The 54917-nt window shown below is 60.3% G+C and carries 56 protein-coding genes, 1 tRNA gene and 1 pseudogene (2 of these 58 only partly in view); 29 read left to right on the plus strand and 29 right to left on the minus strand.

Translation table 11 applies throughout. The features are described from left to right. On the plus strand, positions 1-53 hold the end of the coding sequence (locus ACK9YZ_RS04540; RefSeq protein ID WP_416065820.1) for an MATE family efflux transporter. The gene continues 1315 nt to the left of window position 1, outside the view; only the last 53 of its 1368 coding nucleotides appear in the window; the start codon falls outside the window, past its left edge; its stop codon occupies positions 51-53. Between the two features lie 107 nt (positions 54-160). Here ACK9YZ_RS04540 and iolB read toward each other — a convergent pair whose 3' ends face one another. The 5 genes from iolB to ACK9YZ_RS04565 all read right to left on the minus strand — a co-directional run bounded on the left by iolB (position 161) and on the right by ACK9YZ_RS04565 (position 6788). Beyond that, positions 161-958 carry a 5-deoxy-glucuronate isomerase gene (iolB, locus tag ACK9YZ_RS04545; RefSeq protein ID WP_216757519.1) on the minus strand — a complete coding sequence of 266 codons (798 nt, stop codon included), beginning with the start codon at positions 956-958 and terminating at the stop codon, positions 161-163. A gap of 82 nt (positions 959-1040) precedes the next feature. After that, on the minus strand, positions 1041-1958 hold the full coding sequence (gene iolE / locus ACK9YZ_RS04550; RefSeq protein WP_183730827.1) for a myo-inosose-2 dehydratase: 918 nt from the start codon (positions 1956-1958) through the stop codon (positions 1041-1043). Between the two features lie 63 nt (positions 1959-2021). Then, on the minus strand, positions 2022-3872 hold the full coding sequence (gene iolD, locus ACK9YZ_RS04555; protein WP_416065821.1) for a 3D-(3,5/4)-trihydroxycyclohexane-1,2-dione acylhydrolase (decyclizing): 1851 nt from the start codon (positions 3870-3872) through the stop codon (positions 2022-2024). Between the two features lie 25 nt (positions 3873-3897). Then, a complete protein-coding gene (locus tag ACK9YZ_RS04560) occupies positions 3898-5829 on the minus strand; it encodes a bifunctional 5-dehydro-2-deoxygluconokinase/5-dehydro-2-deoxyphosphogluconate aldolase (RefSeq protein ID WP_216757522.1) in 1932 nt (643 codons plus the stop codon). A gap of 104 nt (positions 5830-5933) precedes the next feature. After that, a complete protein-coding gene (locus ACK9YZ_RS04565) occupies positions 5934-6788 on the minus strand; it encodes a MurR/RpiR family transcriptional regulator (RefSeq protein ID WP_416065822.1) in 855 nt (284 codons plus the stop codon). A gap of 208 nt (positions 6789-6996) precedes the next feature. Here ACK9YZ_RS04565 and ACK9YZ_RS04570 point away from each other — a divergent pair, with 208 nt between their 5' ends. The 3 genes from ACK9YZ_RS04570 to ACK9YZ_RS04580 all read left to right on the plus strand — a co-directional run bounded on the left by ACK9YZ_RS04570 (position 6997) and on the right by ACK9YZ_RS04580 (position 9645). Continuing rightward, positions 6997-8112, plus strand: coding sequence for a Gfo/Idh/MocA family protein (locus tag ACK9YZ_RS04570; RefSeq protein ID WP_416065823.1), 1116 nt, complete (start codon positions 6997-6999; stop codon positions 8110-8112). Positions 8113-8196: 84 nt separating this feature from the next. Then, positions 8197-9414, plus strand: coding sequence for an NAD(P)/FAD-dependent oxidoreductase (locus ACK9YZ_RS04575; protein WP_416065824.1), 1218 nt, complete (start codon positions 8197-8199; stop codon positions 9412-9414). Between the two features lie 141 nt (positions 9415-9555). Beyond that, positions 9556-9645, plus strand: a tRNA-Ser gene (locus ACK9YZ_RS04580). A 327-nt stretch (positions 9646-9972) separates the two neighbouring features. On the opposite strand, the gene ACK9YZ_RS04585 is transcribed toward ACK9YZ_RS04580, so the two are convergent. Next, complete coding sequence (locus ACK9YZ_RS04585; protein ID WP_416065825.1) at positions 9973-10305, minus strand: hypothetical protein; 333 nt, start codon at positions 10303-10305, stop codon at positions 9973-9975. 823 nt (positions 10306-11128) lie between these two features. Here ACK9YZ_RS04585 and ACK9YZ_RS04590 point away from each other — a divergent pair. Next, positions 11129-12181, plus strand: coding sequence for a porin (locus ACK9YZ_RS04590; protein WP_416066817.1), 1053 nt, complete (start codon positions 11129-11131; stop codon positions 12179-12181). 125 nt (positions 12182-12306) lie between these two features. Here ACK9YZ_RS04590 and ACK9YZ_RS04595 read toward each other — a convergent pair whose 3' ends face one another. Together ACK9YZ_RS04595 and ACK9YZ_RS04600 are read right to left on the minus strand one after the other, a co-directional pair. Beyond that, positions 12307-13200, minus strand: a complete 894-nt coding sequence (locus tag ACK9YZ_RS04595; RefSeq protein ID WP_416065826.1) for an alpha/beta fold hydrolase — start codon at positions 13198-13200, stop codon at positions 12307-12309. 64 nt (positions 13201-13264) lie between these two features. Next, positions 13265-15349: a transglycosylase SLT domain-containing protein gene (locus ACK9YZ_RS04600; RefSeq protein ID WP_416065827.1), complete on the minus strand. Its 2085-nt coding sequence runs from the start codon at positions 15347-15349 to the stop codon at positions 13265-13267. A gap of 216 nt (positions 15350-15565) precedes the next feature. Here ACK9YZ_RS04600 and dapA point away from each other — a divergent pair, with 216 nt between their 5' ends. Together dapA and smpB are read left to right on the plus strand one after the other, a co-directional pair. Continuing rightward, positions 15566-16450: a 4-hydroxy-tetrahydrodipicolinate synthase gene (gene dapA, locus ACK9YZ_RS04605; RefSeq protein ID WP_416065828.1), complete on the plus strand. Its 885-nt coding sequence runs from the start codon at positions 15566-15568 to the stop codon at positions 16448-16450. A gap of 100 nt (positions 16451-16550) precedes the next feature. Further along, positions 16551-17030 (plus strand): SsrA-binding protein SmpB, encoded by a 480-nt coding sequence (gene smpB / locus ACK9YZ_RS04610; protein ID WP_183730785.1) that lies wholly within the window; start codon positions 16551-16553, stop codon positions 17028-17030. Between the two features lie 38 nt (positions 17031-17068). On the opposite strand, the gene ACK9YZ_RS04615 is transcribed toward smpB, so the two are convergent. Continuing rightward, positions 17069-17650: an NYN domain-containing protein gene (locus ACK9YZ_RS04615; RefSeq protein WP_216757530.1), complete on the minus strand. Its 582-nt coding sequence runs from the start codon at positions 17648-17650 to the stop codon at positions 17069-17071. 297 nt (positions 17651-17947) lie between these two features. Here ACK9YZ_RS04615 and rpoZ point away from each other — a divergent pair, with 297 nt between their 5' ends. The 12 genes from rpoZ (at position 17948) to ACK9YZ_RS04675 (ending at position 28219) form a co-directional block, all read left to right on the plus strand. Beyond that, positions 17948-18352: a DNA-directed RNA polymerase subunit omega gene (gene rpoZ / locus ACK9YZ_RS04620; RefSeq protein WP_183730782.1), complete on the plus strand. Its 405-nt coding sequence runs from the start codon at positions 17948-17950 to the stop codon at positions 18350-18352. Between the two features lie 159 nt (positions 18353-18511). Next, the gene (locus ACK9YZ_RS04625; RefSeq protein WP_416065829.1) at positions 18512-20746 is read left to right on the plus strand and encodes a RelA/SpoT family protein; all 2235 of its coding nucleotides are present in this window, start codon (positions 18512-18514) and stop codon (positions 20744-20746) included. A gap of 195 nt (positions 20747-20941) precedes the next feature. Then, positions 20942-21091, plus strand: a complete 150-nt coding sequence (locus tag ACK9YZ_RS04630; protein WP_183744396.1) for a DUF3563 family protein — start codon at positions 20942-20944, stop codon at positions 21089-21091. Positions 21092-21237: 146 nt separating this feature from the next. After that, on the plus strand, positions 21238-21828 hold the full coding sequence (locus ACK9YZ_RS04635; protein ID WP_216757532.1) for a DUF2062 domain-containing protein: 591 nt from the start codon (positions 21238-21240) through the stop codon (positions 21826-21828). A 34-nt stretch (positions 21829-21862) separates the two neighbouring features. Continuing rightward, entirely contained in the window at positions 21863-22267 is a 405-nt protein-coding gene (gene acpS / locus ACK9YZ_RS04640) for a holo-ACP synthase (protein ID WP_416065830.1), read from the plus strand. A gap of 114 nt (positions 22268-22381) precedes the next feature. Further along, the gene (gene lepB / locus ACK9YZ_RS04645; protein WP_183730771.1) at positions 22382-23125 is read left to right on the plus strand and encodes a signal peptidase I; all 744 of its coding nucleotides are present in this window, start codon (positions 22382-22384) and stop codon (positions 23123-23125) included. Then, entirely contained in the window at positions 23122-23838 is a 717-nt protein-coding gene (gene rnc, locus ACK9YZ_RS04650; RefSeq protein WP_216757535.1) for a ribonuclease III, read from the plus strand. Before lepB ends, rnc begins: the two co-directional genes overlap by 4 nt. An 8-nt stretch (positions 23839-23846) precedes the next feature. Next, complete coding sequence (gene era, locus ACK9YZ_RS04655; protein WP_216757536.1) at positions 23847-24788, plus strand: GTPase Era; 942 nt, start codon at positions 23847-23849, stop codon at positions 24786-24788. A gap of 149 nt (positions 24789-24937) precedes the next feature. Next, complete coding sequence (locus tag ACK9YZ_RS04660; RefSeq protein ID WP_216757537.1) at positions 24938-25690, plus strand: Crp/Fnr family transcriptional regulator; 753 nt, start codon at positions 24938-24940, stop codon at positions 25688-25690. 227 nt (positions 25691-25917) lie between these two features. After that, entirely contained in the window at positions 25918-26286 is a 369-nt protein-coding gene (locus ACK9YZ_RS04665) for a response regulator (RefSeq protein ID WP_253958273.1), read from the plus strand. Between the two features lie 54 nt (positions 26287-26340). Continuing rightward, positions 26341-27111 carry a DNA repair protein RecO gene (recO, locus tag ACK9YZ_RS04670; RefSeq protein WP_416065831.1) on the plus strand — a complete coding sequence of 257 codons (771 nt, stop codon included), beginning with the start codon at positions 26341-26343 and terminating at the stop codon, positions 27109-27111. A gap of 112 nt (positions 27112-27223) precedes the next feature. After that, positions 27224-28219, plus strand: a complete 996-nt coding sequence (locus ACK9YZ_RS04675) for an aldo/keto reductase (protein ID WP_416065832.1) — start codon at positions 27224-27226, stop codon at positions 28217-28219. 109 nt (positions 28220-28328) lie between these two features. Here ACK9YZ_RS04675 and ACK9YZ_RS04680 read toward each other — a convergent pair whose 3' ends face one another. The 3 genes from ACK9YZ_RS04680 to ACK9YZ_RS04690 all read right to left on the minus strand — a co-directional run bounded on the left by ACK9YZ_RS04680 (position 28329) and on the right by ACK9YZ_RS04690 (position 31850). After that, positions 28329-29186, minus strand: coding sequence for an MOSC domain-containing protein (locus tag ACK9YZ_RS04680; RefSeq protein ID WP_416066818.1), 858 nt, complete (start codon positions 29184-29186; stop codon positions 28329-28331). Between the two features lie 41 nt (positions 29187-29227). Beyond that, the gene (locus ACK9YZ_RS04685) at positions 29228-29872 is read right to left on the minus strand and encodes an HD domain-containing protein (protein ID WP_216758828.1); all 645 of its coding nucleotides are present in this window, start codon (positions 29870-29872) and stop codon (positions 29228-29230) included. Between the two features lie 73 nt (positions 29873-29945). Continuing rightward, positions 29946-31850: a putative bifunctional diguanylate cyclase/phosphodiesterase gene (locus ACK9YZ_RS04690; RefSeq protein ID WP_416065833.1), complete on the minus strand. Its 1905-nt coding sequence runs from the start codon at positions 31848-31850 to the stop codon at positions 29946-29948. 467 nt (positions 31851-32317) lie between these two features. Here ACK9YZ_RS04690 and ACK9YZ_RS04695 point away from each other — a divergent pair, with 467 nt between their 5' ends. Next, entirely contained in the window at positions 32318-32659 is a 342-nt protein-coding gene (locus tag ACK9YZ_RS04695) for a hypothetical protein (RefSeq protein WP_416065834.1), read from the plus strand. A gap of 128 nt (positions 32660-32787) precedes the next feature. Next, positions 32788-33303, plus strand: a complete 516-nt coding sequence (locus ACK9YZ_RS04700) for a superoxide dismutase family protein (protein WP_416065835.1) — start codon at positions 32788-32790, stop codon at positions 33301-33303. Between the two features lies 1 nt (position 33304). Here the strand turns inward: ACK9YZ_RS04700 and ACK9YZ_RS04705 are convergent, their stop codons facing one another. The 8 genes from ACK9YZ_RS04705 to ACK9YZ_RS04740 all read right to left on the minus strand — a co-directional run bounded on the left by ACK9YZ_RS04705 (position 33305) and on the right by ACK9YZ_RS04740 (position 38623). Continuing rightward, the gene (locus ACK9YZ_RS04705) at positions 33305-34243 is read right to left on the minus strand and encodes a mechanosensitive ion channel family protein (protein WP_416065836.1); all 939 of its coding nucleotides are present in this window, start codon (positions 34241-34243) and stop codon (positions 33305-33307) included. A gap of 54 nt (positions 34244-34297) precedes the next feature. Continuing rightward, entirely contained in the window at positions 34298-34828 is a 531-nt protein-coding gene (locus ACK9YZ_RS04710) for a tyrosine phosphatase family protein (RefSeq protein WP_416065837.1), read from the minus strand. Continuing rightward, the gene (locus ACK9YZ_RS04715) at positions 34825-35433 is read right to left on the minus strand and encodes a hydrolase (protein WP_416065838.1); all 609 of its coding nucleotides are present in this window, start codon (positions 35431-35433) and stop codon (positions 34825-34827) included. Before ACK9YZ_RS04715 ends, ACK9YZ_RS04710 begins: the two co-directional genes overlap by 4 nt. Then, positions 35430-36269, minus strand: coding sequence for a YgfZ/GcvT domain-containing protein (locus ACK9YZ_RS04720; protein WP_416065839.1), 840 nt, complete (start codon positions 36267-36269; stop codon positions 35430-35432). The genes ACK9YZ_RS04715 and ACK9YZ_RS04720 overlap by 4 nt, the downstream gene beginning before the upstream one ends. 270 nt (positions 36270-36539) lie before the next feature. Then, the gene (locus ACK9YZ_RS04725) at positions 36540-37292 is read right to left on the minus strand and encodes a hypothetical protein (protein WP_416065840.1); all 753 of its coding nucleotides are present in this window, start codon (positions 37290-37292) and stop codon (positions 36540-36542) included. A 19-nt stretch (positions 37293-37311) separates the two neighbouring features. After that, the gene (locus ACK9YZ_RS04730; protein ID WP_018115578.1) at positions 37312-37569 is read right to left on the minus strand and encodes a hypothetical protein; all 258 of its coding nucleotides are present in this window, start codon (positions 37567-37569) and stop codon (positions 37312-37314) included. A gap of 103 nt (positions 37570-37672) precedes the next feature. Further along, positions 37673-38143 carry a TIGR02301 family protein gene (locus ACK9YZ_RS04735; RefSeq protein WP_216757549.1) on the minus strand — a complete coding sequence of 157 codons (471 nt, stop codon included), beginning with the start codon at positions 38141-38143 and terminating at the stop codon, positions 37673-37675. A 63-nt stretch (positions 38144-38206) separates the two neighbouring features. Next, the gene (locus ACK9YZ_RS04740; RefSeq protein WP_216757550.1) at positions 38207-38623 is read right to left on the minus strand and encodes an NUDIX hydrolase; all 417 of its coding nucleotides are present in this window, start codon (positions 38621-38623) and stop codon (positions 38207-38209) included. A gap of 128 nt (positions 38624-38751) precedes the next feature. Between ACK9YZ_RS04740 and ACK9YZ_RS04745 the strand changes: the two genes are divergently transcribed. The 3 genes and pseudogenes from ACK9YZ_RS04745 to ACK9YZ_RS04755 all read left to right on the plus strand — a co-directional run. Further along, the gene (locus tag ACK9YZ_RS04745; protein ID WP_216757551.1) at positions 38752-39072 is read left to right on the plus strand and encodes a YnfA family protein; all 321 of its coding nucleotides are present in this window, start codon (positions 38752-38754) and stop codon (positions 39070-39072) included. A gap of 150 nt (positions 39073-39222) precedes the next feature. Then, entirely contained in the window at positions 39223-39987 is a 765-nt protein-coding gene (locus tag ACK9YZ_RS04750; protein ID WP_216757552.1) for an SOS response-associated peptidase, read from the plus strand. Between the two features lie 40 nt (positions 39988-40027). Then, positions 40028-40216: pseudogene (locus ACK9YZ_RS04755) on the plus strand (LysE family transporter); the annotation flags it as partial. Here the strand turns inward: ACK9YZ_RS04755 and ACK9YZ_RS04760 are convergent. The 5 genes from ACK9YZ_RS04760 to ACK9YZ_RS04780 form a co-directional block, all read right to left on the minus strand. Beyond that, positions 40216-40353, minus strand: coding sequence for a hypothetical protein (locus ACK9YZ_RS04760; RefSeq protein ID WP_246698134.1), 138 nt, complete (start codon positions 40351-40353; stop codon positions 40216-40218). The pseudogene ACK9YZ_RS04755 and the gene ACK9YZ_RS04760 sit on opposite strands and share 1 nt — an antisense overlap. Before the next feature lie 167 nt (positions 40354-40520). Next, positions 40521-41366, minus strand: coding sequence for a CDP-diacylglycerol--serine O-phosphatidyltransferase (gene pssA / locus ACK9YZ_RS04765; protein ID WP_216757554.1), 846 nt, complete (start codon positions 41364-41366; stop codon positions 40521-40523). 18 nt (positions 41367-41384) lie between these two features. Further along, the gene (locus ACK9YZ_RS04770) at positions 41385-42083 is read right to left on the minus strand and encodes a phosphatidylserine decarboxylase (protein ID WP_183730715.1); all 699 of its coding nucleotides are present in this window, start codon (positions 42081-42083) and stop codon (positions 41385-41387) included. A gap of 136 nt (positions 42084-42219) precedes the next feature. Further along, entirely contained in the window at positions 42220-44097 is a 1878-nt protein-coding gene (locus ACK9YZ_RS04775) for an ABCB family ABC transporter ATP-binding protein/permease (protein WP_216757556.1), read from the minus strand. Between the two features lie 162 nt (positions 44098-44259). Further along, entirely contained in the window at positions 44260-46281 is a 2022-nt protein-coding gene (locus ACK9YZ_RS04780) for a LysM peptidoglycan-binding domain-containing protein (RefSeq protein ID WP_416065841.1), read from the minus strand. Between the two features lie 156 nt (positions 46282-46437). Between ACK9YZ_RS04780 and ACK9YZ_RS04785 the strand changes: the two genes are divergently transcribed. Further along, positions 46438-47061 (plus strand): TIGR00730 family Rossman fold protein, encoded by a 624-nt coding sequence (locus ACK9YZ_RS04785; RefSeq protein ID WP_416065842.1) that lies wholly within the window; start codon positions 46438-46440, stop codon positions 47059-47061. A gap of 45 nt (positions 47062-47106) precedes the next feature. On the opposite strand, the gene ACK9YZ_RS04790 is transcribed toward ACK9YZ_RS04785, so the two are convergent. Continuing rightward, complete coding sequence (locus ACK9YZ_RS04790; RefSeq protein WP_416065843.1) at positions 47107-48042, minus strand: LysR family transcriptional regulator; 936 nt, start codon at positions 48040-48042, stop codon at positions 47107-47109. 87 nt (positions 48043-48129) lie between these two features. Here ACK9YZ_RS04790 and ACK9YZ_RS04795 point away from each other — a divergent pair, with 87 nt between their 5' ends. From ACK9YZ_RS04795 to ACK9YZ_RS04805, 3 genes are all read left to right on the plus strand, one after another. After that, the gene (locus ACK9YZ_RS04795) at positions 48130-49023 is read left to right on the plus strand and encodes an MBL fold metallo-hydrolase (RefSeq protein WP_416065844.1); all 894 of its coding nucleotides are present in this window, start codon (positions 48130-48132) and stop codon (positions 49021-49023) included. After that, on the plus strand, positions 49016-50023 hold the full coding sequence (locus ACK9YZ_RS04800; protein WP_416065845.1) for an alpha/beta hydrolase: 1008 nt from the start codon (positions 49016-49018) through the stop codon (positions 50021-50023). Before ACK9YZ_RS04795 ends, ACK9YZ_RS04800 begins: the two co-directional genes overlap by 8 nt. Positions 50024-50112: 89 nt before the next feature. Then, a complete protein-coding gene (locus tag ACK9YZ_RS04805; protein ID WP_416065846.1) occupies positions 50113-51045 on the plus strand; it encodes a hypothetical protein in 933 nt (310 codons plus the stop codon). 31 nt (positions 51046-51076) lie between these two features. On the opposite strand, the gene rarD is transcribed toward ACK9YZ_RS04805, so the two are convergent. Continuing rightward, on the minus strand, positions 51077-51994 hold the full coding sequence (gene rarD, locus ACK9YZ_RS04810; RefSeq protein WP_416065847.1) for an EamA family transporter RarD: 918 nt from the start codon (positions 51992-51994) through the stop codon (positions 51077-51079). Positions 51995-52108: 114 nt separating this feature from the next. Here rarD and ACK9YZ_RS04815 point away from each other — a divergent pair, with 114 nt between their 5' ends. Beyond that, the gene (locus ACK9YZ_RS04815; protein WP_416065848.1) at positions 52109-52969 is read left to right on the plus strand and encodes a protein-L-isoaspartate O-methyltransferase family protein; all 861 of its coding nucleotides are present in this window, start codon (positions 52109-52111) and stop codon (positions 52967-52969) included. 3 nt (positions 52970-52972) lie between these two features. Here the strand turns inward: ACK9YZ_RS04815 and cimA are convergent, their stop codons facing one another. Further along, positions 52973-54589 (minus strand): citramalate synthase, encoded by a 1617-nt coding sequence (gene cimA / locus ACK9YZ_RS04820; RefSeq protein ID WP_416065849.1) that lies wholly within the window; start codon positions 54587-54589, stop codon positions 52973-52975. A 30-nt stretch (positions 54590-54619) separates the two neighbouring features. Beyond that, positions 54620-54917, minus strand: the 3' end of a protein-coding gene (gene pip / locus ACK9YZ_RS04825) for a prolyl aminopeptidase (protein WP_416065850.1). 662 nt of this gene lie beyond the right edge of the window; the window shows 298 of its 960 coding nt (coding positions 663-960); its start codon lies beyond the right edge, outside the window; the stop codon is at positions 54620-54622.

Here is a 54917-nt window from a genome sequence, read left to right on the forward strand (position 1 = left end):
TTGCGCGGAATGCCAAGCGGCTCGGCTGGCGCTATGGATTGTTGCCCGCATAAGCCAACAAGGCCGCGCCTGTCCGGCGCGGCCTTGCTTTTCAATCCTTGCTGGCTGCGGGTGTGGATGCCGTAGCAGCCTCCGCATCCCCGAGCGATCTGCGACCGGTTCAGGTCTTCAGCAGCCACTCGTGTTCCGGCGCATTGTAGAACTTCCACACACGCTTCGGCCCGGCCATGACATTGAGATAATAGAGATCATAGCCATGCGTCGCCGCGCAGGGGTGATATCCCCTCGGCACCAGCGTCACATCGCCGTCTTCCACGACGATCGCTTCGTCGAGCGAGCGATCGTCGGTATAGACGCGCTGGAAGCCGAAGCCCTGCGGCGGGTTGAGCCGGTGGTAGTAGGTCTCTTCCAGCATGCTTTCATGTGGAAGATTGTCCTGATCATGCTTGTGCGGAGGATAGGACGAGGTGTGCCCGCCGGGCGTAATGACCTCGACGACGAGCAGCGAATGCGCCGAGCTGTCGTCCTCAGGCATGATATTGTTGACATGGCGCACATTCGTACCCTTGCCGCGTGTCAACGGCGGGTGCGTGCCGGGCGGAATGGCCTTCGCTTCATAGGTGCCGCCGCCTGGCGCCGAGCAGACGGCAAGTTCCAGATCGGTCTCGGCCGTGACAGACCACGTCGATTCCATCGGAATATAGAGAGCATGCGGCGCGCCGTCGAAGGGGCTCATGCGCTCGCCGAGCATGCCGAAATCCTTCGTGCCGGCCGAAGCCTTGCCCTTGCCGCTCACCCAGACGAGGCAGATCTCGCGCTCGCCGGTCTCGCCCGATACCGTTTCGCCCGGCTTCAGCCGGTACATGTCGAAGCCGACATAGGTCCAGCCGGCGCTTTCCGGCGTCACATGGGTGACGCGGCCATGCGTGCCTGATGGTTTTACCTTGAGGTTTGGCATTGGTGTTTTTCTCCTGAATTGGTGGGCTCCGAGCTCCAGCTGTCTCGTTTACCCTCCCCTTAGGAAGGGTCTTCTCGCTTGGTTACCCCTTCGGAAAACCCTCGGTCTCCACCGTATACCCCGCCGCCGTCATCACCCGCATCAATTCCGCATGACCGATCTCGGCCATCTTCTGCGGCGGTGCTTTGCGCGGGTCCTGCTCGGCTTCGACAACGAACCAGCCCTCATAACCATAATCGGCAAACCGCTTAACGATCGCGCCGAAATCGAGCGAGCCGTCGCCCGGCACGGTAAAGGCGCCAAGCGCCACCGCATCAAGGAAGGACTGCTTGCTGCGGTCGAGACCGTCGACAACGGCCTTGCGGATGTCCTTCACATGCACATGGTTGATGCGGGCGTGGTGATTGTCGATGGCGCGCAGCACATCGCCGCCGGCAAAGGCCAGGTGCCCGGCATCGAGCAGCAGCGGAATGCCGGCGCCGGAATTCTTCATGAAGGCGTCGAGTTCCGGTTCGGTTTCGACGACAGCCGCCATGTGATGATGATAGGAGAGCGGCATGCCCTGGTCGGCGCACCATTCGCCGAATTCGGTGACGCGGCGCGCATAGGCCTTCATCTCGTCATCGCCAAGCCGCGGCTTGGTCGCGAGCGGCTTGGAGCGGTCGCCCTGGATGGAGCGGCCGACTTCGCCATAGACGATGCAGGGCGCGTTGACAGCCTTGAAGAGCTCGATCATCGGCGCGATGCGGTCCTTGTTGGCCGCAAGCTCCTCATTGACCAGCGTACCCGAAAACCAGCCGCCGCAGAGCGTCACGTCGGCGGCGCGCAGGATGGGCAGCATTTCCTGGGGATTGCTTGGGAAGCGGCGGCCCTGTTCCATGCCGGTGAAGCCGGCTGTGCGCGACTGTCGCAGGCATTCTTCGAGGGATACATCGTCGCTGAGTTCGGGAAGGTCGTCGTTCCACCATGCGATGGGCGACATGCCGAGTTTGGCCTTCATCAATGGTCTCCTTAAATAGAGTGCGGAGGAGCGGTGCCGCTCCTCCATAAATTAGCAATCCGATCAGCCGACGCGCTGGGCGGCGCGCGCCTTGACATAGGCCTCATGCGCCTTGTTGACTTCGCCGCGCGGGCTGACTTCCGGTACCGCGACATCCCACCAGTGGCCGCCGGCATCCGTGGTGATCAACGGATCTGTGTCGATGACGAAGACCGAGGTGCGGTTGTTCTTCTTCGAATCGGCAATCGCCTGTTCGAGTTCGGCAATCGAAGATACCTTGACCGCAATCGCACCCATGGCTTCAGCATGCGCCCGGAAATCGATCTCGGGCATCACTTCGTGATAGGCGTCCTTCAAGAGATTGTTGAAGTTGGCGCCGCCGGTTGCCATCTGCAGGCGGTTGATGCAGCCGTAGCCGCGGTTGTCGAGCAACACGATGTTGAGTTTGAGACCCAGCATGACAGAGGTCGCAAGCTCGGAATTCATCATCATGTAGGAGCCGTCGCCGACCATGACGACCACGTCCTTTTCCGGATGCGCCATCTTGGCGCCAAGGCCGCCGGCGATCTCATAGCCCATGCAGGAGAAGCCATATTCCATGTGGTAGCTGCCGGGGACGGTTGCCGGCCACAGCTTGTGCAATTCGCCCGGCAGGCCGCCGGCCGCGCACAGAAGCGTGGTTTTCTCGCCACCGATCGAGCGGACAACGGCGCCGATGACCTGCGCGTCGGAGGGCAGGGCGGCATTGGTGGTGCCCATCGCCTTGGCGGCAGCCTCCATCCAGACCTTCTTTTCTTTCGCGGCCTTCTCGGCAAGCGCCGCCGGCGCCTTCCAGCCGGAGAGACCGGATGAGAGCGCCTTCAGCCCCTCGCGCGCATCGGCGACGAGCGGATAGCTGTCATGCTTCAGCGCGTCATAGGCTGCGATGTTGAGGCTGAGCAGCTTGAAGCCTTCATTCTTGAAGAGCGCCCAGGAACCGGTCGTGAAATCCTGGCAGCGCGTGCCGACGGCAATCACCAGGTCGGTTTCCTCGGCAATCGCATTGGCAGCCGAGGTACCCGTCACGCCGACGGAGCCCAGCGCCAGCGCATGACGCTCGTCGATCGCCGATTTACCGGCCTGGGTGACGACGACGGGGATGCCGTGCGCCTCCGCGAAGGCCGCAAGCTCCTTGGTCGCCTGCGAATAGAGGACGCCGCCGCCAGCAACGATGACAGGCTTCTGCGACGCCTTGATCAGCGCGATAGCATTGGCAAGCTCGTCGGCATCCGGCTGCGGGCGGCGCACGGTCCAGACCTTTTCCGCAAACAGGCTCTCTGGGTAATCGAAGGCTTCCGCCTGAACATCCTGGCAGAGCGACAGCGTCACCGGGCCGCAATCGAGCGGATCGGTCAGCACCTGCATGGCCCGCTTCAGCGCCGTAATGATCTGTTCCGGTCGGGTGATGCGATCGAAATAGCGCGAGACCGGACGGAAGGCATCATTGGCCGATACCGTACCGTCGCCGAAATCCTCGATCTGCTGCAGCACCGGATCGGGCGCGCGATTGGCGAAGATATCGCCGGGCAGGAAGAGCACCGGAATGCGGTTGACATGCGCCACACCTGCGGCCGTCACCATGTTCAGCGCGCCGGGGCCGATGGAGGTGGTGCAGGCCATGAAACGCTGGCGGAAGCTCGCCTTGGCATAGGCGATGGCGGCATGGGCCATGCCCTGTTCGTTATGCGCACGATAGGTCGGCAGCTCCTGGCGCACCTGATAGAGCGCTTCGCCCATGCCGGCGACATTGCCATGGCCGAAGATCGCCCAGACTCCGCCGAAGATCGGCACTTTCTTGCCGTCGACGATCGTCATCTGTACTTTAAGGAAATGCGCGACGGCCTGCGCCATCGTCAGTCTTACCGTCTTGCCCATAAGGCGCCTCCCAAATTCACTCTACTTAATTGAGACCGCGCGTTTTCAGCCAGGCCTCTGTCAATTGTTTGAAGCGGCCTGCCATATCGGCAATCGCTTCCTCATCGTTCAACCTGCCCGAAAGCCAGCCGCGCGCCGCATCGGCAAAGATCGTCCGGCCGACCGCAAAACCCTTGACCGACGGGGCAGCCAGCGTCGCCTCGAACCCCTTCACCAGTTCATCGGCGGGAGCCTCCAGCCCCAGCAGAACGATACCGCGGCACCATGGATCATTTTTGGCAATCACCGCATCGATTTTCTTCCAGGCGCCGGTTGAGGCCTGCGGCTCCAGCTTCCACCAGTCCGGCTTGATGCCGAGGGCATAGAGTTCTTCCAGCGCGGTCGACACCGTATCGTCTGTCAGCGGCCCGTTCTTGCTCGAGATGATTTCCACCAGCAGTTCGCGGCCGACCTTGCGGGCCGCTTCGAAGAGCGTGCGCAGCTTCTCCTGCTGCTCGCTCTTCAGCGCGGCCGGATCGTCGGGATGGTAGAAGCACAGGCACTTGATGCAATGCTCGAGCGGCCATTCCACCAGCTGCGAGCCGATATCTTGGCTGAACTCGAAGCGCAGCGGCTTGGAGCCCGGAAGCTCGACCGGCCGGCCGATCCAGGTGAAATTCTTCTTGGCCGCATCGAAGAAGGCATCGCGCCCGAAGCGCTCATCGATCAGCATGCCATAGCCCGGCCGGCCATCGGCAACGCGGGCAGCGGCTTCCACCGCCAGCCGCTTGAAGGCGACGATCCGCTTGTAGTCGACGCCGAGCTCGTCGCAGACAGCAGTCAGCTGCGAACGATGGTCGATGGCGAGCGCCATCAGAAGCGGGATGTCGCCCTTGCGGGTCGAGGCCCAGTGGATGTGGTTGATCGCCTCGTCCTTGCGCAGCGCGCGGTGTTTGCTGCCGTTCTTCAGGAAGAAGTCAAGTTCCGCCCAGGTTGGATATTCCGGCGAGCAGAGCAGGCGGGAAACCGCAAAGGCGCCGCAGGCATTCGCCCAAGTGGCGCAGGTCTTCAGCGGTTCATCCTTCAGCCAGCCGCGCAGCAGGCCGGACATGAAGGCATCGCCCGCGCCAAGCACGTTGAACACCTCGATCGGAAAGCCCTGGCCGACAATGCCGTCTTCGAGATTGTCGCTGATCGGGCCGTCATAGACGATGCAGCCCATGGCACCGCGCTTCAGCACGATGGTCGCAGGCGAGATGCGGCGGATTTCCTTCAGTGCGGCCAGAACATCGTCCGCACCCGACGCAATCAGGATTTCCTCTTCCGTGCCGACGATCAGGTCGCAATCCGGCAGCGTCTCCTTCATCTTCGAGGAGACGCGATCGGACTTCACATAACGCTCGAAGCCTTCGGCATGGCCGGCAAGCCCCCAGAGGTTCGGCCGGTAGTCGATGTCGAAGATCACTTTGCGGCCATTCGTCTTGGCAATGCGAATCGCCTTGCGCTGCGCGGCTTCCGTGTTCGGGCGGGAGAAATGCGTGCCCGAGACGAGCACGGCGCGCGACGACTTGATGAAATCCTCGTCGATATCGCCTTCGTCGAGCGCCATGTCGGCGCAATCGGACCGGTAGAAGATCATCGGCGAGACGCCTTCGGCCTCCACCGCGAGCAGCACCAGCGCCGTCAGCCGCTCCTTGTCCGTCTTGATGCCCTTGGTCTCGACGCCTTCGCGCGCCGACTGCTCGATGATGAAGCGGCCCATCTGTTCCGCGCCGACACGCGTGATCAGTGCGGATTTCAGCCCGAGCCGCGCTGTACCGATCGCGATATTGGCCGGGCAGCCGCCGACGGACTTGGCAAACGAGCCGATATCTTCGAGCCGCGAGCCGATCTGCTGGCCGTAGAGATCGACGGAGGATCGGCCGATCGTGATCACGTCGAGAGACGGCTCCGGCGAGCCCGGATTCGATTGTATCATGATGTCCTCCCGCTAGATTCTTACACGGTCTGGGGCGCCCGCGAATTTTGAATAATGAAACATCGGTTCCGTCTATTTGTCAATTCGGAATGTTTATTCCATTTTCACGGTTTGGAATGTTGCAGCTTGCGCCGCCGCTCGGCAATGGCAACCGGCAGCGCCATGGCGAGCGCCATCGATGCCGAGAGCGAACGGAAACCGCCGAAATCAGCCTCCGCTACCTCGAACCAGTGTGTCGCGCAGGCAGCCAGCGGCGAAAAGGCCGAATCAGTGATCGCGATGACCGGCACGCCACGATCGGCAAGCTCCTGGCTCTGGCTGAGACTGTCGGCGGCATAGGGCGAGAAACTCGCTGCGATCGCCGCATCGCGCGGCGTGGCGAACTGCACCATCTCGGGATCCACGCCATTCGGCGAGGCGACGATCTGATGGCGGATATGCAACTTGGAAAAGGCGTAGGTCATATGCGCCGTCAGCGGATAGGAGCGCCGCTTGGCGATGAGATAGATGGTCTCGGCAGCCGCCAGAATATCGACCGCCTTGGCGAACGTGTCGGTCTGCACCGTTGCCGCAAGCCGGTTCACGGACTGGCTGGCGGCCGATATGAAACCGGAAAGCAGCGTTGCATCCTCGTCGTCGCCACCGGACTGTTCCAGCGTGACGAGGCGTTCCTCATAGCTCAGTGTCCGGTCGCGCAGCCGCTCGCGAAAGATGCTCTGCAGGTCGGAGAAGCCTTCATAGCCCAAGTGGCGGGCAAGACGCACCAGCGTCGAGGGCTGCACCTCCGAAGCGGCGGCAATGCTCGCCGTCGTGCCAAAGGCGATCTCGTCGGGATTGCCGAGCGCAAAGGCGGCCACCTGCGCAAGCCGTTTCGGCATGTTGGCCTTGCGCTCAATAATGGTGCTGCGCAGGCTTTCGAAATCGCGCGGCACGCGCGCTCTCTGGGGATCGCTATCCATGCTGACGGCTCAGGAGATGAAACAAATATTCCATATTCTGAAGCATAAACGATTTCTGCGAAGGCGCCTAATTGTTTTTAATCTCCTGAAAATCAAGGGCTTTGAACAGTTTCGGAGGCGGCGAGACGAAATGATGCATCGCTGCCTGCTTGTCAAAATGATCCAAATATTCCAAAAATCCATGCGGATTTGAGGAGGAGACCCCGACATGAGGCCACTCGGCATCGGTTTGATCGGCACCGGTTATATGGGCAAGTGCCACGCACTGGCATGGAATGCGGTGAAAACGGTGTTCGGCGATGTCGAGCGGCCGCGCTTGGTGCATCTTGCCGAGGCCAATGCGGAGCTCGCAGGCGCCCGCGCCGCCGAGTTCGGCTTCGAGAAGGCGACGGCCGATTGGCGGGCGCTGATCGCCGATCCTGAAGTGGATGTCGTCTCCGTCACCACGCCCAACCAGCTCCACCCCGAAATGGCGATTGCGGCACTTGAGGCCGGCAAGCATGTCTGGTGTGAAAAGCCGATGGCGCCTGCCTATGCGGATGCCGAGCGCATGCTTGCCGTTGCGAGGCAATCCGGCAAGGTCGCGGTGCTCGGCTACAATTATATCCAGAACCCTATCATGCGGCATATAAAGACGCTGATCGGCGAAGGCGCGATCGGCTCCGTCAATCATATCCGCGTCGAAATGGACGAGGATTTCATGGCCGATCCGGACGGTCTCTTCTACTGGAAGAGCGAGTTGTCGGCCGGCTACGGCGCGCTCGACGATTTCGCCGTCCATCCGCTGTCGCTGCTCTGGTATCTCTTCGGCCATGTGGAGGCCGTCACCACGGATATGGTCAAACCCTATGCCGACCGTCCTCTGAAGGAAGGCGGCCGCCGCGCGGTGGAGAATCATGATGCGGCAAATGTGCTGATGCGCCTTGACGGCGGCATCTCCGCTGTGCTGATGGCAAACCGAGCCGCCTGGGGCCGCAAGGGCCGAATCGCCCTGCAGATCTATGGCTCGAAGGGTTCGATCCTCTATGATCAGGAGCGCATGAACGAATTCGAGCTCTATCAGGCCGAAGGGCGAGGCTCCGAACAGGGCTTCCGCAAGATACTGGCGGCGCCCGTCCATCAGCCCTATGATCGCTTCATTCCGGCCCCTGGCCATGGTCTCGGCTTCAACGACCTGAAGGTCATCGAATGCCGCGAACTGATCCGGGCGATTTCCGGAGAGCCGGCGTCGATCGTGACATTCGAAGACGGTCTCAGGATAGAGAAGTCGGTTCATGCCATGGCACAGTCCTTCCATGAGCGCCGCTGGATCGAGATCGGCTGAAGTCACATCTCGCTTCCGTTGACGGCGTTTGGGGCAGGGGCTAGGCCTTGGCTCTGGTGAAGGCGCACATTCGGGAGTGACATCGTGACGGACAGACTGGTGATCATCGGCGCGGGGCAGGCGGGCTTCGCATTGGCAGCCAAGTTGCGCGCGCTGAAGGACGAGCGTCCGATCACGCTGATCGGCGCCGAAGACGTGCTTCCCTATCAGCGCCCGCCGCTGTCGAAGAAATATCTGCTCGGTGAGATGGCCTTCGATCGCCTCCTGTTCCGTCCCGAGCATTGGTACCCCGATAATAATGTCGAGATTCGCCTCTCGACCTGGGCCGAGCAGATCAAGCGCGAGACCAAGCAGGTCCTGCTGCAGGATGGTTCCATCATCGATTACGGCACGCTGGCAATCGTGACGGGCTCGACGCCTCGCCGCCTGCCTGCAGCGATCGGCGGCGATCTGGAGGGGGCCTACGTCGCCCGCGACAAGCGTGATGCCGATCTTCTGGCCGCCGAAATGCGCCCCGGCCGTCGCGTGCTCATCATTGGTGGCGGTTATATCGGTCTGGAGGCAGCAGCCGTCGCCCGCCATCTCGGTCTCGAAGTGACCGTCATCGAAATGGCCGACCGAATTCTGCAGCGCGTCGCCGCCAAGGAGACGGCCGACATCATGCGTGCGATTCATGAGAGCCATGATGTGGCGATTCGGGAAAAGACCGGTCTGAAGCATCTGATCGGTAGGGATGGCCGTGTAGCCGGTGCCGAACTCTCAGATGGCAGCACCATCGACGTGGATTTCGTCATCGTCGGTATCGGTGTGGTGCCGAACGATACTCTCGCCAAGGAGGCAGGGCTCGACGTCGGCAATGGAATCATCGTCGATGAGTTCGCCCGCACATCCGATCCGTCGATCTTCGCGGCGGGCGATTGCGCGAGCCTGCCGTGGCAGGGCGGCCGCATCCGACTCGAATCCGTCCAGAACGCCGTCGATCAGGCAGATGCCGCAGCCGCCGTTATCGCCGGCGGCAACGAACCCTATGACCCGAAGCCCTGGTTCTGGTCCGACCAATATGATGTGAAGCTGCAGATCGCCGGCTTTAATATGGGCTATGACGACACGCTTCTGCGCCCGGGCGCCCGCGAAGGCGCAAGCTCCGTCTGGTATTTCCGCGAAGGCAGGTTGATTGCCGTCGACGCCATCAATGACGCAAAGGCCTATGTGACGGGCAAGAAGATGCTGGAATCAGGCATCAATCCCGATCGCTCCATTCTCGCCGATCCCTCGGCCGATCTTAAACAATTGCTGTCCTGACCGGGCAACCCGCACAAGCGCCTTCGAGGCGCTTTGCGTTTGAACTGTCATCATTCTATCGGTGGCCTATTTAAAGGGACATGCGAAAACTTCAAAAAGAGCTTGATCGCACGGGAGAATACCCATATCAGGGCTCCCACCGGAGAGGTGGCCGAGTGGTCGAAGGCGCTCCCCTGCTAAGGGAGTATACCCGAGAGGGTATCGTGGGTTCGAATCCCATCTTCTCCGCCATCTATCTTTTTTATCAGTGAATCAGATAGATGGCCGCGTGTATCAATGCAGCGATAACATTTGCCGGAAGACGATTTTCGCTTGCCTCAGTCGAGCTGGGCTGCGTTTGGGCTGCAAGTTTTCCACTTCTCTCGAATCGTGATCGGTCCTTGGACGTAAAAATGCCCGTCGGGTGGTGAGCCAGCAGGCGTCCGTGGTGGTTTTGGTGAAGATGTTCTGCCCGAGAGCACCAGCGCTGATGCCCCGGGGAGCATTGGCCGACCCCCATCGGTCTTCAAGGAACCGGCAGATGCTACACCCTGCGACAGGCCGGGCGAGTGTCGCAGGCTAGAAGCGAAAATATAAAGTCACTCCTGGCCGCCGATGGTAATAATCCCGATAACCGTAACCCCGATAGCCGTAATACCCGGGATATCGATAGCCGTAATGCCGAGGATATCTATTGTAGCACCTGCCATAATACCGGCAGGAACGGTAAGCGTACCGGTGGTTCCAGTGGCGGTCCGCACGCCAATGACGATGGCTCCGGTGTCTGGCCAACTCGACACTGCCGATCTGCACTCGTTCGGCTCTCGGCACGAAAATCGGAGCCGCGTTTAGCGGCGGGGCGAAAGATGCAGCCAGGACAACGGCTGCGAGTGCTGATAACAGCTTCCTCATCGACGTATCCTCTCAGGTTTTCAGATTGCGCTACCAGGCATGAACCTGCGATGAACGCCTGCGTCTATCGAGCGGCCTGAAGCATGTCGCGCGAAAGTGGTCAGAGATTTTGCGATAGCGACATGCGTGAAGCAAAGTCTTAAAGCGTGGCAAGCAAATCTTGGAGATCGCGACACGCATTAGAATCGCCGGCGAGTCGGCCACAATGCTGGAGTGGTGGTGATCCGGTTGGCAGACATCGGTCTCCGCCATTTTCCTTCATTGATAATGTCGCGGTCTTTTCGCGCGCAGCGTCCCGTATCCGCCGTCAATTTTCCTGTTCGGAATTCTCCCTGTCGCATGTCACGTTCCAGAATCGCGATCGGCGCCGGGCGAATCGCATAGGGGAATCAATCGTCTCTCGCCGGCCAAAGCTGAAATCGGTTTCGGTTTTCGCATCGGCGAGCCTGGCGTCAGTCGTTAGCCGGTTACGGGCAAAAGCCGAATCTGGCGGGGAAATGGTGCCAATTTGGCACGACTGGATGCCTCTGCGTTTTATGAAATCCCCATAAGCACTGGGAAAATAAGCGCTTTCTTAACAAAGCTTAAACAAATGGCGGTCCCGTTGCCCAACTTGTGGCCTTTCAGCAACAGCGTTTCGGTAAGGCCTTCGTAAACCCCTCTCGAACACAAGTTGGTGATTGCGTGACAGCTTTCGTCTTGTATTTTCACTTTCGGAAGCAAGGGCCTGACCGCCCGACTTCTTCAAACACCGGAGATGGGGCAGGGAAACGCTGTCCAGGCGTGATCCTATCTCCGATCGAAACTTGAATTGGAGGTCATTATGAACATCAAGAGCCTTCTTCTTGGCTCTGCTGCCGCTATGGCAGTAGTTTCCGGCGCTCAGGCTGCTGACGCTATCGTTGCAGCCGAGCCGGAACCGGTTGAATACGTTCGCGTCTGCGACGCCTACGGCACCGGTTACTTCTACATCCCGGGCACGGAAACTTGCCTGAAGATCAACGGTTACATCCGCTTCCAGGTCGACGTTGCTCCGAACGCTAGCTCGATCAGCGCCAGCGGCGGCGGTTCTACTGCCAACGACTCGGACTGGGACGCTCGTACGCGTGGTCAGGTTCAGTTTACGGCTAAGAGCGACACCGAATACGGCCCGCTCACCGGCGTTATCGTTATCCAGGCGAACGCTGACAACGCGACCAACCAGAAGACGCAGCTTGACTCTGCTTACCTCGACATCGCGGGCTTCCGCGCTGGTCTCTTCTACTCCTGGTGGGACGATGGTCTCTCCGGCGAAACGGATGACATCGGCTCCCCGGTCACGCTGCATAACTCCATCCGTTATCAGTACGAAACCGGTGACTTCTACGCTGGCATCAGCGTTGACGAACTGGAAGACGGCCCGTTCTACAACGGCGAGCAGGCTAACAACTTCGGCGTAGCAATCGGCCTCGGTGGCAAGGCTGGCGCCTTCACCTACCAGATCACCGCTGGTTACGACACCGACAACGAAGAAGGCGCTGTTCGCGCTATGGGTACGGTTGCTGTTGGCCCGGGCACGCTCGGCCTCGCAGCTGTCTACTCCACGAACCCGAACGCCTACTACAACAAGTCTGAGTGGGCAGTTGCTGCCGAATACGCGATCAAGGCGACCGATAAGCTGAAGATCACCCCCGGCGTTCAGTACTACGGCAACTACGGCGTAGTTAACGCCGCGACCGACGCGGATTTCTCGGACAACAATGCCTGGAAGGCTGGCGTAACGGTCGATTACCAGATCGTCGACAACTTCTCCGCTAAGGTTTCGGTCCAGTACCTCGATCCGGAGGACGCTGACGACGTTACCTCGGGCTTCTTCCGCCTGCAGCGCGCATTCTAATCTGATCTGACTTCGGTCATTCAGGGAAGCCCGGCTTTCGAGCCGGGCTTTTTGCATTTCATGCCGGAAGGCCGATCTATGGGGCGGCCTGGAAATAGATGCACCGCGGGGAGCGACGAGCCGGATCAGCCGAATTTGGCGACAAACATCCTAATCCTTTCCGGAATATCTCCAAGGTGCAGAAGCGGTGCATGACCTTGGCCACCTGCGGTGATCTGCAGCATGTCAGGATGGCGCTTCGCCATTTCATCCACCGTCCGCCGCGATAGCAGGTTGGAATTCTCTCCCCTGATGAGCTGCAGCGGTATGGCGTCCAGGTTTTCGAATTGCGGCCAGAGGTCAGGCAAGGGATTGCCGAAATCGATTGTTTTCAGCTGCTCGGCAATGGCCGGGTCGTAGTCGGCGACAGGTACGCCATTCCGTTCCCGATAGATGGCGTGCGCCATGTCCTGCCAGTCGGCGAGGCTGAGAGCGGGAAAAGCGGCGCCGTGATTCTCCTTGAGGATATCGACCGCCTCACTCCAGCTTTGAGGTTTGCGATCACGGTTGAGATAATCCCTGATTGCCATCAGTCCGGCCTGCTCGATGACCGGGCCGATATCGTTGAAGATGACGCCTGCGAGAAGATCCGGCTTCGTTGCCGCCAACAGATGCAGGATTAGCCCGCCGCGCGAGGTCCCGATGAAGATGGCGCGGTCGATGCCGAACGCAGTGCAGGCAGCAATCACATCGCCGCATTCAACAGCAAGATTGTAATTCGCCTTGTTCTCATCCCGGTCAGACAGGCCACGTCCGCGATAGTCCAATGCAATGACGCGCCGTGGGAAAGCTCGGTCCCGCGACAGGATCAATGCAAGCTCGTGGAAATCGCGGGCATTGCGCGTAAGGCCTGGCAGGCAGACGACCGGCAACCGCGTGGCATCTTCAACGGTCGGGTGGTAGATGCCGGCGTGAAGCCTTAGCCCATCGGTCGATCCATAGAACTTTTCCGTAAACCCATTCGTGATTGCGTGGCTCATCACATCTCCATCCCGTCTGCCAAAACGAGATGTAGCGTGCTTTCGGCAGGACTGCCAATCGGCTTCAGGTGGCGCTACGGCCCCCGATGAGGTCGCGCTCGATATCCGGGGTCTGGCCGAGGCGCGCCTTGTAGACTTCGTAATTTTCCATCACCCGCTGCACATAATTGCGTGTTTCGGGGAAGGGGATGCGCTCGATCCAATCGACGATCTCATCGATCGGCTTGCCGCGCGGATCGCCGTAGCGGGTGATCCACTCCGGCACGCGCTTCGGTCCGGCATTATAGGCGATGAAGGTCAGGATATAGGAGCCGCCGAAGGCGTCGATCTGCTCACCGAGGTAATGCGCACCGAGTGTCGCATTATAGCCGGCATCGGCCGTCAGCTTGTCCTTGGAATAGGTGATATTGTGCCGCTTGGCGACGGCCTGGGCCGTGCCCGGCAAGAGCTGAAGCAGGCCGCGGGCATTGGCGGCGGAGACGGCAGCCGGATTGAAGGCGCTTTCCTGGCGGGCGATTGCATAGGCGAGCGCCTTGCCCGAGCCGGAAATATTGGCATTGGCCGGAATGACGCCGACCGGGAAGGCAAGTGCTGCGACATCGATGCCGCGCCCATAGGCGATCTTGCCGATCTGCAGTGAAAGATGATGGTCGCCCGCCTGCTCGGCCTTGGCAGTCAGGATTGCAAGCTCGCCGGGGCTCTGCAGCTGGTCGGCCAGCGCCAGATAAAGGGCTGCGGCCCGCCAGCCATGACCTGCGGATTCCAGCCGCCCGATCGCCTGCACGGCCTCGCGCTGCTGCAGATTCTGGCGGTCGCCAGCCGTCGGCGACGGATAGGTGACATCGAGCGTCTTGCGTCCCAGCCTCTCCGCGGCAAGCTGGCCGTAGAAAGTGCCCGGGAAATTCGCGGCTTTGGCGAAAAATTCGCTGGCCTTGCCCGGTCCACCGGCTTCGGCTGAGCGCCCAAGCCAGTACCAGGCGCGTGAAACGGAGAGCGGGCCGTTGGAAACCTGCAGGATCTTGCGGAAATGCGTCTCGGCCGTCGTCGGGTCCTGCAGACCGCGCAGCGCATACCAGCCGGCATGGAATTGCGCTTCGACGACATCCGTCGGCACCGTCGCGACGGAGGCGGCGACGATCTGGTAGGCCGCCTTGAACTGTCCCTGATCGACGAGACCACGGCTGACGATCCGCTGCTCGTTCCACCATTCGCCCGAATTCATCAGCTCGGTCCGGTCGCGGGGTATTTGCTGCAGCAGCTTGGCGGCGTCGAGATAGTTGTCCTGCTTGCGAAGATATTCGATGCGGGCGAAGAGAAAGCCCGCATCGCTGCGCCACTTGGCATCGACCGCATTCAGCAATGCGCCGGCGTTGCCGGCATTGTTGTCGACGGCAGCCCATGCCTTGTAGAGCGACTGCGCCTGGCCCATGTCGCCGAAGCGCTTGGCCTGCGCCACACGTCCGCGATACATGAGATAATCCATCCGCGTCTTGTGGTCGGCCGGAGTCAGCAAGCCGGCAAATTCGGCCAGGATCTTGTCTTCGGTTGCCTTGTCGAGCGCCTGTCCGCGCCAGATCTTGCCGATATATTTCGCCGCTTGCGCAGGCTTGCCGGTCGCCACAAGCGCCCGCGACAGGATCATGGCGCCCTGCGCCGTCTCGGGCGCCGTATCGCCGAAGGCGTTCAGCACCGCGGCAGGAGCGGGGTTTTCGTCATAAAGCGCGCGTTCGGAATTGCCGCGCAGCCGTTCCAGACCCGGCCAGCCCTTCAGCTCGTCCGAAGCACTGGCGATCTCGTAGGAGGGAACACCCTTCAGGCCGGAGGTCGCGATTGCCCAGGTCAGGATATGGCGGTCGAGCGTTCCCGCCGCCATGGTATTGCGGATGGCGAGCGCCTGCTGCGGATCCTTGTTGGACAGCGCATCGAGACCTGCCTTCAGGTCGCTGTTGACAGGCGCGGGCGCGATCGCCCGATTGCGCGGAATGGCGCCGGTCGTGATCGCCTCGGGGAAGGACGCGGTTTCCGGCACGAAGCCCAGCGGTCTGACGGCGGGTATGGGAGCCCCTTCGCCGGGCAGCTGCGATGCAGCGCTGCCCCAGGCCGCGGCCACCAGACCGAAGGCGGACAGGATCAGAACGGCTCTCTTCATCCGGATGACTCGCAACGAAAATACGCCCTTCCATTTGGCTGGAGGCACATTAACGAAACCTTACCAAACCAGGTAAAATTCATTCACATTTGCTATCGGATTTTGCCCTAAACCGATCTATGCGCGCTTGTCGCGGCCATATTGCCGCTCTATGGTGCGCAACTCTTATTCATGGAATGCGGCTGAAGCAAGGATATCGGCCGTGAGGAGCTTTGCATGTTCAATGGGTCCATCCCCGCTCTCGTCACTCCCTTCACCGATGCTGGCCTGATCGACGAAGACAGCTTCGCCGCTCATGTCACGTGGCAGATCGGGGAGGGCAGCAGCGGCCTCGTTCCGGTCGGCACGACCGGTGAGTCGCCGACGCTGTCGCATGCCGAGCACAAACGGGTGGTGGAGCTCTGCATCGAAGTTGCGGCCAAACGCGTGCCCGTCATGGCCGGCGCCGGCTCGAACAATACGCGCGAAGCGATCGAGCTTGCCCAGCATGCCGAAAAGGTCGGTGCCGATGCCGTCCTCGTCGTCACGCCCTATTACAACAGGCCAACGCAGAAGGGTCTGATCGCCCATTATTCGGCGATCGCCGAAGCCGTTGCCCTGCCGATTTATATCTATAACATTCCCGGCCGCTCGGTTGTCGACATGACGCCGGAGACGATGGGTGCGCTTGCCAAGGCGCACAAGAATATCGTCGGCGTCAAGGATGCCACCGGCAAGCTTGAGCGTGTCTCCGAGCAGCGCATCACCTGCGGCAAGGAGTTCCAGCAGTTGTCCGGTGAAGATGCGACGGCGCTTGGCTTCAACGCTCACGGCGGCGTCGGCTGCATCTCGGTGACGGCCAATATCGCGCCGCGCCTCTGTGCGGAGTTCCAGGCGGCGACGGCTGCCGGCAACTATGCCAAGGCGCTGGAACTGCAGGACCGGCTGATGCCGCTGCACAAGGCGGTCTTCATGGAGCCCGGCGTCTGTGGTGCGAAATACGGCCTGTCGAAGCTCGGCCGCATGGGCCGCACTGTCCGCTCGCCGCTGATGTCTTCGCTGGAACCGGCAACGGAAGCGGCGATCGATGCCGCCATGCGTCACGCGGGCCTGCTCAACTGAGGTCAAAAACGGCCCGTCGTCACAAAATCGAGCCGTTCTCTTACATAGATGACAGGAAATGAGGGCGCGGCATTCGCGCCTCTGGATTGGAATTATCGTCATGGCCCCCAAAGGCAGCCAGCGTATCGTGAAGAAAGTCGTCGCGGAGAACCGCAAGGCCCGCTTCAACTACGAGATCATCGATACCTATGAGGCGGGCTTGGTGCTGATGGGCACCGAGGTCAAATCGTTGCGCGAAGGCAAGGCCAATATCGCCGAATCCTACGCCTCCGATGAGGATGGCGAGATCTGGCTGATCAATTCCTATCTGCCGGAATATCTGCAGGCGAACCGCTTCAATCACGAGCCGCGGCGCCGCCGCAAGCTGCTCTTGTCGGCGCGTGAGATCAACCGATTGCGTGCAGGCATCAATCGCGAAGGTATGACGCTGATCCCGATGAAGGTCTACTTCAACGATCAAGGCCGCGCCAAGCTGGAGCTTGCGCTCGCGAAGGGCAAGAAGCTCCATGACAAGCGCGAATCCGAGAAGGAGCGCGATTGGAACAGGCAGAAGAGCCGTCTGTTGAAAGACAACGGCTGACCATTTGCCTGCAGCGTCAGGCTATCCGTGAATGAAGCTCACTCTTCGAAATCGCTGGCCGGCGCCACTTCGGCAGGACGGGGAGGGCGTTCGGAAGGATCCCGGCCGATCTCGGCCTTCAGCGACAGGAGATCGATGAAATGATCGGCCTGCCGGCGCAGATCGTCGGCGATCATCGGTGGCTGGGTCGACATGGTCGAAATAACCGAAACCTTGCGCCCCTTGCGTTGCAGCGCTTCGACCAGATTTGTGAAATCGCCGTCGCCGGAGAAGATGACGAGATGGTCGACCGTTTCGGACTGTTCCATGGCATCGATTGCGAGCTCGATATCCATGTTGCCCTTGATCTTGCGGCGTCCCATGGAGTCGGTAAACTCCTTGGCAGGCTTCGTGACGACCTTGTAGCCGTTATAATCCAGCCAATCGATGAGTGGACGGATCGAGGAATATTCCTGGTCTTCAATAAGCGCGGTATAGTAGTAAGCGCGCAGCAGGTATCCGCGTTTCTGAAATGCTTTCAAGAGCTTGCGGTAATCGATATCAAAGCCGAGACTCTTGGATGCAGCGTAGAGGTTGGCGCCGTCAATGAATAGTGCAATTTTTTCGCGTGGGTCAAACATCGCTTACCAATCCAAAGAGAGTAATCCAAATCCATAAGCCACTTAGCCCAATAAAAACAGCGGCTTGTGGATGTGGCGTCGAGCTGTTTCTTACTTTATGAATTATTCATATATGAAAGATTTAGGGCACGATTCGGGATATTCCAAGCAACCCCCGGTGGAAATGTCATATTGTGCATGGAAATTTAGACCGCACGCGGATAAAGGCGAGGGGACCCTAACGAAAAACTTGAATTTGCCCGGTTTTAATTGTATCGGGCGTTTTAATCCTGAAAAGACGACCGCAAAGGACAGGCAATGGCCCGTGTCACAGTAGAAGATTGCATTGACAAGGTAGAGAACCGCTTCGAACTGGTTCTGCTCGCCAGCCACCGCGCCCGGCTGATTTCCCAGGGTGCATCGATTACCATCGATCGCGACAACGACAAGAATCCGGTTGTGGCTCTGCGCGAAATCGCCGATGAGACTCTGTCGCCTGATGACCTGAAGGAAGACCTGATCCACTCGCTGCAGAAGCACGTGGAAGTGGACGAGCCCGAGCCCGATCCGGCAAGCCTGATCGCAGCCGGCGCTGCTGCCTCTGCCGACAGCGAAGAGCAGGACGATCTGCCGGAAACGATCACCTTCGACCAGATGTCGGAAGAAGAGCTTCTGGCTGGCATCGAAGGTCTCGTCCCGCCGGAAAAGAGCGACGATTACTAAGCGCATCCCTGGCCTTTATCTGGTCGGGGCTTCCTGCGCGGCAAAAGATCGACGATTACCAATCATCAATCTTGCGCCTGTAGAGCTTAGGCATAATATTGCCCATGTGTGCGCCAATCTGCGATTGGCGCGCTTTTATTTTATTGGAGTGGCTTTGGAATGATGCGGCAGTACGAGCTCGTGGAGCGGGTTCAGAAATACAAGCCCGATGCCAACGAAGCTCTGCTGAACAAAGCCTATGTCTACGCCATGCAGAAGCATGGGCAGCAGAAGCGGGCGAGCGGCGATCCCTATATCTCGCATCCGCTCGAAGTGGCCGCCATCCTGACCGACATGCATCTCGATGAATCGACGATTGCAGTCGCCCTCCTGCACGACACGATCGAGGATACGACGGCGACCCGCGCCGAAATCGACGAACTCTTCGGGGAGGATATCGGCCGTCTCGTCGAAGGCCTGACGAAGATCAAGAAGCTCGACCTCGTCACCAAGAAGGCCAAGCAGGCGGAAAACCTTCGTAAGCTCCTGCTTGCCATTTCCGATGACGTGCGCGTCTTGCTCGTCAAGCTCGCCGACCGTCTCCACAACATGCGCACCCTCGACCATATGTCGCAGGAAAAACGCGCGCGCATTTCCGAAGAGACGATGGAGATCTATGCGCCGCTTGCCGGCCGCATGGGTATGCAGGACATGCGCGAGGAACTGGAGGAGCTCTCCTTCCGGCACATGAACCCCGAAGCCTATGAGACCGTCACCAAGCGCCTCGAGGAACTGTCGAAGCGCAACGAGGGGCTGGTCAAGAAGATCGAGGCTGAACTGCGCGACCTGCTGATCGCCAGCGGGCTGACGAGCGCCTATGTGAAGGGGCGCCAGAAGAAGCCCTATTCGGTCTTCCGCAAGATGCAGTCGAAGTCGCTCTCCTTCGAACAGCTTTCCGATGTCTACGGTTTCCGCATCATCGTCGAGGATATCCCCTCCTGCTATCGCGCGCTCGGCATCGTCCATACCCGCTGGCGCGTCGTTCCCGGCCGCTTCAAGGACTATATCTCGACGCCGAAGCAGAACGATTATCGGTCGCTGCACACCACCATCGTCGGCCCGTCGATGCAGCGCATCGAGCTGCAGATCCGCACCAAGCGCATGCACGAGATCGCCGAGTTCGGTATCGCCGCCCATACGCTCTACAAGGATGGCGCCACCAATGCGGACGGCGATATCCTCTCGCGGGAAAGCAACGCCTATTCCTGGTTGCGCCACACGATCGAGGCTCTGGCCGAAGGCGACAGCCCGGAAGAATTCCTCGAACATACCAAGCTCGAGCTGTTTCAGGACCAGGTCTTCTGTTTCACGCCGAAGGGCAAGCTGATCGCGCTGCCGCGCGGTGCCACCCCCATCGACTTCGCCTATGCCGTTCACACCAATATCGGCGACACGACCGTCGGCGCCAAGATCAATGGCCGCATCATGCCGCTGGTGACCCGCCTCAACAATGGCGACGAGGTGGAGATCATCCGCTCCGGCGTGCAGGTGCCGCCGGCTGCCTGGGAGGAAATTGTCGTCACCGGAAAGGCGCGCGCCGCCATCCGCCGCGCGACGCGCATGGCGATCCGCAAGCAATATGCCGGCCTCGGCCACCGCATTCTCGAGCGCACCTTCGAGCGCGCCGGCAAGATCTTCTCGCGCGACGCCATGAAGCCGGCGCTGCACCGCCTCGGGCAGAAGGATGTGGAAGACGCGATCGCCGCCGTCGGCCGCGGTGAGATGTCCTCGCTCGACGTGTTGCGTGCCGTCTATCCCGACCATCAGGACGAGCGCGTCACCGTCAAGCCGGCCGGCGACGAGGGCTGGTTCAATGTCCGCAGCGCCGCGGGCATGATCTTCAAGATTCCCGGCAAGACCAAGGCCGGTCTCGATGGCGAGCGCGCCTCCACCGAGAGCGATCCCGATATCGTGCCGATCCGCGGGCTCTCCGGCAATGTCGGCGTCATGTTTTCGCCGACCGGCGCCGTACCCGGCGATCGCATCGTCGGCATCATGGAAAAGGGCAAGGGCATTACCATCTATCCCATCCAGTCGCCGGCGTTGCAGCGCTTCGATGACCAACCGGACCGCTGGATCGACGTGCGCTGGGATCTCGACGAAGCCAACAAGTCCCGCTTCACGGCCCGCATCCTGGTCAACGCGCTGAACGAACCCGGCACGCTCGCCAAGGTGGCGCAGACGGTGGCAAGCCTCGACGTCAACATCCGCATGCTGAATACGGTGCGGGCGGCGACCGACTTCACCGAAATGATGCTGGAAGTGGAGGTGTGGGACCTGCGTCAGCTCAACCAGCTTCTCGCCCAGCTCAAGGACCTGGAATGCATCGCGACGGTCCGGCGTCTCTATGAGTAGGATTTCATTAAATTATTGCCGCTCGCGGAATTGCGATTTGCACATTTTGTGATCATTTAACGGCCGAGCCGGCACATCGAAATGGCAAGACATGCGTCATTTGCATGGCTGCGTTCAGGTTACAGCGTTGGTAATTAACCATTGCCGCGACTATCTTCTGGTCATCAAGAAATGAAACGAAGATGAGGCAAAGCAATGTTTGAACCGATCAGAAAGTTCGCCCGCGCCCTTCGCGCTCCGACCGCTCAGGAACGTGAAATGGCATATCTCAACGGCTCGCAGGACCGTATTGATCTTGAATATCGTCAGCGCCAGGTCGATCGCGGCATCTTCCGCAATCGCTGATCCCTGAGATATACTTGACGCATGGAAGGGGGGCGCTATGCATGATCAACGCCCCTTGGAAGAAAATAAAAAGAGACGGCCTGTTTGTTAAGCGGTTCCATTTGCCGCTCTTGTCATTGTCATGTGCGCTGCACTAAATACGCGCTATGTTATTTCGCCGTCGCAAACCAGCAGGATTTAAAGAAAAGCTGCGGGAGCTTCTATGGCCCCGAAAAGGTTTTCTGCGTCCTGCACGCTATATCATGATGCGCGTTCTGCGCCTGTCAGCTTCGCCGCACGCCGTTGCGGTGGGCGTCGCCGCGGGTGTCTTCGTTTCGTGGACACCCTTTATCGGCGTGCATTTCGTCATGGCCTTCGTCATCACCTATTTCCTGTCGGGAAACATGGTGGCCGCGGCCCTCGGCTGCGCGGCTTTCGGCAATCCGCTGACCTATCCCTTCATCTGGGGCATCACCTGGGAAGTCGGTCACCTCCTGCTCAGCCGCCAGGATCAGATGGGCGGACAGACGATCGATCTCGCCGAACTCTTTCATAAGCTGCACTTCACCGAGCTTTGGAAACCGGTCCTGGAGCCGATGCTGATCGGCGCCATCCCGCCGGCTGCTCTCACCTCGGTTGCGCTTTATGCGCTGACATTCTACACCGTCAGGGGTTTTCAGACGCGCCGCCGTGCGCGGCTTATGGAGCGTGCGCGTCTTCGGTTCGCCGATCCCGCCACCGAGATGCCGACCCTCTGAGCCCGAAGCAGAACCATCCTGAAAGGCCTCTCGCATGATCATCGGCATTGGCAGCGACCTCATCGACATCCGCCGCGTGGAAAAATCCATCGAGCGTTTTGGTGACCGCTTCACGCATCGCTGTTTCACCGAGATCGAGCGTGCCCGCTCGGATCGCCGCGCCAACCGCGCCGAATCCTACGCCAAGCGCTTCGCCGCCAAGGAGGCCTGCTCCAAGGCGCTTGGCACGGGACTTTCGCAGGGCGTTTTCTGGAAGGATATGGGCGTGGTCAACCTTCCGAGCGGGAAACCGACCATGCAATTGACGGGCGGCGCCTCCGTTGTCCTTCAGGCCATGCTGCCGGCGGGGCACAAGGCCGCCATTCATTTGACAATAACCGATGATTATCCCTTGGCTCAGGCTTTTGTGATCATCGAGGCGCTGCCGGATGCCGTATGATGGCGACCTCTCGTCGCTTTTAATGTCGTCGTTATTGCCGCCACCGGTCGAAGCCGCTAGAGAGAACATCAGAAAGAAATGCGCCTTTGTGGCGTCTTGAAGGAATAAGACTGCGTGTCCGAAAAAGTCGAAGCCAAGCCGAATGCCCTGTGGGAAAATATCAAGGTTATCATCCAGGCTCTCCTCCTGGCGATGATTATCAGGACTGTACTGTTCCAGCCCTTTACCATCCCCTCGGGCTCGATGATGCCGACCTTGCTGGTCGGCGACTATATCTTCGTCAACAAGTTCGCTTACGGCTATTCTAAATATTCGCTGCCTTTCTCGCCCGATATTTTCAGCGGCCGCATCTTCGGTTCCGATCCGAAGCGCGGCGATATCGTCGTGTTCCGTTTCCCCCCGAATCCTGATGTCGATTATATCAAGCGCGTCGTCGGCCTTCCCGGCGACCATATCCAGGTCACCGACGGTATTCTCTACATCAACGGCAAGCCGGTTCCGAAGGTGCCGGATGGTACTTTCAATTCCGACTACAAGCTCGATCCGGGCCAGGACGTACCGGTATTCCGCGAGACGCTGGATGATGGCAAGACCTATGACACGCTCGACCAGTCGCCGGTGTCGCGCGGCGACAACACTCGCGAGTTCATCGTTCCGGAAGGCCATTACTTCATGATGGGCGACAACCGCGACAACTCGCTCGACAGCCGCTTCGATGTAGGCTTCGTCCCGGCGGAAAACCTTGTCGGCCGCGCCAGCGTCATCTTCTTCTCGCTCGGCAACGACACGTCCTTCCGCGAAATCTGGAAATGGCCGACCAACATGCGTTGGGACCGCCTCTTCAAGGTTGTTGAATGAGCAAGGCGCAGACGCTCTCAGCGGCGGACCGCGCAAAGCTTGAAACCCTGATCGGGCATGAATTTGCCGAGAAGGAACGTCTGGATCGCGCGCTGACCCATGCCAGCGCGCGCACCGACAAGGGCAATTACGAGCGGCTTGAATTTCTCGGCGACAGGGTTCTTGGGCTCTGTATCGCCGATTTGCTGTTCCGCACTTTCGGGGCAGCGGCGGAGGGCGAACTTTCGGTGCGCCTGAACCAGCTCGTCAGCGCCGAGACCTGCGCTGCAGTTGCCGATGAACTCAGTCTCCATCTCTATATCCGCACCGGCGCCGATGTGAAGAAACTCACCGGCAAGCGCATGATGAACGTGCGCGCCGATGTCGTCGAAAGCCTGATCGCCGCTCTCTATCTCGATGGCGGCCTGGAAGTCGCCCGTCGTTTCATCCTGCGCTACTGGGAGGGTAGGGCGGTGCGTGCTGATGGCGCCCGCCGTGACGCCAAGACCGAGCTGCAGGAATGGTCGCACGCCAAATATGGCGTCACCCCTGTCTACCGGGTTGAAGAACGCAGCGGACCGGATCATGATCCGCGCTTCAAGGTGACTGTAGAAGTCGCTGGCGTTGCACCGGAGACGGGAGTAGAGCGCTCCAAGCGCGCCGCAGAACAGGTCGCCGCGACGAAAATGCTCGAGCGCGAAGGCATTTGGCAGTCGACATCTGCCGGAAATTGACGGGATCAATGACAGAAGAAAACGAAATGGCGGCTGAGAGTGCTGCTGAAAGCAATGGTACGACGCATTCGGGCTTCGTCGCCCTGATCGGCCCCACCAATGCCGGCAAATCGACGCTGGTCAATCGCCTCGTCGGCGCCAAGGTGTCGATCGTCAGCCACAAGGTACAGACGACGCGCGCCGTCGTGCGCGGCATTGCCATCCACAACAATGCGCAGATCGTCTTCATGGACACGCCCGGCATCTTCAAGCCGCGCCGCCGTCTTGATCGCGCCATGGTGACGTCTGCCTGGGGCGGCGCCAAGGATGCCGATCTCATCATGCTGCTGATCGATAGCGAGCGTGGCCTGCGCGGCGATGCCGAAGCCATCCTCGAAAGCCTGAAGGACGTTCCGCAACGGAAGATCCTGGTTCTCAACAAGATCGACCGGGTCAATCGCGAACTGCTTCTGGCGATCGCCGCCACAGCAAACCAGAAGGTCGATTTCGACCAGACCTTCATGATCTCGGCCGAAAACGGTTCCGGCTGCGACGACGTGATGGATTATCTGGCAAGGACCCTGCCGGAAGGCCCCTGGTATTATCCTGAAGATCAGATTTCCGATCTGCCGATGCGCCAGCTTGCCGCCGAAATCACGCGCGAGAAGCTGTTCCTGCGCCTGCATCAGGAGCTTCCCTATTCCTCGCATGTCGAGACGGAGAAGTGGGAAGAGCGCAAGGACGGCTCCGTACGCATCGAACAGGTCATCTATGTCGAGCGAGACAGCCAGAAGAAGATTGCGCTCGGCAAGGGTGGCGAAACGATCAAGGCGATCTCGTCGGCGTCACGCAAGGAATTGTCGGAAATCCTCGAACAGCCCGTCCACCTCTTCCTGTTCGTCAAGGTGCGCGAGAACTGGGGTGATGATCCCGAGCGCTTCCGTGAAATGGGCCTCGAATTTCCGCGCTAGTTCGACAAGAAAATTGACAAGGGGCACTCAGCCCCTTGTTTCCGTGTAAAAATCGCCGCCTGTTCCAAGGAACAAATCGGCCTGCATGCGCATTGATCTGCTAACGGCGCTGCACTCTGCAGCGCCGGTTTTGCGACGGCAGGGACAAGATGGCGACGGCAAAACCTACCCATTCCTTCAAGACGCCCTGCGAGCAGTGTCCGTTGCGGTCATTGCCGCATTTCCGGGAGTTCAGCCGGGACGAGTTGGAATTCGTCTCGAAGTTCAAGAGAGGGGAACTGGCGGCCGATGCCGGCGCAACCATCCTGGTCGAAGGCGCCCACAGCGCTCACCTCTTTACCGTGCTGTCCGGCTGGGGCTTCCGCTACAAGATGCTGGAGGATGGCCGTCGGCAGATCCTGAACTATGTCATGCCGGGCGACTTGATCGGCCTGCAGGGCACGATCATGGGCGAGATGCAGCATTCCGTGGAGGCCCTGTCGCCGGTATCGCTCTGCGTCTTCGAGCGCGACAAACTGATGACCCTTTATAACCGGCACGCCTCGCTTGCCTTCGACATAACCTGGATCGCGGCGCAGGAAGAGCGTATTCTCGATGAACATCTCTTGAGCATCGGCCGTCGCACCGCGCTCGAAAGAGCCGCCTATCTGATTGCTTTCCTCTTCGAACGCGCCAGAAAGCTCAGCCTTTTCAACGGCCGCAATATCATTCCGATCACCCAGCAGCATATCGCCGACACACTCGGTCTATCGATCGTCCACACCAACAAGACTTTGAAAAAGCTTACGGCACGCAACCTCATCCGCTGGCAGGAGCGTGGCTGCGAGGTGCGGGACGGCGAGGGCTTGATGCGGATGGCCGGCTGGGAAGGACTGAGCGACGGAAAACGTCCTTTCATATAGCTGCTTGAGCAGCACTATGTCTTTTTTAAATGCAAAATGACGCCGGGAAAACTAAGATCGCGTCATCTTTATTCCGATTTCGTTTTTATCGACCGGACGCGAAAATGCCGCTATTCAATTGTGGTGGGCGACCACTTTCAACGCTCCAGCCGGGCGCCGACGGAATGATGTTTGCTAAAGGGGCAGGGCCGCTGCAATATTTGCGCTTCACGAGGGGCATGGAGATCATGAACGCAACAACCCGTGTTCTGGTCCTTGAAGACAGTCTGATCATCGCCATGGAGGCGGAGGATATTTTGCGTCTCGTTGGCGCCGATACCATCGATATCGCCAATAGCCTCGATCAGGCCAGGGACGCAATCCAGGTCGCAGATTACGATTTCGCGCTACTCGACGTGAATCTCGGCGAGGCGCTGAGCTTCGATTTCGCGCGTGATCTGTCGCAGGCCAATATCCCCTTCGGCTTCGTCAGCGGCTATTCCGATACGCAGGATTTTCCGATCGACCTTCAGGACGTGCCGCTTCTCGTCAAACCTTTCGACGAGAATGCGATGCGCGACTTCCTTCAAAAGCTTTTCCCGTCGCCGGCGGAATGACATAGTCCGGACCTTGCTTTAGAATGAATCGGCAGGCTGAAGGACGGTTTTCCGATGCAATGGCAGGATCAGGCGATCATTCTTGGCGTCAAGCGCCACGGTGAGACAAGCGTCATCGCCGAGGTGATGACGCGCGACCGCGGCCGTCACCTTGGTCTCATTCGCTCCGGCCGTTCGCGCACCATGCAGCCGGTGCTGCAGCCCGGCAACGAGGTGGAAGTCACCTGGCGCGCCCGGCTGGATGAGCATCTCGGCGAATTCCGCCTCGAGCCGGTGAAGCTGCGCGCCGCGCGGCTGATGGAGACGGCAACCGCCGTCTATGGTGTGCAGGCCATGGGCGCATTGCTGCGCCTGTTGCCGGAGCGCGATCCGCATCCGCATCTCTTCGAGGCGCTGGAAGTCATTCTCGATCATCTCCACAATCCCGCCGATGCCGGCGAACTCTTCGTACGCTTCGAGCTCGCCGTGTTGAACGATCTCGGCTTCGGCCTCGACCTCTCGGAATGTGCCGCGACCGGCACCCGCACCGATCTCGCCTATGTATCGCCGAAATCCGGTCGCGCCGTCAGTCGTGGCGCCGGAGAACCCTGGGCCGACAAGATGCTGCTTTTGCCGGCCTTTCTGAGTGTTCAGGAAAACCAGGCGGCCGATTACGAGAGCCTCACGGCGGCATTCCGTCTGACTGGATTCTTTTTGCATCGCCATGTCTATGAGCCGCGGGGCCTTGAGGCTTCGGCAGCGCGTGAGGGCTTCGTTCAGGCGGCACTCAAGGCCTTGAACCCGGCTGCACGGACGCTTTCTCGGCCGGACGGGCTTTCTGCCTGAGCGGCTTTTCATCCCTGCAAAATAGTCTTCAGTCTTGGCGGTTTACCCTTATCCCCAGCGCCCCTATCTCTCCTTCGATCAGGAAAGTCTCTAAGTGCTCGAGGAGGAAGCCATGCTGACCAAGCCCGAAACATCGACCACCATCAAGCTCTGGAATGGGCAGGAAGTTCCCCGCCTCGGCATGGGCTGCTGGGCGATCGGCGGTCCGTTCTTTGCCGGTGATACGCCGCTCGGCTGGGGTGAGGTGGACGACAATGAATCCGTTGCCGCGATCAATCGCGCGATCGACCTTGGTATCCGCTTCTTCGATACGGCCTCGAATTACGGTGCCGGCCATTCGGAAGAGGTCATCGGGCAGGCAATCGGCAATCGCGCCGATATCATTATCGCCACCAAGTTCGGCTTTGCCACCAATCCGGAGACGAAACAGGCGACCGGCGCCTTTGCCGATCCGGCCTTCATTCGCCAGTCGGTCGAGACCTCGCTGCGCCGGCTGAAGCGGGAGCGTCTCGACCTCCTGCAATTCCACCTCAACGATTTTCCGCTGGAACAATCCGACGAAGTCTTCGATACGCTGGAGGCCCTGCGGGCAGAGGGCAAGATCGATGCCTTCGGCTGGAGCACGGATTTTCCCGACCGCGCCGCCCGCCATGCCGGCCGGCCGGGCTTCGTCTCGATTCAGCACACGATGAACGTCTTCGAGCCCGTGCCTCAGATGATCGATGTCGTCGAAACGAACGGTCTCATCTCCATCAATCGCGGCCCGCTGGCCATGGGCCTGCTGACAGGTAAGTTTACGCCGGACAAGGCCGTGGGCGCCAAGGACGTGCGCGGTGCAGCACTCGAATGGATGGTCTATTTCAAAAATGGCCGTATCGCGCCGGAATTTGCCGCAAGGCTCGATGCCGTGCGTAGCCTCCTCACATCCGATGGACGCACGCTGACGCAGGGCGCGCTTGCCTGGCTCTGGGCGCGTTCGCCGCGCACCCTGCCCATTCCCGGTTTTCGGACGGTCGCGCAGGTCGAGGAAAATGCCGGCGCATTGGAAAAAGGACCGTTGCCGGCCGAGGTGATGGTCGAGATCGACGCGGCGCTGGCCCGCGTCTGAGACCGGGTTAGAGCAATTCCAGCAAAAGTGTGCAGCGATTTTGCGTCCGGAATTGCGTAAAAACAAGCAGATAGAGCACTTTCGTGATTCGAAGAAAAACGAAAGTGCTCTAGGCTCGGGCGCGAACCTTGAAGGTCCAGCCCTCCGGCCGCGCCTCGAGGATCTTCACCTCATCGCCGATCGTCACTCTGCCGGTGCCGCGCGGGGTGACGTTCCAGCCGAAAAGCGGGCCGGGAACGCGCCGGTCGCCCGACATGCGGATGCGACCCATGCCGGGCATGGGGTTCGGCACTTCGCGTGAGCCCGTCAACTGGTCCTGCGTCGTCATGATGCACCGGGCGCAGGGCTTGACGAGGTCGAAGCGGATGCCGGCAATTTCGATTGCCGCCCAACGGTCCTCGGCCCAGGCCTCGTCTGTGTCGATGACGATATTCGGCCGGAAGCGCTCCATGCCGACGCCGCCTTCGGCATGGTCGGCGAGATCGGCATTGAGCGCCTTCAGCGATCCCGTCGTCGTCACCAGGATCTGATAGCCATCGGCAAAGGTCACCGGCGTGCCTTCGCCCGCCCATTCGGCATTGGCCATCCGCTCTGCCTTGCCGTCGAAGAAGACGAGTTTCACTGCGCGGCCGAGCCATTCCGAAAGTCTGGCATTGCTCTCATCGTCAGCAACGGCGGCGCTGACGGCCGATTTCCAGACGATGACATCGAGTCGCCGGTCCGGATGCGGCGGTGCCACGGCGATCTCCTGCTTGCCCTCCATCAGCAGCCGGAAGGCGCTGGCTTCGGGCCGAACGTCGATCTGAGCAAGGGGAGGGAGCTCGCGCTGGGTGATGAAATGGCCGTCGGGATCCGTCACCATCGCGCGCCGGTCGCCGGACAGGCCATAGGCGTCGATGTCCGTAAAGGGCAGGGCGATGCCGCGGGCGCTCTTGAGCGGATAGATGAAGAGATCGCTGACACGCATCATAGGCTCCTAGATTCCATCCCGGTTGGATTTCTTCCCAATTAGATTTCTTCCATGAATGCCGCAAGAAACTCGCGCAGGCTCCTGTCGCGGGCGGCCGCAAGCTCGCGGCCCTTCGCCGTCTGGAAACCATCCGCCAGTTTGAACAGCTTCGTCTGGAAATGGTCAATCGCATAACGCTTGTCGTCGAACGCTCGGCCCTCGGCGGCGGGGTCGAAAGGATCATAGAGGCCCGATCCGAGGCGTCCCGCGATGTAGAAGCAGCGCGCCGCACCCACCATGCCGATGGCATCCAGCCTGTCGGCATCCTGCAGGATTTTCGCCTCCCGCGTTTCCGGCGGCACATTCGCCGAAAAGCTGTGCGCCATCACCGCATGGGCGACATCAGCGATATCCTCATCGTCCCACCCGAGCTCTTTCAATATCCGTGACGCTTTTTCCGCGGCGAGCGCCGAGGCCTGGGCACGCAGCGGTGAATTCTTCTCGACGGCGACGCAATCGTGCAGCAGCACGGCAGCTGCGAGCACCTCGCCCTTGCCGCCTTCTGCGGCATGGATGCGCATGGCATTGCGGAAGACACGCAGGATATGGGCGAGATCGTGAGACCCGTCGTCACCCTCGGTCGCATGTGGAATGAGATCCGCAGCAAGCGCTTCATGGGGGAAGAAGGCTTCGGCCTTGAACATCGTCGTCACCGGTTTTCGAAGGGATCGTTTCCTGTCGATAACGGCTTGGCCGGTGAGTCGCAACGCGCCGAAATCAGTATCGGGGTTTGACGGGCGGCGTAACGCTGCCATTCTTCTTTGGCGGCATCGAAAGCATGTGAGCTACGTCGCCGAAGGGTTTTGGCGGGCTGATGTAATAGCCCTGGATTTCGTCGCATGCCTCGCGTTCGAGCAGCGCCATCTGCTCTGCGGCTTCCACGCCCTCCGCGGTCACGCGCATGCCGAGCGCATCGCCGAGCAGGATGATCGCGCGCATGATCGCATGCGCTTCCCTGTTCTCGACGATGTCGTTGACGAAGGACTTGTCGATCTTGATCTTGTCGAAGGGAAAGCTCGAAAGATAGCTCAGCGACGAATAGCCGGTTCCGAAATCGTCCATGGAGATGCGGATGCCGCGCTCCTTGAGCGCATGCAGGATCGGCAATGCCTCATCGAGATTTTCCATCAGCACGCTTTCGGTGATCTCCAGTTCGAGACGCGACGGCGAGAGCTCGGCGGCGGCAAGTGCCTCGTTGACATCCCGCGGCAGGTCGCTGCTGGAAAACTGGATGGCCGAGACATTGACGGCGATCTTGATATCTTCGGGCCATTGCGCTGCATCGTAGCAGGCGCGGCGCAGAACCCAGCGGCCGATATCGACGACGAGGCCGACCTCTTCAGCCAGCGGAATGAACTCCATCGGCGAGACGCGGCCGCGCACCGGATGATTCCAGCGGATCAGCGCCTCGAAGCCGCAGATGCGATGCTGCGTCAGGTCGTAGAGCGGCTGGTAGTGAAGCTCGAATTCCTCCTTCTGCACCGCAGCGTGCAGATCGGCTTCCAGCGCATGGCGGGCCTGCATCTTCTCGTCCATCTCGCCGGTGAAGAAGCGCTCGTGCCGGCGCCCGTCCGCCTTGGCATGGGAAAGGGCGACCGCCGCATTGCGCAGCAGCTTGTCAGTCTCGACAGCGTCGTCGGGGGCGATCGAAATGCCCATGGAAACGCTGAGCTCCACCTGCTTGTCGCCGCGGAAGAAGGGTTCGCTGAGCTCACGGCGGATCTGGTCGGCGAGCGCGGTGATGTTCCACGGCTGCTGGCGCCGCGTCTGCAGGATTGCGAATTCGTCCGAGCCGAGACGGGCAAGGATATTCTCTGAACCGGCCGAGGCGCGGATGCGCTCTGCCACCTGCTGCAGGATCTTGTCACCGGCTGAAACACCCAGCGTATTGTTGATCGATTTGAACCGGTCGAGATTGAGATGCACGAGGGCGATCTGCTCATCCTCCTTCCGTTCGGCAAGGGCGGTATCTAGCTGCTCGCGGAAGCGAATGCGGTTCGGCAGGCCGGTCAGGGGATCGTGATGGGCGAGATAGGTGATACGCTCGGCAGCCTTTCGGTCTTCTGTAACGTCGGCATGAATGGCGATGTTGCTGCCGTCGGCCAGGATGGTGACCACACTCTGGATGATGCGGCCGTCATCCATCAGCCATTCGCGTCTGCGGATGCGCCCTGCCTTAGAGGAGGGTTGCTGCCCCTCTTTCTTGCGACGCCCCCCGCTATCGGCCTGTTCCGTGCCACGCGTCTTGCTGATCAGCTCCGCAATCGCCGTGCCTGGCGCAACATCCTTTTCGGTGAAGTCGAAGAGCTGGCGAAAGCGCAGATTGGAAAGGGTAAGGCATTGATCCGCATCGAACACGCTGAGGCCGAGCGGCAGGTTGTTCAGGACGATTTCGAAAAGTTTGCGCTGTTCTGCAAGCGCCTGTGTGGCGGAATTGATCGTATTTTTCAGGTTGCGGTTTTCATTGAGCAGCGTCTCGGCGCTATGCTCGATTTCATCATATTCGCTTTCATGGCTGCGATAGGTCGCGATGACGAGCTCCATCAGATGCTCGGCATCGATCGATCCGTCCCCCTTGACGGCCTGCGTGCACTGTTGCCAGAAAAGCGTCTCAGCTTTCATGCGCACGAGTCCCCTTGGGACGGCTGCGGTGGAAGCATGGCAAAAGGCGAAGGCGTCTTCGATTGGCAAAGATGCCATATCGCGCCGTGCATAAAAAAGACCTTTCTAAAATGAATGCGAGAATCAAATTTTTGTAAGCGGCAAGCGGCAACTTCCGGCAAATCGCATGCGGCATCTTCTACCGCCCCGATTAATAATCGGTTGCAGCTAGGCGGCTCTTTATCGCTAGCCGGCAAGTTGTTTGTATCTCGCAAACTACTGAAATAATGAAGAAACCCGGTTTCCCAAGGGAAATTGAAATTGCCGCTGGAATGGGTCGTTACACTTTGTCAACTATGGTTAATCGAGAGTTAACAGCTTATTGACCGAAGCTGCAAATCAGTTTAACCAACAGATCAGCCTTGGTATTTTCCACCCGTGTATTGCGTGCAGACTCTCACCGGAAGACGCGGTGAACGGAGGTTTGTATGACTGCTATTTCATCAGTTTCAGACATCTCTTATGCATATTTGGCAACGCTCTCGCGGCTCGACGCCAATGGCGACGGCGTTCTGAGCCGCACGGAACGCGCGGCAGATGAGAAGCCCGGCATCATCCGGGAATTTCTTGAAAACGACGATGCTGGCAATACGCAGCCGAAATATCCGAGCAGCCTCGTCGCGCTGGTGATGGAATATCGCGACAACGGCTCGGCGACCGGCTTGGCCGTTCCCTATGCACTGAAGCAGGTTCTCCCTGATCCCGATGATCAGGCCATGCAGATCTATCGCAATACCTACGGCGAATTCGATCTTGATATCGCCGCGTGAGTCTGGGCCGGCCCAAGCTGAATGATCCCGCCGGCCCCGTGGCCGGCTTTTTCTTGCCTTTTATGCAGGCAGGAACACCTTCCCTCGTGAGGCGTTCGGACCAGGTCCCCGAAACGGAAGGAAACCCGATGAAAATCATATGCACCATCGCTGCCCTCGGCCTGCTTGCGGCGGCGCCCCAAGGCTTTGCCCAGAACAAGCAGACGGCCACGGCGAATTTTGTCGGCCCTGACGGCAAGGAGGCCGGACGCGCCACGCTGACGGCTGCCGCCAATGGCGGCGTTTTCATCGAGGCGGAAATCTCCGGCCTGCCGATCAATAAATGGGTCGCCTTCCATATCCATGAAACCGGCCGCTGCGATGCCGCAACCCATCACGAATCCGCCGGGGGGCATTTCAATCCGACCAAGGCCGAGCATGGCTTCCTCGCCGCCAAAGGCCCGCATGCCGGCGACATGCCGAACCAGTATGTCGGGCAGGACGGTATCCTGCGCGCCCAGGTCTTCGACACCATGATCTCGCTTGACGGCAAGACGGATGGCGTGCGTGGCCGCGCGCTGATGGTGCATGCCAATTCCGACGATTACCGAAGCCAGCCTTCGGGCGGCGCGGGCGACAGGATTGCCTGCGGCGTGATCAAATAGCTTATGACTGGGTCTGCGGGGACACCTTCCTCTTGCGGGCCGGAGCCTTGACGGGCGCCTGATCCGCCACCGTCTGCAGGTCGGGTACATCCGGCGCCTGCATTTGTACCGGATTATAGGTCACTTTCGGGTACGGGATGGTGATCCCCTTGTCGTCGAAGGAAAGCTTTGCACGCTTGATCATGTCGCGGCTGACGGCCCACCAGTCGCTGGTCGATGCCCAGTAGCGCAGCGTCACGTAGATCGCGCTGTCACCGAGACTGTCGACGAAGACGCTTGGCGTCGGCGTCTTCAGCACGCGTTTGTCGGCTGTCGCGAGCCCCAGCAGTGTTTCCATGGCAAGATCGAGATCGTCTTCATAGGCAATGCCGACCTTCAGGTCGTTCTGCCGGGTCGGCTGACGGCTGTAATTGGTGATCGGCGTATTCCACAGCGTCGAATTGGGCGCCAGCCGGTAAAGGCCGTCTCCCGTCTTCAGCTCCGTGGCGAACAGGCCGATCTCCAGCACCGTTCCGGAGACACTGCTCGTCTCGATATATTCCCCGACCCGGAAGGGCCGCAGCACGAGCAGCATGATGCCGGCGGCGATATTCTGCAGCGTTCCCTGCAGCGCCAGACCGACGGCAAGGCCGGCGGCGCCGAGAGCGGTGATGATCGATGCCGTCTGTACGCCGAACTGCCCGAGAACGGTGACAAAGACCAGCACCAGCATCGCATAGCGCACGACATTGGTGAAGAAACGGGCGAGCGTCTCGTCGATACCGCGCACGCGCGAGATGCCCTCATAGGCCCAGCGGCTGATGAGGCTCGCCGCCACCCAGCCGACGATGAGCAGGATGATCGCACCGAGGATGGAGAAGGAATATTGCACGGCAAGCGCGCTCGCCTGATCAAGTGCCGAGCGGGTTGCGATGATAATGTCTGTGGCCTGCTGTTCCATCACGTGCTCCTCGGATGCCTCGTCGAGGGCAAGATGGGGCAGGGGTGAGGGGCGTCAACCGTTTGAATTGTCTCTGACGGACAGTACGAAGGGCGCGTTGCCGTCGGCCTCCGCACCACGGCCGATCGCTCTCACGGCATCGACGAGCCGCCCGCGCCGGTCAAGCAGCGCATCGCCGATTTCGATGATCCGTGCATTCGGTGTCGCATAGGGCGAGGCGGCACGCAGCCGGCGGGCAAGTGCCGTATCTTCCTGCTCCGGCGCCAGCGACAGGGCGGCAATCAGCGCTGCGGCGGGCGAGCGCGATACGCCCATCCAGCAATGGACGAGGAGCGGTGCCTTCTGCTGCCAGCCGGCGGCAAAAGCGATGATCGCCCGTACATGCTTCTCATCAGGCGCCACGAGATCGCCCGTGCCCTTGAAGGAGATATCGTTCATATTGAGCAGCAGGTGCCGGTCGGCCTGGATGATGCCCGGCCGGTGAAAGGCCTGTTCCTTCGCCATCAGACTGATCATTTCGCGCGCCTTGTGCCGCACCGCCATCTCGGCGATGCGCGAAAGCGGAGAAACCACGATCACGGTCATGGGGTCATGCCCCGCTCCGCCTCGATCTCGGCGAAGCGTTCGCAGAAGAGCCGCTGCGCTTCGAGTGCAGGCAGGGGATCGATCAACAGCATGTCCCTGGTGATACCGCGCGGCTGGCCGAAGAATTTCTGCGCTTCCGCAGGCGTGAAGCCGGCAAGCACCGTCGCTTCGAAATAGGCGGCGATCGTGTCGGCCTTCTTGATCTTGTCCTTGAGATCGCGCGAAGGGTGCGGCGGCAGGCCGAAGCGCAGGTGCACGGCGGCCTCCAGCCGTTTCTCGACGGTCTTGTATCCGCCGCCGACAACGGCCTTGAAGGGCGAGATCATGTCGCCGATCACATATTCCGGCGCGTCATGCAGCAGCGCCATCAGGCAATCGTCGGGCGTGGCCTCGTTGAAATGCCGGAAGATGGACTCGACGACAAGGCAATGCTGCGCGACCGAAAAGGCATGATCACCCGACGTCTGGCCGTTCCAGCGGGCGACGCGCGCGAGCCCGTGGGCGATATCGGTCAACTCGACATCGAGTGGCGAGGGATCGAGCAGATCGAGCCGCCGTCCGGACAGCATGCGTTGCCAGGCGCGTGGAACCTTCGCAGTGGTCACGCGCTGGCCTCGTCCGAGGAGGTCGGGAAGCTGAGACCGGACCAGGCCGGCAGGCTGAGCGTCACGGAAACATCGCCGGCAAGCAGCGGCGTGCCTGATACCATCGCCTCGCCGGCGCGGTCGATGCGCACGATTGCCAGCCCACGCTGTCCCTCGACAGAGCCGAGCGTGCCGACAGGCTTGCCATTGGCCGTGATTTCAGTGCCGCTGGCCGGCAGTGCGGCGCCCGCCGACACAGTAACGACGCGGCGTCTTGCCGTGCCGCGATGCTGCATGCGCGACACCACTTCCTGGCCGACATAGCAGCCCTTCTTGAAGGAAAGGCCACCGTTGAAATCCATCAACACGTCATGTGGAAAGGCGTCTTGCAGCGCATAGTCAGGTCCTGACGTGACGATGCCATTCGCGATGCGCAGCGCGTCGTAGAGGGTCGCATTGTGGCTGCCATGATGACCGGCGCGACGCAGAACAGTGACGTCAGCCTTCGCAAAGCGGCTATCCCTAACGCCTTCTTTGGCATCTTCGCCCCAGCAGATAGTCACACCATCTTCGGTCACAGGCGTCAGCGTCACCGGCGCACGCAGGCGATACATGGTCAGTCGTTTGAGCAACGCTTCGCGCTGGGCCGCATCCGTTTCGATGATGAAGCCGTCACCGTCGCGCCAGATCATGAAGTCGAAGAGGATCTTGCCCTGCGGCGTCAGCAACGCGCCCGGCCGCGCGTCATCGGCGCTCATCGAGACGATGTCGGTGGTGATGAGATTCTGCAGGAAGGACTCTGCTTCCGCGCCGCCGACGGCAATCAGCGAGCGATCTTTCAGGAATACGGCTGGCATGGCGAAACCTGTCGCGTTGGTGATCGCTCAGAGGTATGTCTTTGAGGCTGAAGGTGCAAGCGCTCTACAGCATCGGCCCGAAGATCGGAATCGATTTTCGGAAACCTGATGCGTCGATTCCAAAGAGTTAGAGCATCCTTGGTGCGCCGGAATGGACGCTCGGCGCCTACAGCGCCGCGCGTCTTTTCAGACGCGCAAAGGACGCTGTAGCACTTTGAATTGCTGCGTAATTCCTAAAATCGATTCCGATTTGAGGATTATGCAGTAGCGTCAGTCGCCGGCAGTGAAGAACTTCCATTTGCCGTCGGGCGCGATACCAACACGATAGAAATTATAGCCGCCGAACTCCTGCATGTCGGAAAGATCGCCTGCCGTGACGATGCGCAGCAGTTCCACGCGTTCCGGCGGAGTCAGCGTTTTCAGGTCCTTCTCGGCGAAATAGGGCCAGACATACATGTCGTCAGCCGTGCCCTGGCCGACATGCACGAAGCCGGTCGAGATCACGTCGAGCATGATGGCGAGGATTTCGTCGCCCTCGGGATCGCCGGAAAGGTCCTTCAGCGTGCCGATCGGATCGTCCGTGGGTTCTCCGACCGTCACCTGCGTCTGGTCGGCACCAGTTCCCATCAGCGGGCGCAGGCGTTCGAGATCACCTGATGCTGCCGCCTCAACGATCTGTTCGCGCATCTTGCGCACTGGCTCCGGCACCTTGCTGATGTCGTAGATCACTTCGACGGGCTTGGAATCGTCGGATGCGCCCGGTGTTTTGTCGACGCTCTGGCCGCCTTGCTTGTTGACGAGCGGGTCGGGCTGGGGAATGCCGGAAGAGCCGTTCTGTGGTGCAGCAGGCTGTTGCTGGCCCTGTTGCGCCGTGGCCGCCGCATCGGGTTGACCCGGAATCTTCTGAAGTTCGGAAAGCGCGTAGGCGGAAGATGCGGACAGCACGCTACCTGCGGCAAGGCCGACGGCAAGCAGGACCGGCGCGAGCGGGATTCGCGAGGAAATATCTTTACCGGTACGCATGAGACTCTCTGTATTGCCCTTATTGCAGGGTCCTGTTGGTGGAAAACTCACCTGCCAGCATGCGATCACGCAGCGAGTCCAGCAAGGCTTCGGCACTGCCTTCTCCATGCAGTCTGATCGTCTCGCGCAGCGCATGAGCAATCGCGGCATCGGCAATGATCTCAGGCTCGATGCCGTCGGCCATGCCGTCGGCCCAAGCCTCGTTCTGGTATTCCAGAGCCGCCTGCATCTTTTCGTGGACGATCATGTCGTCGATGTCGTTGAGGCTTGGTTCCATTATCTTTTCCTCAGAACTTCTCATGTCTTACCGCTACGTTAACAACACTAACAGCCTTTTCCCAAAACGACACGTGCGCATGCGAAAACAGGTTAATTAAACGTTAATTTCCGAAGCGCGAAGTAATTTCTGTGGCAAGTGTTGCACCTTCGTTACGGTAGCGCTCTTCTGCCACGATGGCCGCCTGCGTGCAATCCGTATAAACCGAGGCAAAAGCGCGGTAGCCGCGATTGAAGGCTGCGGTCAGTTTTTCCTTGCGCTGCTGCTCTCCATTCGTTTCAGAATCAAGCAGTTGCTGCATGTCGGTTCGCCATTCGTCAGCCCCCGGCGCCTTGCACAGCGTGCGCAGGTAATGCACCGAACCCAGAATCTCCGCCAGCCGCGCCAGCTTGTCGTCATAGGGTACGATCGCAGCCTGCGGCACGATCTCCTCTGGCGGCGGAACCGCATTCTTGCCGCCCTGCGCCCCACCTTGCGCCATTGTGGGACCAGCCGAGACAAGGCCGGCAAAGACGAGCAATGACAAGACAACGCGTCGAACGGGAATCATGCATCCAGTTGATACAGGGAGCATGACGGGAACAAGGCGGATGCAGCAGTTTCCACTTCTATTCTGCCGGCTGTCCCCGCCGTGATCTTATTCGGCGGCAGCCACCTGCTCCGCACATTCGAGCACGCTCTGCGGTACCGGCATGCGGCGGATCTCCTCCACGCTGTACCAGCCGAGTGCAACTGCATCGTCGGCGGCTTCGGCCACCAGATGACGGTCCGCTTCGACGCGGAAGACGGACAGAAAGAAATGGCTGCTGATGCCGCCGTCGGGCGCATGCGTCTTGAGGTCATAGGTGGAGAACAGGCGAGGATTGCGCGCCTGGATGCCGGTCTCCTCGAAAAACTCACGCAGTGCCGTCTCCTCAGGCGTTTCGCCCGGCTCTCCGCGCCCGCCCGGAAAGGCATACATATCGGCAGACGGTGGGTTGCGCCGCAGCACGAGAAGGAACCGGCCATCACGTTCCAGGATGGCGGAGGAGGCGGGTTTGGCTTGGGAGGTCATTGTTTCGCACGCTTTGCTGTGATGCCCGCCTTATCCCACGGGCGGCTCACCTTGCGCAACCGTCTGGCTTGCGCGAAATATGCTTCTCGATTCCTGCGAGATGCCAGTGACCTGCCAGTGACCTGCTTGTGACCTACCTGATCTATGCCTTTGCCGCGTCATTCGAAATTGCCGGCTGCTTCGCCTTCTGGGCCTGGCTGCGGCTGGCAAAGCCCGTCTGGTGGCTGGCGCCGGGCATGGTGTCGCTGGCGCTCTTTGCCTGGCTGCTGACGCTGGTGCCGAGCGAAGCGGCCGGCCGCACCTTCGCGGCCTATGGCGGCATCTATATCGTCGCCTCGCTGCTGTGGCTCTGGCTGGTAGAGAATCGTGTTCCTGACCGCTGGGATATCGGCGGCGCGCTGGTCTGCCTCGCCGGCACGGCGATCATCCTCTTTGCGCCGCGTAGCTAGAGCATGTCGCGCAAAAGTGTGCAGCGGTTTTGCGGTAACGACATGCGTAAAACAAAGACTTCCGCGAAAGATGTGCAGCGCCTTCCCATTCGGAATCGCTTGAGGACAATCCGCCTTGACCGATGCCGGGCACGGTGCAAAGAAACCCTTATGTGTGGACGTTTTGCCCTGACAGCAGTGGTCAAGGATATCGCTGAAGCCTTCAGTCTTGCCGAGCTGGAGGGCTTTCCGGCGCGTTATAACATCGCGCCGACGCAGCCGATTCTCGTCGTCATATCAGGTGAGGGGCAGGAACCGGGCAGCAACCTGCCGGATCGCCGCGCTTTGCTGGTGCGCTGGGGCTTCACCCCGGGCTGGGTCAAGGACCCCAAGGAATTTCCGCTGCTGATCAATGCGCGTTCGGAAACCGCGATCGGCAAGGCCTCCTTCCGTGCTGCCATGCGCCATCGCCGCATCCTCATCCCGGCCTCCGGCTTCTATGAATGGCATCGTCCTTCGAAGGAAAGCGGCGAGAAGGCGCAGGCCTATTGGATCAGGCCGCGCCGTGGCGGCGTCATTGCCTTTGCCGGCCTGATGGAAACATGGTCCTCGGCCGATGGGTCCGAGGTCGATACCGGCGCCATCCTGACGACGAAGGCCAACGGCGCCATTTCCTCGATCCATGACCGCATGCCCGTCGTCATCCAGCCGGAGGATTTTTCCCGGTGGCTGGACTGCAAGACGCAGGAGCCGCGCGAGGTCGTCGACCTCATGCAGCCGGTTCAGGACGATTTCTTCGAGGCGGTCCCGGTCTCCGACAAGGTCAACAAGGTCGCGAACATGGGGCCGGATCTGCACGATCCGGTGCCGCTCGAAAAGCTGCCGAAGCCTCTCCAGAAGAAAACGCACGATGACGGGCAGCTCAGTTTCTTCTGAAACACGTCGCGTAAAGCTGCCCGGCCGCCATAATGACACGGATCGTCTTGCCTACAGCCTCGGTGCTGCCACGGAGTCGTTCGTCTGGTTCTTTGGGCTGGAATTTGGGGCGCGTCTCTTGCGGCCCATATTTGCCAGACCCGCCGCATGGCGGGTTCCGGATGTCATTAACGGCATTGTCGTGAGCCTACTGGCGATCAGCCTGCGCGTGCGGTTCTTCGCACCTGCTCAGGCGAGCTTCTTGACCGGCGCCGGCTTTGCCATCATCGAGGCGGCAGCCACGGCCTTGAGGCCGAGCGGGCGGTAGTTGGTCGCGAGATCCGGCTTGGCTGCCTGCTGCTGCTGTTCCGACTTCTTCGAGGTCACGATACTCTCCTTACGTGGTTCCCTAGAATTTTATGTATCTTGCTCTTTTGTCCCTAATAGCGACAAAACAGAGGCATTGCTTATCAGGAAATGTAAATACGGACCATAATTCGCGAGGCTTAACCGAAGCCTGCGTGCGTTAATACTTACTTAATAAAAGTAAACGCTCAGATGTGGCGGCCGATGTCATCCTCGCCGACGCCGGGTTCCTCGATGGTCAGCGTGCCATATTTGCGTTTCCACTTCCGTGCTCCGAAGGGCAGCGAAATGAGGTAGGCACAGACCGTGAAGACCATCACTTCCCAGGTGAAACTCATCAGCAGCGCAACGTAGATGACGACGCCGAGCATGGCCGGCAGCACGAGATCGCGTCGCATCCGGCTCTCGGATTTACCGGACCAGACAGGCAGGCGGCTGATGAGCAGAAAGGCGATGAGGATCGTGTAGCCCGAGGAGAAAAAGGCGAAGCTACGGTCGGTGGAGAGGCCGAGGAAGCCCAGATAGACTGGCAGCAGCACGAGCATGGCGCCGGCCGGTGCCGGCACGCCGACGAAATATTCCGACTGCCAGGGCGCGCGGTTCTCACGCTCCGACATCACGTTGAAGCGCGCCAGCCTCAGGCCGGCCGCGATCGCGTAGATGAGTGCTGCGATCCAGCCGAGCGAGCGTGCCGCATCAAGCGCATAGACATAGACCACGAGGGCAGGAGCAACGCCGAAATTGACGATATCGGCAAGCGAATCCATCTGCGCGCCGAATTTCGACGTAGCCTTCATCAGTCTTGCCACACGGCCGTCGATGCCATCGAGGAAGGCGGCGACCAGCACCATGGCGACAGCCAGCTCGTAGCGGTTCTCAAAGGCGAGCCGTATGCCGGTCAGGCCGGCGCAGATCGCCAGGATGGTGATGAGGTTCGGAACAACGAGCCGGATCGGAATCTCGCGAAGGCGCGGCCCGCGGGCGGAATCGTCGTTTGGGCCGTTCGGTTCGAAGGGCGGAAAAGGGGGTTCCATATCGCGCGCTCCTGGAAATTAGCTGCGGCGACTGATGACCGGACCCTTTGCCGAGGCGAATTCGGCAATGACGGTCTCGCCGGCTATCGCCGTCTGGCCAAGCGAAACGCGTGGCGCGGTATTGGCGGGCAGGAACACGTCGAGCCGCGAACCGAAGCGGATAAGGCCGAAACGCTCGCCGGCATCGATAGGTTCGTTGACATGCGAAAAGCAGAGGATGCGCCGTGCCACGAGGCCGGCGATCTGCACCACGCCGATCTGTCCATGACGGGTCTCGATGACGAGGCCGTTGCGCTCGTTCTCCTCACTCGCCTTGTCGAGTTCGGCATTCACGAAGCTGCCCGGTCGATGGTTGATGCTGACGATGCGGCCGCGCATCGGCGCGCGGTTCACATGGCAGTTGAAGACGTTCATGAAGACGGAGATGCGCAGCATCGGTTCACTGCCGAGGTTCAGCTCGGCCGGTGGCGTGACCATCTGGATCGAGGAGACCTTGCCGTCGGCCGGCGAGATGACGAGATCGTCGTCCTGCGGCGTCACACGCTCCGGATCACGGAAGAAATAGGCGCACCACAGCGTCAGGATAAGGCCGATCCAGAAGAGCGGCTTGAAGATCCAGCCCAATACGAGCGACGCGACGAAGAAGGCGGCGACGAAGGGATAACCTTCCTTGTGCACCGGAACGATCGTGTTGCGAACCGTATCGAACAAGCTCATGAATGCCGGCCTCCTGTCGTTTTTCGTATCCGCTGGTTACAGAAAAACGACACCAGGAGCAATGCCGCGGATACCGGCGAGGCTTTCATGCGCCGGTTCTGAACAACAAAACGGGCACTTTGGCCTGTTTCAATGCTCAGCTTGCCGGCGCCAACCGGTTGACGATGCCCAACTCGTCTTTCTCGCGAACCTGCTTCAGGTGTTCTTCGGCCTGCGTCGCCTCGCGCTGGCGGCTCCACATCGAGGCATAGAGGCCGTTCTGTTCGAGAAGGGAGGCATGCGTGCCGCGCTCGGCGATCTCGCCGCTCTTCAAAACGATGATCTCGTCGGCACCGATGACGGTGGAGAGGCGATGGGCGATGACCAGCGTCGTGCGGTTCTTGGAAACGACATCGAGCGCAGTCTGGATTTCCCGCTCCGTCGTGGTGTCGAGCGCCGAGGTCGCTTCGTCGAGAATGAGGATCGGCGGCGCCTTCAGGATGGTGCGGGCAATCGCCACACGCTGCTTTTCACCGCCGGAAAGCTTCAACCCGCGCTCGCCGACCTTGGTTTCGAAACCCTCCGGCAGCGTCTCGATGAAATGCGCGATCTGGGCGATCTCGGCCGCCTGCTTCACGTCGGCTTCGCTGGCCGAAGGGCGGCCATAACGGATGTTGTAGGCCACCGTGTCGTTGAACAGCACCGTATCCTGCGGCACCATGCCGATCGCCGAGCGCAGGCTCTTCTGCGTGATCCCTCGTATATCCTGCCCGTCGACGGTGATCGCGCCGCTCTGGATATCGTAGAAACGATAGAGCAGCCGCGACAGCGTCGATTTGCCGGCCCCCGAGGGACCGACGACCGCGACCGTCTTGCCGGCGGGCACGTCGAAGGAAATGCCTTTCAGGATCGGGCGGGCCGCATCATAGGCGAAATGGACGTCCTTGAACGAGATGGCGCCCTGGCCGATGGCAAGATCCTTCGCGTCCGGCGCGTCCAGAACCTCGGCCTTAACCTCCAGAAGATCGAACATCTGCTCGATATCGATCAGCCCCTGGCGGATTTCGCGATAGACGAAGCCGATGAAGTTCAGCGGCACGGAAAGCTGCAGCAGCATGGAATTGACGAAGACGAAATCGCCGACCGTATGTTCGCCGCGCTGCACCGACCAGGCCGAGAGAACGAGCATGATGGTCGTGCCGATGCCGAAGATCACGCCCTGGCCGAAGTTCAGCCAGCCGAGCGAGGTCCACACATCGGTCGCCGCTTTCTCATAGCGCTCCATCGACTTGTCAAAGCGCTTGGCCTCCATTTCCTCGTTGCCGAAATATTTGACCGTCTCGAAGTTGAGGAGCGAGTCGATCGCCTTGGTATTGGCGTCGGTATCGCTGTCGTTCATCGCCCGGCGAATGGAGATGCGCCAGTCGGAAGCGCGGATCGTGAACCAGATATAGGCCCAGACGGTAAAGGCGGTGACCGCAAGATAGGAGAAGCCATAGCCCCACCAGAAGATCGCTGCCGTCAGCAGGAATTCGATGACGGTCGGGATCGAGTTCAGGATCGTGAAACGCACGATTGTTTCGATGCCCTTGGTGCCGCGCTCGATGATGCGTGAAAGCCCGCCCGTCTTGCGTTCCAGGTGGAAGCGCAGGGAAAGCTCATGCATGTGCACGAAGGTACGGTAGGCAAGCTGGCGCACCGCGTATTGGCCGACGCTGGCAAAGAGCGAGTCTCTGAGCTGGTTGAGGCCGAGCTGGATAAGGCGGGTCAGGTTATAGGCGATGACGAGGGCGGTGACGCCAATGAGCAGCGGTGGCAACGTGCCCTGCAGGTCCATCTTGCCGTTCAGCGCATCCGTGGACCACTTGAAGAAATAGGGCACCAGCAGCAGGACGAACTTCGAGATCAGCAGATAGACCGAAGCCCATACGACCCGCATCCTGAGATCCGGACGGTCCGCCGGCCACATGTAGGGCCAGAGATTGTAGAGCGTTCCCAGCAGGTTGGTATCAGAAACTGTCTTGCCGTTTGCCATGCCTGTCTCCAGCCCGAAGGGCCGCTCTCGCCGCGGCCTGTCGCCGTTCCCGCGAGATATGATACCGGCTGGCGGAATACAACATTGATAGGGATTTTATAGGCGAAGTGTTGCGCGCCCGCGCTAAGGAAAACGGCGACCAATGGGCCGCCGTTTTGATATTCAGGGATGCTGACCGGAGAGCCGCTTGCGATGCAGCTCCTCTGCGTTGGGCAGTGCATCCTTGGGCAGGCCGAAGATCTGGCCGGGGCGGATGCGGTCCGGATTGACGATCTTGTCCTCGTTGGCGATGTAGATCGTCGTGTAGCGCACACCGAGGCCGTAGACGCGGCGGGAAATCTGCCACAGCGTATCGCCGCGGCGGATGATGACCGCATTGTTGTTTTCCGTCAGCGGCGCCTGCTCGATCGTCTTCGGCTGGCCGGCGTCGGATATTTCGTTCGACGGCATGGGCGCGGCATTGGGAACCGTCAGCTGGGCAATGATCGCGCCGAGCTGGTCGAGCGCCGCGCCGACTGATTTTGCATCCTTCGGCAGGCCCTGCAGCACTGTGAGTGCGTTCGAGGCAACCTGCGAGGCGGAAGCCGATGCCTGCTTGATGGCGTCGGTCGCATCGATACCCGGACGAAAATCGACAATCGAGCGCAGTGCGAATTCGGTCGCCGAGCGAGCCGCCGCAAGCTGTTCTGCACCCGGCACTTTGCCGTCTGCAAACAGGCCCTTCAGCAGGCCGAAGGCCTTCGTTGCGTCGCTCTCGAGCTTGCCGAGCTGGCCCTCATCGAGCGGCACCAGCGCCTGACTGGTATTCGCATTGTTGCCGGACTGGGCGGCAACCGTGACCTGATCGCCCGCCGGACGATTGAAGTTGACGGTGGCGCGCACGAGCGCCTTGCCGGCGCCGTCAACGACGTCGACGCGGATCTTGTGGTCGCCGACCGACAGGTTCATCACGCCTTCGATGACGAAGTGACCGTCCGGCCCTGCGGTATCCTGGCCGATGAGCGCATCATCGGCATAGCCGACGACCTTGGCGTTGGCGCGCGTCGTGCCGGCGACGAAGATCTTGTTGCCCTCGATCTCGACGGCATTGACCATCACGTCGGCCGTGCCGCCGCCACCCTGCTGGGTGCCGGGAACCGCCGGCGCCGTCTTGGCGTTATCGCTGGCGTCTGCAGGCATATCCGGGGTCTGCACGGCGACCTGATCATTCGCAGCGCCATTCGGCGCCGGCTGATTGCCGGCAGGTGCGGCCGATGCGTCGTTGGCGGTCGGCGGCTGGGCACTGGCGACCTCAGCCGTAGGCGCCGTAATGATGCGGCTTGCCGTGCCCGGCTTGGAGACCATGGCGAGCAGTTCGCTGCCGCTGCCGTCCTTCGGTACGGAAACGGTCGCGACTTCTTCCGAGAGAGTGGTCTTGCCGTCCTTGCCCGTCACTTTCAGCACGAGCTGATGGTCGCCGGCGGGAAGCGGATTGTCGAGAACGGCGGCAAAATCGCCGGTGCCGTCGACATCGGTCGTCACGACCACCCTGTCGCCGTCAAGCACTTCCAGCTTGCCATGCGGTTCGGCCGAGCCGGCAATGACGGTCGAACCATCGGGCTCGACGCGCAGCACGTCGAACGCCGGGATCTTCGGGCCTGTGTCGGAAGCGACCGGCTGACCGGCAGCTTCCGGCGATCCGGTCAGCGCGGCTTCGGCCTTTGCGAGTGCGGCCAGCGCATCGGCGGCATTTTCAGGCAGATTCTGGATGATGTCGCGCGCCTTGCCTGCACCGTCCTTGGCCTTGGAGACGAGGCCCGCGGTTGCGGTGTCGAGACCGTCAGGGGCGGCGAAATCGACGATCGCGGTCAGCGCATTCACGGCTGCTGTCTTGGCGCCTGAAAGCGCATCGGCGGCGGGCACCTTGCCATCGGCAAACAGCGACTTCAGGCCGGAGAGTGACTGGCCGGCATCGGCGGTGAGGCTGCCGATCTTCTGAACGGCGGCTGCGGCATCGGCGACAGCCGAGCGGGAAGTCTTAGACGCTTCGTTAACCGTATTGTTGACCTCGGTGCCGGCCTGGTTGATGGCGTCACCAACCTTTGCCACATCAGGGCCGAGCCGGGGCATGACGAAAAACACCATCAGTATGATTGCGATTACGAGCACTGCGAGGGCCAGCAAGCCGGCACGGTTTTTCATCATTACGTCTCCCAAGGCGGCAAATTGCCGTAGTATCCAGAAATTGCTAGCGATTCCCGTTGCTTTTCACAAGCATTCAAAGCAATTACACAAGCTCGGCACGCCGCTTTTCATTCAATTTTCTTGACTGCATTGAAATGGAATAGTTGTTTTTCCCTTATGACCGAGCAATCTGTATCGATTCGATCCATTTGCGTTTACTGCGGCTCTCGGCCGGGACGCGATCCTGCCCATATGGCTGCCGGCCGCGCACTTGGAAAAGAGATCGCGGAATATGGCCTTCGCCTGATCTATGGCGGCGGCACGAAAGGCATCATGGGCGCTGTGGCCAGCGGGACCCTATCCAACGGTGGTCAGGTGACGGGCATCATTCCCGAGTTCCTGATCGACATGGAAGCGACCCGCCATTCGCTCGGCCAACTCAACGAGCTTATTGTAACCCCTGACATGCACGCGCGCAAACATACGATGTTCGAGCGCTCGGATGCCTTCGTGGCCTTGCCGGGCGGGATCGGCACGCTGGAAGAGATCGTCGAGATCATGACCTGGGCGCAGCTCGGCCGCCACGAGAAGCCGATGGTCTTCGCCAATATCAACGGTTTCTGGGATCCGATGATGGAGCTTTTGCGTCACATGACGGGCGAGGGTTTCCTGCACACCGCCCATCGCGTCCAGCCTCTGGTGGTCGACGACATCTCCGGCATCATCCCGGCCATCATGGCGCAGGCGGCAGAGGTTGCCGCCGACCGCGGCGGCGAGGACGAGGTGATCTCCAAAATGTAGGCAGGGCAGCAGCCCCTGGCGCTGACCAGCCTTTCACCGACCTATTCAGCTATAGGCTGAAACAAGCTCAGTCACCTGAGAACGCATCCATCGGTTGGCGGGATCATTGTCGCTTGCCGCCGACCAGACCATCGATATCGGGCTCACCGTCAAATCGAGGGGAACCTCGGCGATCGCCAAGCCGAACAGGCCGGCATAGCGCTTCACGATTCTGGTCGGCAGGGTGGCGATCAGGGGCGCTTCGAGGACAGCGGTCAGCACGGTCAGGAATTCCGGCGCAGCCACCGAAACGTCGAGTCGCACGTTGATCCGCTTCAACGCATCATCGATGCATCCTTCGATGGCGTCCTTCTGGGAAACCAGGGCATGCTTCAGGCCGACATAGCCGTTGCGGTCCACAGTTTCGGGAAGATCAAGAAGCTTCGGATTGTAGCAACACATCAGCGATTGCTCGAACAGCAGCTTCCGGCGGTGTCTGTTGTTACCGTCAGCGTAGCAGCCGACGCCGAGGTCGATGACATTGTCGTCCAGGAGCTTATGAACCAGCTCGGGGTCGACCGCTCGCGCAAGCACTTTGATACCGGGGGCCGTCTCGCTCAACATAGCGGCGAGACGCGGCACGAGCAGCACCTCAAGCTCGCTGGAAAAGCCGATCCGGAATATCTGCTCAGCCTGGTCCGGTTCGAAGGTCGCCGACGTTACGATCGCCTGCTGCGTGCGGGTGAGTATCTGCTCCACGGCTTCGGCGAAACGCAGCGCCCGATGGGTCGGCTGCATGACCTGGCCGACACGCACGAACAGCTCGTCCTGAAGCAAGGCCCGGAGAGTGCCGAGATTATGACTCATGGCGGGCTGCTGGATTTTCAGCCGGACAGCCGCCTTCGTCACGCTCCGCTCCTTCATGAGGGCATCGAAGGCGACGAGCAGGTTGAGGTCGAAAGACCACAGATTGAAATGATCGATGGAGACAATTTCATTCATCGATTTGATCGTTGCACGAATTGTCCCTACTGTCCATGGCCATCAGACAGCGCTGTCCCGGTTCAGTTCAACTCGAAAGGAAATTCCATGAGCGATCTTGGAACGGAATATCGTATTGCCGGCGTGACGGTCAGAAAGGTGCAGGAGCAGTATCTGCACAACGTTCCGCCCTCATTTCTCTATCCGACTGCCGGATCTGAGGAGATCAAGGCGGTCGAGCCACGTCTTTCCGCCGTCGATATGGAAGAGGGCCGCGATGCCCTTGTGGTGAGCATCCACAGCTGGCTTGTTAGGACGCCCGACCACGTCATCCTTATCGACACGGGGTCGGGTAACGATAAGGAAAGACCGCGTAATCTCGCCTTCCATCAGCAGACTATCCCGTTTCTCCAAAGGTTGCGCCAGGCAGGTATCGCGCCCGAAGACGTCGACTTCGTCATAAATACCCACCTCCACGTCGATCATTCCGGCTGGAATACCGTCCTCGAAAACGGAAGATGGATCCCCACTTTCAAAAACGCACGCTATGTCTTCCCGCGCGCCGAGCAGGAATATTATGGGTCGACGGCAAGCCACAACGACGTCAACATTCACAGTATCGGTGTCTATGAAGACAGCGTGCGGCCAGTGATTGAGGCGGGGCTTGCCGATTTCATCGACGATTCAGGCGGTCGTTTCCTGGATCATTTTACCTTCTTGCCGACGCCTGGGCATAGCATCGGCCATATGTCTGTTCTGCTGGAGGCGGACAATCAAGCGGCAATCTTCGCCGGCGATGTCATGCACCATCCGATCCAGGTGGAACGGCCCGACCTCAACACGGTCTTCTGCGAATTCCTGGATCAGGCTGCCCAGTCCAGACGGCGCGTACTCGAACTCGTTGCCGATAATCACGCCATGTACTTCTCCACGCACTTTCCCGGTTCGTCTGCTGGATATGTAGCCCGCGACGGCGAAAAATCCAGGTGGTCCTATGTCTGACAACAAGCTCGCATCTTCAGATTTTGACTCCGGCGAGATCGTATTCGACGAGCATTACGTTGATAGCGGAACCTACGGCATCAAGCTCTATCTCCGCAATAAGCGAAGGAAGGACCACAAAGTCTTTCTCGCGGAGAAAACGATCGTGATGGTGCATGGGGCGACCTTCTCGTCCGGAAGTCTTTACGACGTTCCCTTCAACGGGATGTCTTTCATCGACTTCCTCGCTCATCGAGGCTTCGATGTCTTTGCGGTTGATGTCCGGGGCTATGGAAAATCGAGCCGCCCGCCGGAGATGCAGGCCCCGCCCGATCTCAACCCCCCGCTTGTCGCCACAGACACCGGCGTCGCCGACTTTGCAACGGCCATCGATGTTGTCCTTCGACTTCGCGGCCTGAAGGCTGTTAATGTCTTTGCAATGTCGTGGGGCGGTACTGTGGCCGGTGCATATGCTGCGCGCAATCCCGACAAGGTCATCAAGCTCGCCTTGCTCGCGCCGCAATGGCTGAGTGACGTTGCCATCCCCATCGATCAGGGCGGCACGCTCGGCTCCTACAGGCTTGTTCCCGTCCATGCGGCCCTGGCGCGTTGGCTGGGCACCGCACCCGAATACGCGCGTGAACGTCTTGTGCCTGAGGGCTGGTTCGACCTCTGGGCCGCACTGACCCTCTCGGAGGAGCCGTCGCAGGCCGACAGAGAGCAAGGCAAACTACGGGCCACCAACGGGCCGATCGAGGACATCCGCACCTACTGGAGAGCTGGAGCCCCCTATTATCGGCCAAGCGAAATTCGCGCGCCGGTGCTGTTGTTGCACGGTGAATGGGATATCGACGTACCGCTCGATCTGGCGCGGGCCTATTTCGAGCAACTGACCGGTGCTTCCTACAGGCGATGGGTAGAAATCGGGGAGGCGACGCATCTCGCCCTCATGGAGAGCCACCGCATGCAGGTCTATTCCGAGGTTGCCCGCTTCTTCGAGGAAGATTTCAAACCGGAATAGAGTCTGAACGACGTGGCTCCGGGATCGAATCCGGAGCCCGCTTCCTCAAGCGGGCCGCGCGTTCACCGTCCATCAAACCAGTCGTTCCCATGACAATTCTGATCACCGCCATCCTGGATGCAGGACGAAGTGCCGTCGACATCGCCATATTCACCTTTCTGCCGCTGATGATCGTGACATTTTCGCTGATGCGCTACCTCGAGGGCATGAGCGCACTGCGATCAATCGCCGGCAAGGCCAATCCGCTCTTCAGACTTTTCGGCCTGGACGGTTTTGGGGCCTTGGCGATCATCCAACTCAGCCTCGTAAGTTCGGCTGCCCCGGTTGCTGCCCTGTCGCTGATGGCGCACAAAGGAACATCGGAGAAATTTATGGCCGCCGCCTTTGCGGCGGTGCTTGCGGCTGCGCCGGCAAATGCCAGTTTCCCGCTCGCAAGTATCGGTATCGATCCCGGCTTGATCATAATAAACGGCGTTTGCGGAGCGCTCGTTGCGTCCACTCTCGCCTGTTGGATCGTTGAGCGCCGTTCCTTGCCCGGAAAGCCCTGTTCCTGCGACAGGTCGGATGACCACGACGTGGCGAGGCGCGATCTGCTGGCGGCGATAAATCGCGGTGGCGCAGATGCCATCGGCGTCGTTTCTGCAATCCTGCCGGTGCTCGTGATCTCACTGGCTCTGGTAAGGCTTACCCAAAGCACAGGCGCACTTTCCGCCTTCACGTCCGCTGCGCAGCCATTGCTTCAGCTGCTCGGCGCCTCGCAGCAGGATGTCCTCTTCCTGATCACAAAGTGCCTGGCAGGATCGAGCGCAGCCGTTACCCTGTTGCTTAACGCCCACAAGGAACTGAGCCTTCCGCCGGAGAAAATCATTCACGGTTCCGCATTTCTGCTAAACCCTCTCGATCTTCCCGGCCTTTCCATTCTTGTCGCTTCGGTGCCGGCGCTCCGCTCGGTGGCGGGGGTTGCCGTCTTGAGCGCATTGACCGGAATTCTCGTTCGCAAAGCGCTGCTTACCTGGCTTTGAGCCAACGCTCCGGCTTGCGATTAGAGAACGGCTACATCCTTCCGCGGCTTACCTTCAGCATCGACCAGCTATAGAAGAACAGGCCGGCCCAGATCAGTGGGAAGGCGATCATGCGCGCCGTATCGAGCTTTTCCCCGAAGCCGAATATGGCTATGATAAAGATTATCGTCGGCGCGATATACTGCATAATGCCGATAGTCGAGAGCTTGAGCAGCTTGGCGCCGTTGGCGTAGATCATGAGCGGCACGGCGGTAATCAGTCCGCAGCCGAGCAACAGGGCGGTGTCGGCAAGACCGGTCCGATACAAGTGTCCTTCGCCGCTGACGAATTCCAGATACAGGATGTAAAGCAGGGCCGGCAGGCTGAGGATCAGCACTTCCAGGAAGAAGCCCTGGTTCGGCCCGAGCGGCAGCGTCTTGCGAAAGAGCGCATAGAAGCCCCAGCTGATTGCGAGCGTCAGCGCCACCCAGGGAATGCCGCCGCTGTCAAAAGCAAGGACGACGACCGCCAGGCCTGCAAGGCAGATCGCTGCGATCTGCATCGGCTGCAGCTTTTCCTTGAGCAGCACCGCGCCGAGAAAGATGCTGAAGAGCGGGTTGATGAAATAGCCCATGGCCGCATCGAGCGAATGGCCGGCGCCGATCGCCCAGACATAAGTGCCCCAGTTCACGGTGATCAGCGTCGCGGTCATGGCCGCCATGGCAAGCATGCGGGGAGAACGCAGCGCCGCTGCGATATCCTGCGTGCGCCCCAGGACCAAAAGCACGATGCCGGCGAGCGGCAGCGACCAGAGAATACGGTGGGCGATGACCTCGGCCGGCGATATATGCGCCACCGCCTTCATGTAGATCGGCAGGAATCCCCACAGAAGATAGGCCGTAAGCGCGAAGGCAAATCCGCGTGGACTGTCTTCGTTCTTGATGAGCGGGGCGCTGGCGTCAGCTGACATTGGATGTTTCCGTCTTTGTTCTGTTTCTGATCCGGATTAGCTTAAGCGGCGTGAATAGGCCAATTCATTTCCTTGAATGGACTGGTGTCTATTTGGCCGCCGGAAGAGGCGAACATGGACGAAACGAAACTGGCGATCTGTCGGCAGGCCTATGCCACTCAGATGCTGACGAAGATGGGCATCGCAGGCGACGAGCGGCTGTGGCAGGCCTTTGCCACTGTGCCGCGGGAGGATTTCCTGGACCCGCCGCCGTGGCGCATGGCAAACGGGATCGGCTATCGGGATATGCCGTCGACCGACCCCGTCATCCTCTATCAGGATGTTCTGATTGCGCTGCAGGAGGGGCGGCAGGTCAACAACGGCAGCCCCTCGCTGCATGCGCTCGGCCTTCACTGGCTCGCGCCGAAACCCGGCGAGATGGCCTGCCATATCGGGGCCGGCGGTGGCTACTACACCGCCATGCTGTCGCATCTGGTTGGTCACGACGGCCATGTCGTGGCAATCGAATATGACCGGGATCTCGCCGCCCGCGCCGCCGCCAGTCTGACTCCCTATGACAATGTCGAGGTCATCTGCGGCAACGGTCTGGAATGGCCGCAATCGCCTGCTGATGCGATCTACGTCAATTTCGCGGACCACAGGCCGGCCGAAGCCTGGATCGACAATCTCGCTGTAGGCGGCAGGTTGATCTTTCCGCTCTGCGCACCCTCCCGCGACGGCAATGACAACCTGCGCCCGCGCAGCGCCCGCGGCGGCTTCTTCCTGATTGAGCGCGCGCCGGAGGACTATCGCGCCCGTTATCTGAGCCCCACCTTTTTCGTCTGGGGGCATGGCGCGACCGGCACGCTCGAGACTTACAAGGCGCTCGAGGACACCTTCCGGCATGGCGGCATGGACGAGGTCACGCGGCTGCGCTGGAAGACGCCGAAGGAGGAGGGCGAATGGTATTCGGAAGAGGACTGGGGCCTCCTCTGAACTTTATTCGGCGGCGATCTTGCCGGCGAGCTGCCGGTTCTTCATCAGCTTGTAGATGACCGAATCCATCAGTGCCTGGAACGAGGCGTCGATGATGTTGTCGGAAACGCCGACCGTCCACCAGCGCACGCCGCTGGAATCGGTGGATTCGATCAGAACGCGGGTGATGGCGTCAGTACCGCCATTGAGGATACGCACCTTGAAGTCGGCAAGCACGAGGTCATCGATCTCGTGCTGGTATTTGCCAAAATCCTTGCGCAGCGCAAGGTCGAGCGCGTTGACCGGGCCTTCGGCTTCCGCAACCGACATCAGCGTCTGCCCGTCGATGCTGATCTTCACGACCGCTTCGGAGACGATCTTTATACGGCCGTGGGAATCGAAGCGCCGTTCGATCATCACCCGGAAACCGTCGAGCGAGAAGAAGTCCGGGATGGTGCCCATGGTGCGGCGAGCGAGAAGCTCGAAGCTCGCATCGGCCCCCTCATAGGCATAGCCGGATGCCTCGCGCTCCTTGACGATCGAGATCAGGAGATCGAGCTTCGGATCGTCCTTGACGACGTCGATGCCGCGCCGCTTCAGCGCGTTGATGAAATTCGCCTTGCCGCCCTGATCCGAGACCATGACTTTGCGGAAATTGCCCACGCTTTCCGGCGGAACGTGCTCGTAGGTCCGCGGGTCTTTCAGCAGGGCCGAGGCGTGGATGCCGGCTTTGGTGGCGAAGGCAGACGCGCCGACATAGGGCATCTGATGATCCGGCGAGCGGTTCAGGAGTTCGTCGAAGGCATGGGAGAGGCGGGTGAGATTGGTCAGTCGATCCGCGTCGATTGCCGTCTCGAAACGCGTGTTGTAGGCGCTCTTCAGCGCCAGCGTCGGGATCAGCGTCACCAGATTGGCATTGCCGCAGCGTTCGCCGATGCCGTTCAGCGTGCCCTGGATCTGGCGCACGCCGGCCTCGACGGCAGCAAGCGAATTGGCAACGGCCTGGCCGGTATCGTTATGCGCATGGATGCCGAGACGGTGGCCCGGTACGCCGAAGGCGATCACCGCCTCGACGATGGCGCGCACTTCCGGCGGCTGCGTACCGCCATTGGTGTCGCAGAGCACCACCCAACGCGCGCCGTTCTCATAGGCAGTCTTCGCACAGGCAAGCGCATATTCCGGATTGGCCTTATAGCCATCGAAGAAATGCTCGCAGTCGACCATCGCCTCCTTGCCGGCGGCAACGACGGCCTTGACGCTCTCGGCAATGGATTCGAGATTTTCCTCGTTGGTGCAGCCAAGCGCCACCTGCACGTGATAATCCCAGCTCTTGGCGACAAAGCAGACAGCATCACTGCACGCCTGCAGGAGCCCGGCGATACCTGGATCGTTGGAGACGGAAACACCTGGCCGCTTCGTCATGCCGAAGGCGACGAAGGATGCCTGGCTCGTACGCTTTTCGGCGAAGAAGGCGGTATCGGTCGGGTTTGCTCCCGGATAACCGCCCTCGACATAGTCGAGCCCGAAATCGTCCAGCATGCTTGCAATCGCAATCTTGTCCTCGACCGAAAAATCGATGCCGGGTGTCTGCTGCCCATCCCGAAGCGTCGTGTCGAAGAGATAGATTCTTTCGCGTGTCATGGTGGTGTTTCCTGTCGCGCCTTGCGGCTTTTATTGTTTGCCTGCGAACCGGTCCGTCGCCCGGATCAACTGGTCGAGAATGCCCGGTTCCGAGAAAGCGTGACCAGCCCCTTCGATCAGGTGGAAGTCGGCTTTCGGCCATGCCTTGTGCAGCAGCCAGGCGTATTTGGCCGGGCAGGGCATGTCGTAACGTCCGTGGACGATGACGCCGGGAATATCCTTCAGCTTATGGGCATCGCGCAGCAACTGGCCTTCATCCATCCATCCGGCATGGACGAAGAAGTGGTTCTCGATGCGCGCAAAGGCATAGGCGAAATCGGCTTCCTCG

Origin of the sequence: Rhizobium sp. ZK1, from assembly GCF_047782645.1 — a bacterium.
GTDB lineage: Bacteria > Pseudomonadota > Alphaproteobacteria > Rhizobiales > Rhizobiaceae > Rhizobium.

Bases quoted from the DNA above. Each gene is read 5' to 3' on its own strand.
- ACK9YZ_RS04600 (WP_416065827.1), bottom strand. From the start codon at position 15,349: ATGAAGAGAGCCGTTCTGATCCTGTCCGCCTTCGGTCTGGTGGCCGCG.
- ACK9YZ_RS04800 (WP_416065845.1), top strand. From the start codon at position 49,016: ATGTCTGACAACAAGCTCGCATCTTCAGATTTTGACTCCGGCGAGATC.
- cimA (WP_416065849.1), bottom strand. From the start codon at position 54,589: ATGACACGCGAAAGAATCTATCTCTTCGACACGACGCTTCGGGATGGG.
- ACK9YZ_RS04720 (WP_416065839.1), bottom strand. From the start codon at position 36,269: ATGCCAGCCGTATTCCTGAAAGATCGCTCGCTGATTGCCGTCGGCGGC.
- ACK9YZ_RS04770 (WP_183730715.1), bottom strand. From the start codon at position 42,083: ATGAGCTTGTTCGATACGGTTCGCAACACGATCGTTCCGGTGCACAAG.
- ACK9YZ_RS04725 (WP_416065840.1), bottom strand. From the start codon at position 37,292: ATGCGTACCGGTAAAGATATTTCCTCGCGAATCCCGCTCGCGCCGGTC.
- ACK9YZ_RS04590 (WP_416066817.1), top strand. From the start codon at position 11,129: ATGAACATCAAGAGCCTTCTTCTTGGCTCTGCTGCCGCTATGGCAGTA.
- ACK9YZ_RS04710 (WP_416065837.1), bottom strand. From the start codon at position 34,828: ATGACCGTGATCGTGGTTTCTCCGCTTTCGCGCATCGCCGAGATGGCG.
- ACK9YZ_RS04705 (WP_416065836.1), bottom strand. From the start codon at position 34,243: ATGGAACAGCAGGCCACAGACATTATCATCGCAACCCGCTCGGCACTT.
- ACK9YZ_RS04750 (WP_216757552.1), top strand. From the start codon at position 39,223: ATGTGTGGACGTTTTGCCCTGACAGCAGTGGTCAAGGATATCGCTGAA.
- rpoZ (WP_183730782.1), top strand. From the start codon at position 17,948: ATGGCCCGTGTCACAGTAGAAGATTGCATTGACAAGGTAGAGAACCGC.
- ACK9YZ_RS04585 (WP_416065825.1), bottom strand. From the start codon at position 10,305: ATGAGGAAGCTGTTATCAGCACTCGCAGCCGTTGTCCTGGCTGCATCT.
- era (WP_216757536.1), top strand. From the start codon at position 23,847: ATGACAGAAGAAAACGAAATGGCGGCTGAGAGTGCTGCTGAAAGCAAT.
- ACK9YZ_RS04730 (WP_018115578.1), bottom strand. From the start codon at position 37,569: ATGGAACCAAGCCTCAACGACATCGACGACATGATCGTCCACGAAAAG.
- ACK9YZ_RS04735 (WP_216757549.1), bottom strand. From the start codon at position 38,143: ATGCTCCCTGTATCAACTGGATGCATGATTCCCGTTCGACGCGTTGTC.
- ACK9YZ_RS04630 (WP_183744396.1), top strand. From the start codon at position 20,942: ATGTTTGAACCGATCAGAAAGTTCGCCCGCGCCCTTCGCGCTCCGACC.
- smpB (WP_183730785.1), top strand. From the start codon at position 16,551: ATGGCCCCCAAAGGCAGCCAGCGTATCGTGAAGAAAGTCGTCGCGGAG.
- recO (WP_416065831.1), top strand. From the start codon at position 26,341: ATGCAATGGCAGGATCAGGCGATCATTCTTGGCGTCAAGCGCCACGGT.
- ACK9YZ_RS04740 (WP_216757550.1), bottom strand. From the start codon at position 38,623: ATGACCTCCCAAGCCAAACCCGCCTCCTCCGCCATCCTGGAACGTGAT.
- rarD (WP_416065847.1), bottom strand. From the start codon at position 51,994: ATGTCAGCTGACGCCAGCGCCCCGCTCATCAAGAACGAAGACAGTCCA.
- ACK9YZ_RS04685 (WP_216758828.1), bottom strand. From the start codon at position 29,872: ATGTTCAAGGCCGAAGCCTTCTTCCCCCATGAAGCGCTTGCTGCGGAT.
- ACK9YZ_RS04560 (WP_216757522.1), bottom strand. From the start codon at position 5,829: ATGATACAATCGAATCCGGGCTCGCCGGAGCCGTCTCTCGACGTGATC.
- rnc (WP_216757535.1), top strand. From the start codon at position 23,122: ATGAGCAAGGCGCAGACGCTCTCAGCGGCGGACCGCGCAAAGCTTGAA.
- dapA (WP_416065828.1), top strand. From the start codon at position 15,566: ATGTTCAATGGGTCCATCCCCGCTCTCGTCACTCCCTTCACCGATGCT.
- ACK9YZ_RS04680 (WP_416066818.1), bottom strand. From the start codon at position 29,186: ATGCGTGTCAGCGATCTCTTCATCTATCCGCTCAAGAGCGCCCGCGGC.
- ACK9YZ_RS04565 (WP_416065822.1), bottom strand. From the start codon at position 6,788: ATGGATAGCGATCCCCAGAGAGCGCGCGTGCCGCGCGATTTCGAAAGC.
- ACK9YZ_RS04780 (WP_416065841.1), bottom strand. From the start codon at position 46,281: ATGATGAAAAACCGTGCCGGCTTGCTGGCCCTCGCAGTGCTCGTAATC.
- ACK9YZ_RS04625 (WP_416065829.1), top strand. From the start codon at position 18,512: ATGATGCGGCAGTACGAGCTCGTGGAGCGGGTTCAGAAATACAAGCCC.
- acpS (WP_416065830.1), top strand. From the start codon at position 21,863: ATGATCATCGGCATTGGCAGCGACCTCATCGACATCCGCCGCGTGGAA.
- ACK9YZ_RS04675 (WP_416065832.1), top strand. From the start codon at position 27,224: ATGCTGACCAAGCCCGAAACATCGACCACCATCAAGCTCTGGAATGGG.
- ACK9YZ_RS04815 (WP_416065848.1), top strand. From the start codon at position 52,109: ATGGACGAAACGAAACTGGCGATCTGTCGGCAGGCCTATGCCACTCAG.
- ACK9YZ_RS04570 (WP_416065823.1), top strand. From the start codon at position 6,997: ATGAGGCCACTCGGCATCGGTTTGATCGGCACCGGTTATATGGGCAAG.
- ACK9YZ_RS04665 (WP_253958273.1), top strand. From the start codon at position 25,918: ATGAACGCAACAACCCGTGTTCTGGTCCTTGAAGACAGTCTGATCATC.
- iolE (WP_183730827.1), bottom strand. From the start codon at position 1,958: ATGAAGGCCAAACTCGGCATGTCGCCCATCGCATGGTGGAACGACGAC.
- ACK9YZ_RS04615 (WP_216757530.1), bottom strand. From the start codon at position 17,650: ATGTTTGACCCACGCGAAAAAATTGCACTATTCATTGACGGCGCCAAC.
- ACK9YZ_RS04660 (WP_216757537.1), top strand. From the start codon at position 24,938: ATGGCGACGGCAAAACCTACCCATTCCTTCAAGACGCCCTGCGAGCAG.
- ACK9YZ_RS04595 (WP_416065826.1), bottom strand. From the start codon at position 13,200: ATGAGCCACGCAATCACGAATGGGTTTACGGAAAAGTTCTATGGATCG.
- pssA (WP_216757554.1), bottom strand. From the start codon at position 41,366: ATGGAACCCCCTTTTCCGCCCTTCGAACCGAACGGCCCAAACGACGAT.
- ACK9YZ_RS04775 (WP_216757556.1), bottom strand. From the start codon at position 44,097: ATGGCAAACGGCAAGACAGTTTCTGATACCAACCTGCTGGGAACGCTC.
- ACK9YZ_RS04785 (WP_416065842.1), top strand. From the start codon at position 46,438: ATGACCGAGCAATCTGTATCGATTCGATCCATTTGCGTTTACTGCGGC.
- ACK9YZ_RS04700 (WP_416065835.1), top strand. From the start codon at position 32,788: ATGAAAATCATATGCACCATCGCTGCCCTCGGCCTGCTTGCGGCGGCG.
- ACK9YZ_RS04635 (WP_216757532.1), top strand. From the start codon at position 21,238: ATGTTATTTCGCCGTCGCAAACCAGCAGGATTTAAAGAAAAGCTGCGG.
- iolD (WP_416065821.1), bottom strand. From the start codon at position 3,872: ATGGGCAAGACGGTAAGACTGACGATGGCGCAGGCCGTCGCGCATTTC.
- iolB (WP_216757519.1), bottom strand. From the start codon at position 958: ATGCCAAACCTCAAGGTAAAACCATCAGGCACGCATGGCCGCGTCACC.
- ACK9YZ_RS04695 (WP_416065834.1), top strand. From the start codon at position 32,318: ATGACTGCTATTTCATCAGTTTCAGACATCTCTTATGCATATTTGGCA.
- ACK9YZ_RS04805 (WP_416065846.1), top strand. From the start codon at position 50,113: ATGACAATTCTGATCACCGCCATCCTGGATGCAGGACGAAGTGCCGTC.
- ACK9YZ_RS04795 (WP_416065844.1), top strand. From the start codon at position 48,130: ATGAGCGATCTTGGAACGGAATATCGTATTGCCGGCGTGACGGTCAGA.
- ACK9YZ_RS04790 (WP_416065843.1), bottom strand. From the start codon at position 48,042: ATGAATGAAATTGTCTCCATCGATCATTTCAATCTGTGGTCTTTCGAC.
- ACK9YZ_RS04690 (WP_416065833.1), bottom strand. From the start codon at position 31,850: ATGAAAGCTGAGACGCTTTTCTGGCAACAGTGCACGCAGGCCGTCAAG.